The organism is Mycobacterium colombiense (genome assembly GCF_001665835.1).
In the GTDB taxonomy this organism is placed as follows: domain Bacteria; phylum Actinomycetota; class Actinomycetes; order Mycobacteriales; family Mycobacteriaceae; genus Mycobacterium; species Mycobacterium colombiense_A.
On record NZ_LZSX01000074.1, the window covers coordinates 1 to 57,163 of the forward strand.

Here is a 57,163-nt window from a genome sequence, read left to right on the forward strand (position 1 = left end):
CGGCCCGCCGGCCACACGGGCAGCACACCACCGTGGTGGTGCATGTCGATGTTGAGCAGCGCGCTGCGGCACTGCATTTGGGTCCGCTGCTGACCGACGCCGAACGTCGTTACCTGACGTGTGATGCGACGTGTGAAGTCTGGTTCGAACGCCGCGGCCAGGTCATTGGTGCCGGCCGGGCGTCCCGGCTGGTCAACCGGCGGCTTCGCCGCGCGCTGGAGCACCGCGACCGCATGTGCGCGGTGCCTGGCTGTGGTGTCACCCGTGGTCTGCACGCCCATCACATCCGGCACTGGGAAGACGGCGGCCCCACGGAGTTGGCCAACCTGGTGCTGCTATGCCCCTATCATCACCGGCTGCACCATCGCGGCGTCCTCACCATCACCGGACCCGCAGACGACCTCATCGTCACCGACAACGCCGGCCGACCACTGAGCCCGGGATCGCTGGCGCGCCCACCAACTCAACCCCCGCCCGCGGTGGCGCCCTGCCCGGGACCTACCGGCGAGCGCGCCGACTGGTGGTGGTACGAACCCTTCCAACCCCAACCACCACCGACAAACAACTAGCTTGGCGACCGGGACCGGTCACTACCGGCGATGCGAAGCTTAAACACGTTGAGGCATCAACACATTCGCTCGCGCTACCGGCTGCCCACCGCGTCGTGGACATCGGGGCCGACGGTCAATCACGCACCGGCTGGTCGACGTGACCGGTTGATCCATGGCGTAAAGAAAGACGGCATCCGGCGACTCGTCGGCATCGAACTACAGGTCGAAGCCGATAACGCCGTTCGGCGGCCGCGCCGCCCTTGCGATCGCCGCGGCCGAGCTTGCGTCGGCGGCTAACTCGCCGTCCGTTGCGCTGCCACAAACAGATTCGCGGGCACATAGTCCCGGACCTCCTCGGGCGCCGCGCGCCCGTAGCCGGCCATCAGCTCGTCGGCCGGCGTCACCGTCACCTCCCAGCCGTGCCGGCCGAACCACTCGCCGACGTCCTCGCGTTCCTCGAAATACCAGAGCTCGTCGGTCCGGGGCACCTCGCGGTCCGGATCCACGCCGGCCATCAGCCCGCGGATCCGGTCCATCCGCTCACGGCGCTTGGCGCGGAACTGCGGGTCGAGGAAGGTCGGACCCAGCGCCTCCACGGCGACCCGGCTGCCGGGAACGGTCAGCCCCTGGATGCGGTCGAACAGCAGGTCCTGGGCGGTGGCGGGCAGATACGGCATCAGCCCCTCGGCCGACCAGACGCTGGGCGCCGACGCGTCAAAACCCGCCTGCCGCAACGCGGCCGGCCAATCCTGGCGCAGGTCCACCGGAACCGCGACCCGGTTGCAGGCGGGCTGCGCCCCATGCTCGGCCAACGTGGACGCCTTGAAGTCCAGCACCCGGGGCTGGTCGAGCTCGTAGACCGTGATGCCCGCCGGCCAGGGCAGCCGCCAGGACCGCGCGTCCAGGCCGGCCGCCAGGATCACCGCCTGGCGAATGCCCGCGCCGGCGGCGTCGAGGAAGAACTTGTCGAAAAACGCTGTGCGCGAGGCCATGTAGCCGACCATCGATTGCATCTGCAGCGGCAACGTCGGTTCGGCCTCGATGACCTCGTCCGGCAGCTGGCCCGCGGAGTGCCAGTTCCACACGCCGTCGCCCGCGGCGTCGAGGAACACCTGGGCGAACGGGTCTGTGATCAAAGGGTTTTCGTTGCGGGTTTCCGCCGCGCGGGCCGAAGCGACCCCCAGCGCGGTAGCCCCCACGCTTTCGGTGATCTCCCAGCTGTCGTTGTCGGTCCTCGCCATCCTCACTCCCTTCCCTTCCGCTGCGCCGCCACGAACCGCGTCTGCGGTGTGGCGTGGTCGATGTCTTGTGGTGGTCTGCGGTCGTAGCCGGCCATCAGTTCCGGCGCCGGGGTGACCGTCACGTCCCAGCCGTGCCGGCCCAGCCAGTCACCCACGTCTTCACGTTCCTCGAAGTACCAGAGGTCTTGCACGTCGGGAATGTCGCGGTCGGGCTCCAGTTCGGCCATCAGGTCGCGCACCCGCTGCATGGTCTGGCGCTGCCGGTCGCGGGCGCCCTCGTCGAGGAAGTCGGGTCCGGGCGCCTCCACGGCGATCCGGCTGCCTGGCGCGCTGAGCGCCTGTACCCGCTCGAACAACAGTTCCTGGGCGGCCGCCGGCAGAAACGGCAACAGCCCCTCGGCCGACCACACGCTGGGCGCTTCGGCGTCAAATCCGGCCCGCTGCAAAGCGGACGGCCAGTCGTGACGTAGGTCGACGGGAACGCTGACCAGCTCGCAGGTTGGCTGGGCGCCCTTGTCGCGCAGCGTCGACGCCTTGAAGTCCAGCACCCGGGGCTGGTCCAGCTCGTACACCGTGGTGCCGTCCGGCCAGGGCAGCCGCCACGCCCGCGAGTCCAACCCGGCCGCCAGGATCACCACCTGCCGCACGCCCGTGCCGGTGGCGTCGAGGAAGAACTGGTCGAAGAAGGCCGTCCGCGCGGCCATGTAGTCGACCATGCCCTGCATTCGCGGCTTGAGGTCCGGATCGATCTCGGCGATCTGGGCGGGCAGGTTGGGGGCCGCGAACCAGTCCCAAATGCCTTTCCCGGCGGCCTGCAGGAACACCCGCGCGAACGGGTCGCTGATCAGCGGGTTCTCGCTTTCGGTTTCCGCGGCCCGGGCCGCCGCGACGCCGAGCGCCGTCGCCCCCACGCTCTCGGTGATCTCCCAGCTGTCGTTGTCCGTCCTGGCCACGCCGGTGCCTCCCAAATTCGCTAGCACGCCTACGTACCCGACCCTACGCGCGCCGGATGAGTGGGAGCTGTCAACGGACCGGGTATTGAGTTAACTTGTCGGCGGGCCGTTTAGCAGGTCGAAAGCACGGTGTCAGCGCGAATCCGAAGGATCGTTAGTACATGCGAGTTGAGGGGCGCGACATCGTCGTCTCCGGCAACTTGCTGCAGCCGTTGACCCGGCGGACCAACGACATCCTGCGGCTGATGCTGGCGTTGCTGTTCCTGGCGGTGGTGATCACGGGTTCGGTGATCACCCGCCCGCAGTGGATCGCGCTGGAGAAATCCGTATCGCAGATCGTCGGCGTTTTGTCGCCGACGCAATCCGATGTGGTGTACCTGATCTACGGATTGGCGATCGTGGCATTGCCGTTCATGATCCTCATCGGCCTGATCGTCGCCGGGCAATGGAAACTGCTGGGCGCGTACGCCAGCGCGGGGTTGAGCGCGATCGTCTTGCTGTCGATCAGCGGCACCGGCCTTGCCGCGCCGCGGTGGCACTTCGACGCCCTCGACCGGCTGACCACGCTGCCGGCGCAGTTGCTCGACGACCCTCGGTGGATCGGGATGCTGGCGGCGGTGCTGACGGTTTCGGGTCCCTGGCTGCCGGCGCGCTGGCGGCACTGGTGGTGGGCGTTGCTGCTGGCCTTCGTCCCGATCCATCTGGTGGTCAGCGCCATCGTCCCAGCGCGCTCGTTGGTCGGTCTGGCGGTCGGGTGGGTCGTCGGCGCGCTGGTGGTGCTCGTCGTCGGCACTCCCGCGCTGGAGGTCCCGCTGGACGCCGCGGTGCGCGCCCTGGCCAAGGCCGGCTTCGCCGTCTCGCGCCTCACCGTGGTCCGGCCGGCCGGCCGCGGCCCGCTGATTCTTTCGGCCGACGGCGAACATCTCGGGGAGACGGCGCTGATCGAGCTGTACGGCCCGCATCAACGCAGCGGCGGGGCGCTGCGCCAGGTGTGGGGAAAGCTGCGGCTGCGCGACGCCGAGACCGCGCCCCTGGTGACTTCCATGCGCCGGGCCGTGGAGCATCGCGCGTTGATGGCGATCGCGATCGGTGACGCGGGCCTGGCCAACACGGCGACGGTCGCCGTCGCCTCGCTGGACCGGGGGTGGATGCTCTACTCGCACCGGCCCCCTCGCGGCACACCCATCGATGAATGCGCGAAGACGACTCCCGTTGGCCGGCTGTGGGAGTCGCTGCGGGGCCTCAACGACCGCCAGATCGCCCACGGGGACCTGCGCAGCCACCAGATCACGGTGGAGGACGACACCGTGATGTTCGGCGGGTTCGGCAGGGCCGAATACGGAGCGACCGACGCCCAACTCCAATCCGACATCGCGCAGCTACTGGTGACCACCTCCGCCCTCTACGAGCCGACGTCCGCGGTGCGCGCGGCAATCGAGGTGTTTGGCAAGGACACCATCCTGAGCGCCTCCCGCCGACTCACGAAAGTCGCTGTGCCGCGATACATTCGACGTTCGGTCCCGGACGCCGGTGCCGTCATCTCCGGTGCGCGGGCCGAAGTCAAGCGCCAAACCGGCGCCGATCAGATCAAGTCCCAGACCATCACCAGGTTCACCCGCAGCCAGATCGTCCAGCTGGTGCTCTTCGGCGCGCTGGTCTATGTCGCGTACCCCTTCATCAGCACGGCGCCGACGTTCTTCTCCCAGCTGAGGACCGCGAACTGGTCGTGGGCGCTGCTGGGCCTGCTGGTGTCGGCGCTGACCTACGTCGGGGCGGCCGCCGCGCTGTGGGCCTGCGCCGACGGCATGGTGAACTTCTGGATGCTGTCAATCGCCCAGGTGGCCAACACCTTTGCCGCGACCACCACTCCGGCGGGCGTCGGCGGGCTGGCACTGAGCACGCGGTTCTTGCAGAAGAGCGGCCTGTCGGCGATGCGAGCGACCGCGGCGGTAGCGTTGCAGCAGTCGGTACAGGTGATCGCGCATCTTGCGCTGCTGATCTTGTTCAGCGCCGCGGCCGGCGCCTCGATGAACCTGCGGCATTTCGTCCCGAGCGCGACGCTGCTGTACCTGATCGCGGGGATCGCGCTGGGCATCGTCGGCACGTTCCTGTTCGTGCCCACGCTGCGCAAGTGGCTGGCGACCGAGGTGCGCCCCAAGCTGAACGAGGTGGTGACCGACCTGGTCAAGCTCGCCCGCGAACCGAGGCGGCTCGCCCTGATCCTGCTGGGTTGTGCGGGCACCACCCTCGGCGCGGCGCTGGCGTTGTGGGCCAGCATCGAGGCCTTCGGTGGCGGAACGACTTTCGTCGCGGTCACGGTGGTCACCATGGTCGGCGGCACGTTGGCGTCCGCGGCGCCCACACCCGGCGGTGTCGGGGCGGTCGAGGCGGCGCTGATCGGTGGCCTGGCCGCGTTCGGCGTGCCGGCGGCCGTCGGTGTGCCGTCGGTCCTGCTGTACCGGATGCTGACCTGCTGGCTACCGGTGTTCGTCGGGTGGCCGGTGATGCGGTGGCTGACCACCAACGAGATGGTCTGAGGGCCTAGTTCCCGGATTCGGTCTGCGCGTCCACGAGAACCGTTGAAGTGCGCACGCTTTGGCCGACCGTGGTGGTCAAAGACACCAGGTAATAGTCCTCGGGCACCGACTGCGCGACGGTGATCGGGACGGTGACGCTGGCCGATCCGTCGGCGGCGAATCGACCCGACGCCGGCTTCACGCCGATCCCGACATCCGACGAGGTGCCCGTGACGGCGTAGCCGTCGGCGCCGTCGGTCATGCGTTGCGCATCGAGGGTGACGGTGCCGGTGTGCCCGGGCGTGATCGTCACGACGGGTTGATCGACGTTGACGGCGACCGCCGAACTGCCCGCCCCGAAAGACGGCGGCGCATCCGCTTCGGCTGTGCCCCAATGCTTGTCGGGATAGGCGGCCAGCGAGAAGGCCAGCGTACCGCCGGTGCGGATGATCGACTCGGGCAGCGAGGTGCGGTCGGTGGCCTGGCCGTCGACCTTCAGGCCGCTGATGTATTTGAGGTGGTGCGGTCCGGAGGCGCCCGGGGCGGCGATCCGGATGGATTTGTTTGCGGGCAGCGCGATTTCGATGCGGTCGAATAGCGGCGCCCCCACGGTGAGGATCGGCGTTGCGGGGGTGGCCGGATACAGGCCCAGCGCCGCCCACACGTACCAACTGGCCAGCGCCCCCAGGTCGTCGTTGCCCGGCTCGCCGTCGGCGGTCGGAGCGAAGAGCCCGCGCACCCGGTCGACCGTGCGCTGCGTCTTCCAGGGTTGGCCGATGTAGTTGTACAGCCACGGCACACCGAAACTCGGTTCGTTGCCGGCCCACAGGTAGGGCTGGTTGGGTCCGACGTTGAGCTTGTCGGTGAAGCGGTCGAGCCGGTCGGCCACGGCCGCGCGTCCGCCGAGCGCGGTCACCAGGCCCGCGACATTGTGCGGCACCGACCAGACGTACTGCTCGGCGTTGCCCTCGTCGTACCCCACCTGGCCGAAGTTTTCCGGGGCCACCACAAACCCGGGGCCGCGCCGGAAGTAGCCGGTCCAGCTGCGCGGCACGATGTATCGGGTGGTCGGGTTGAACAGGTTCTGCCAGTACTGCGCCCGGTTCGCGAATTCGGCCGCGGTCGCGGCATCGCCCAGCGAGTCGGCGAATCGGGAAATGGCAAAGTCGTCCACCGACCACTCGAGGGTGATGGACGCGTCGGCGATCCAGCCGTTGCGGCCGAACTCCAGCGTGAACGGCGCATAGCCCAGCCGTTGGTAGGTGGCGATGCCGCGGCGCTCCACGTAACCGCCTAGGCCCACACCACCTTTGGTCGCCCCATCCACCATGTAGCGCAACGCCGTTTTCGCGTCGAAGTCGTTGGCGCCGAAAGTGTTCAGGTTCACGATCAGCGGTACCACGCTGTCCCCACTCATCTCGCCGGTCGTGGCGTTGGCGAACGCCCACCGGGGCAGCGCGCCGCTCTGCTCGGCGTCGTTCACCAGCGATTGGGCCATATCGCTAGCCCGGTCCGGGAACAGCAACGCCTGCAGCGCGGCCAGGCACCGGTAGGTGTCCCAGTCGGAGAAGTTGGCGTATTGCGTGTGGCCGGCGGCCACCGTGTGGATGGCGCCGTCGAACCCGACGTAGCGCCCGTCGGCGTCGTTGAAGATGTTGGGGTGCAACAGCGATCGATACAGGGAGGTGTAGAAGGTGGTCAGGTCGTCGACGTTGCGGCCGGCGACCGACACGCGCGACAGCGCTGCGTTCCATTCCTTCGACGCGGCTTCGCGAACGTCGTCGAAGCCCGCCTCGCCCTCGGCCGCCAGGTTCGCCCGCGCCCCCTCGATGCCGACGTAGGAGATCGCGGTGCGGACCTGCAGCGTCGAGCCGGGCGGGAACTCCACATACCCACCGCTGTAGGGCGCGTTCGCGCTGCGGGAGCCGGCGTAAACCGCACTGCCGTCCCAGGATCCGTACGAGGTGAAGGGCTGGCTGAACTTCATCGCGAAGTACACGGTGTAGGCGTTCGGCTTGTCGCAGAATCCGCCGCTGGTGGCCCACCCGGTGATGGTGGTGTTGTCCTCCCCGATCTGAATGGTCGCGCGGGAGTTGCCCGCCAGCGACGAGCCGGAGCGCACCTGGAACAGCGCGGGCCGTCCGTTGCGCGGGTAGCTGAAACGCCCGACGCCCGTGTGCGCGGTGGCGGTGAGTTCCGCCTTCACCCCGGTGCCGGTGAAGCGCACCGTGTAGTAGCCGGGCGTGCCCTGCTCGGTGTCGTCGTGGGCGATCCGCTCGGTGGCGTTCCAGGGTTGCGGGCCGACTTCGCCGGTGACCGGCAGCATCGAGATGTCGCCGAAGGCAGCGCATCCCACCGAGGCGTGGGTCATGCTGAATCCGCTTGCTCGCGGGTTGTCGTAGTTGTAGCCGGCGTAGTTGCCGGCGGTGTCCGGCGAATACTGCACCATCCCGAACGGCACGGTGGCGCCCGGGAAGTTGTTGATCTCCCCCACCGTCTCGCCGCCCGTCCCGGTGCCGATGAGGGTCGCGACGTGGTCGACGGGATTGGCCACGAACAGGGGCGGGCCGTCGTATCCCCTCGGCGGCGCCGCCGCGATGAAGACCATGAAGACGGCCGACGCCGCGATGACCGCAATGAGGGCCCGCCGCGACCGCATACCTGTCTAATACTGGATAACGACTGCATGACGGCGTATTCGGGTGGCGTTTTGGCCGACGAATTGGATAACGATCGGCGGATAGCCGGGCGCCGTCAAAAGGTCCAAAAGATACCGGCAAAGTTGCAGATCATTTCGGCTACTGTCATTCCAGCTTGGCTGGCGCTGGTACCGGCCTTAATTTTCGGGAGTTTGATTAATGAAACATTTGACCCTAGCAACTATCTCCGTGGCGCTGAGTTTGGCGCTGGTCGGTTGCGGCAACGACCACAAATCCGGTGACAAGACTTCGACGTCCACATCCAAATCGACGACAGCGTCAACTTCTACGTCTGGGTCATCGCCAACAAGCGCGGCGCCGGCGGCGAAAGCCAAGTACACCATCGCCGACTACGTCAAGGACAACAACATCTCCGAGACGCCCGTGCACCACGGCGATCCGGGCCCGAACGTCGACCTGCCGGTGCCCGCGGGCTGGCAGCTCAACCAGAATTCCGGCACCTCCTACGGCGGCATCGTGCAGAGTCAGCCGGCAAATCCCTTCGATCCGCCCACCGTCTCGGCGCTGTTCTCCAAGCTGACCGGCAATGTCGACGCTGCGAAGATCCTTCAAGCCGCCCCGGGCGAGGTGCAGAATTTGCCCGGATATGACGGGCCCGGTGACGGTTCGGCGGCCACACTCGGCGGTTTCCAGGCCTGGCAGCTGGGCGGCACGTACCAGAAGGGCGGCAAAACCCGCGTCATCGCGCAGAAGACGGTAGTGATCCCCAGCCAGGGCGCAATCTATGTGCTCCAGCTCAACGCCGAAGGCCTGGAAAGTGACCAACTGCCGTTGATGGACGCCACCCACACCATCGACGACCAGATCACCATCACCGGCTGAGTTTCTAGGCCGCGGGGCCCGGTTGGCTCTACGGTGAACGCATGACAGAGCAGTCGTATGCGGTGGACGCCGGGCACCCACCGTCGGCGCTGATGCGCCTGGTCAACCCGATGATGGGATTCTTGCTGCGCAGTCCGCTGGCCGGCCTCGCACGCAAGCAGTTCATGGTGTTGAGTTTCACCGGCCGCAAGACCGGACACCCGTATTCAATTCCGTTGAGCGCCCATCAGATTGATGATCAGCTCTACGCGCTGACCGGCGCTGGATGGAAGCAGAACTTCCGCGACGGCGCCCCCGTCCAGGTGGTGTACGACGGCAAGTCGACGCCGATGCGCGGTGAGCTCATCCGCGACCGGGGTGTCGTCTCGGATCTGTTGTTGCGCTGCGCCGAGTCCTACGGAGTTCAGCGCGCACAACGCATGATCGGGCTGAAGTTTCGCGACCATCGCATACCGACGCGCGATGAGTTCGCCGAGGCGGTCGGTCGGCTGCATCTGGGCGCGGTCCGGCTTAGCCCGGTGGAGTAGAACCGAGCTCGCTCAGCCGGCGTCGTCGCCGGTGCCGGGAGGCCGCAGGTGCGCTTCACGCAGGCGCTGGTCGAAGCGCGAGCGCGCGGTGATCACCTCTTTGCCGAGCGCCGCGAAGTCATCGGCGATCCGTTGGGCCAGCAGTCCGAGCTTCATGTTTCCCGACTGGGACAGCGTCTTGAGCATGTTGAACGCGGCGTCCTCGTCGATGCCGTAGATCAGCATCAGCATGCCTTTGGTGCGGTCGATCACGCCACGGCGCCCGGCGATTTCAGCGACCTTCGCGCTGATGGAATCCTCCCGGCTGCGGGCGGGCGCCGGCGCGAGTTCGATGTAGAAGCCGTGGGTGCCGACGACTTTCCCGGCGTCATCGCAGAATGTGTCGCCCACCACGAGGACATGGTGAATCATTCCGCCGGTGTCCACGATGCGATGCCGGGTGGAAAACGCCTGACGGCGTCTGATCATGTCGTTGATGCCGTCGGTCACCTGGGGACGATCGGCCGGATGCTTGTGCGACAGCACCAGTTCGGTGGTGGGTGTCACCGTGCCCGGTTGGTAGCCGTGCATGCGCTGGACCTGGTCGGACCACACCCAGCGGTGGCCTTCGAAGTAGAAGCGGAACCAACCCGCGCATTGCGGGGTGGCGCCGGCCAGCCCCCGCTCGATCGCTGCGGCTTGGCCTTCTAAATTCCAAGCCACGGCGAACGTTTCGCGTCGACGGCGATGAAATTGGCGGCAGGCATCGGTAGCGATGGCACACCAATCGCTACTGCCCGGACGGGAAAACCCGTGCTGCACATGCAGGAGTGAGATACCCCCATGGGGGTTCACGTTACATTTAGTGACCAGCGGTCATCGGCAGAATGGCGAAATTGCCGGGCAAGTAAATCCGGGCGCCGGTCAGGCAGGCCCCGCGCCCGCGGCCGCGCGGCTCCGGGTGACGGTCGGCCGCTCGAAGCCGGCGTCGATCGCGGCGCGCTGCACCGCCTCGCCGATGTTCTCGGTACGGTCCAGCGGTACCAGGGCGATCACGCAGCCGCCGAAGCCGCCGCCGGTCATCCGCGCTCCCAGCGCGCCCGCGCGCACCGCGGTGCCGGCGATCAGGTCGATGCGTTCGGTGGTGATCTCGAAATCGTCGCGCATGGAGGCATGCGAGGCGGTGAAAATCTGCCCGGCTTCGGGGTAGTCCGAATTTCTCAGCGCCGCAACGCAGTCGATGACCCGCTGGTTTTCGCTGAGCACGTGACGGGCGCGGCGGGCGTCGACGGGGTCACGCATGGCCGACAGGTCGGCGGACCCGCGATCGGCGGCCGCCCGCAGCGACGACGCCGACAGGTCTGCGGCCGCCCGCTCGCAGGACGCGCGCCGTGCCGCGTAGTCGCCGCCCGCGTGGCTGTGCCGCTCCCGGGAGTCGATCAGCAGCAACGCGACGCCCGCGGACTCCGGGTCGAATACCACCGGTGTGACGGTGAGGTCGGCGAAGTCGATCAGCACCGCCGTCGCGTCCCGGCCGAAAAGCGCGGCGAGCTGGTCGAGCAAACCCGTTGGCGCGCCCACATACTCGTTCTCGGCCCGCTGGGCCAGCCGGGCCTGCTCCTTGCCGTCGATGCGGACGCCGGCGGCCGAGGTGATCGCGCCCAGCGCCGCGCATTCCAGCGCCGCCGAGGACGACAGGCCCGATCCCATTTCCACGTCGCTGGTGATCGACATGGCGCCGCCGGGCACCGGGTGACCGCCCTGGCGCAGCGCCCACACCACCCCGGCAACATAGGCCGCCCAGCCGGTCACCTCACCGGGAGCGGTGCCGATCCGGACCCGCACCGGGGCGTCCGCACGGTCGCTGACCACGGTGATCGCATCGTCGTCGGTGGGCGTGAATGTCGCGACGGTGCGCTGCGGTAATGCGATGGGCAGCGCGAAACCCAGGTTGTAGTCGGTGTGTTCGCCGATCAGATTGATCCGCCCCGGTGCGGCGTAGCGGATCGACGCGGTCATTGGGCGAGGTCCCGCAACAGCTGGGCCACGCTTTCCGGCGTGACGTCGCCGATGAAGGCGTCCATCGCCGATTCGGAGGCCGCCAGGTACTTGAGCTTGGTGGCGCTGCGCCGGATGGACATCAGTTCGACGTGGAAGTAGCCCTCGGCCTGGGCGGCGGTGTCGGCGTACTGGTGCAGCGCCGAAATGTAGGGCAGCGGCGTGGAATACATCCGGTCGAACCGGCCGAGCACGTCGAGGTACACGCCCACGAACGCATCCATCTCGTCCTCGTCGAGTTCGGTCAGGTTGCGCACGAACCGGTTCGGGTAGATGTGCACCTCGACCGGCCAGCGCGCCGCGAACGGCACGAACGCGGTGAACAGCTCGTTGCGCGCGACGATGCGGCTGCCGTCGGCGACCTCACGGGCCAGCAGATCGCCGAACAGGTTGCTGCCGTGCCGGTTTCGATGCTGACGAGCTTGCTTCAGCATGGTGGCGGTGCGCGGGGTCAGATAGGGATAGCCGTAGATCTGCCCGTGCGGATGGGTCAACGTCACCCCGATTTCGTCACCGCGGTTCTCGAAACAGAACACCTGCTCGATGCCCGGCCTGGCCATCAGGTCGGCGGTGCGATGCCGCCACGCCTCGACTACCAGCCGCGCGTGCGCCGGCTCCAGCTGGGCGACGGACCCGGTGTGGTCGGCGGAGAAGCAGATCACCTCGCAGCGGCCGTGCCCGGGCGCGGTCACGAAGCCATCCTCGGCGGGCACGGGCGCCGAGGCGGGCAGCGACGGCAGCGCGCCGGACAGGCTGGGAAATCGGTTCTCGAACACGACGACGTCGTAGTCGGCGGCGGGCACCTCACTGGTCAGTCCGGTCGGGCCCGGGCACAGCGGGCACGCCTCCGGTGGCGGCTTGTAGGTGCGGTCCTTGCGCAGCGCCGCGATGATCACCCACTGCCCGGTGGACCTGTCGAACCGCAGCTGCGACTGCGCGGTGGGCTCGTGCGCCGGCAGCGGCCTGCGGTCCTCGACCGGCGCTGGGCAATGACCGGGCAGCGCGAAGAACAGCAGGTCACGACCGTCAGCCAGCTTCGCGAGCGTCGGCGGGGTCACGATGTCGAAGACTAGCTTGGTCGCCGCGTCGCGGTTCGGGTAACCATTGTTGAGTACGCGCAAGAGAGGCGGTCTCCGATAACTGTTCTTTACGAACGCGCCCGCAACTGGGTGATCGGTTCCGATCCTGGCTTGCTTCGGCTGCGAATGGCCGCTCGGACGACCGCCGCGCTCGGCCTCTCCCTGCTGGCGCTCTTCATCCTCACCAGGGCGACGGGACAACCGCTGACCGTCGCCCTGCTGGGCGTCGTCATCACCATGGTCGCGTCGCGCTCCGTCAACGAACCCGACCCGCACCAGCAGCGGATCACCATGGCGCTGCTGCCCCTTCCCGCAGCGGCATCCATCACCGCCGCCGCGGTGCTGGCGCCGCACACGGTGGCCAGCGACGTCGTCTTCGTGATCGTCGTGTTCACCGCGGCATACATCCGGCGCTACGGGGCGCGGGGCAGGGCGCTGGGCATGGTCGCGTTCATGTCTTACTTCTTCACGCTGTATCTGCGGGCCCGGATCGCGGAGCTGCCCTGGATGATCGGGGCGGTCGCGGTGGGCACCGTGTGCACGTACGTGATGAGCGCCTACGTGATGCCCGATCGGCCCGAGCGGGTGCTGCGTGCCACCATTCGGGCGCTACGGGCCCGGATGGCGATCGTCCTCGACACCACCGCCGAGGCGGTGCGCACGGGCCGCCTCGACGAACGGCGGCGCCGCCGCATGCGGACCCGCACCATCCGGCTCAACGAGACCGCCCTGATGGTGCAGAGCCAGATCGAAGACAAGGCCGACCCCGGCACCCTGTGGCCCGGCGTCACCGCCGAACAACTCGCCCCCTGGCTGCTGGACGCGGAGCTGTCCATCGAATGGGTCGCCACCGCAGGCCGGCGGGCGGCCGTCATCGCTTGCGAGGACCCCGATTCCATGCCCGCGCCCACCCGGGTCGCCCTCGTCGATGCGCTCACCCAACTGTCGCGAGCCATCCGGCTTCCCGAACCCGACGGGTTGCGCCGGGCCGCCGACTGCGCGCAGCGGCTGCTCAACGATCAGAGCCAGCCCGCTGCGGACCCGGCGGGTGACGACGAGGGCAGCGCGGCCGTGCGCCGCCTGGCGCTGGCGATCATCAACGCCGCGTCGTCGACGTCCGACGTGCGGGCGATCGTCGACCGGGTGGCCGCCGGCCGGCCCCTCGACGACGGCGACGGTGGGCGCCCCCAGCCACCCGAGGACGCCGTCCCCGATGAGGCCGCCGAGGACGAGCCGGCCACCGGGCTGCGGCCGACCACCCGGCAGGCCATCCAGGTCTCCGTCGCCGCATCCCTGGCCATCGTCGTCGGCGAACTGGTCTCGCCGGCGCGCTGGTATTGGGCCGTGATCGCGGCGTTCGTCATCTTCGCCGGCACCAACTCCTGGGGCGAAACCCTGACCAAGGGCTGGCAACGCCTGCTCGGGACGCTGCTCGGCGTGCCGTGCGGCGTGCTGGTGGCCACGCTGCTGACCGGCCACAAGACCGCCGCGCTGGCCGGCATTTTCGTGTGCCTGTTCTGCGCCTTCTACTTCATGGCGGTCACGTACAGCCTGATGACCTTCTGGATCACCACGATGCTGGCGCTGCTGTACGGCCTGCTCGGCCAGTTCTCGTTCGGCGTGCTGATGCTGCGGATCGAAGAGACCGCGATCGGTGCCGTCATCGGGGCGACCGTCGCCGTCGTGGTGCTGCCGACCAACACCAGAACGGCGATCCGCAGCGACACCGGTGCCTTCTTGACGAGCCTGTCCGGCCTGATCGAAATGTCCACCGCGACCATGTTCGGCGAGGAGGACAGCGCCAGCCCGTCGGAGCAGGCGCGTCAGCTCGATCGGGACCTGCAGCAGTTCCGGGTCACCGCCAAGCCGTTGCTGGCCGGCGTCGCCGGACTTGCCGGCCGGCGCAGCATCCGGCGCGCGCTGCGGATCTTCACCGCCTGCGACCGTTACGGCCGCAGCCTGGCGCGCAGCGCCGAGCAGTACCAGGATCCCGTCGGGTCACCCTCGCTGGCCTCCGAACTGGCTCATGCGTTTTCGGCGGCCGCGGCCCAGACGCGACGCAACATCGACGCGTTGCAGGAAGCCATCGAGGGCGGACACGCGCCCACCCTGGTCTCGGCGACCGACGATCTCGACGCCGCCGAGACGGTGGCCCGGCAACAGGACGGCGACGGCCGCGGCAACACCAGCCCCGATACCCGGCGCTTCCTCACCGCGGTGCACGCGCTGCGCCAGATCGAGCGCGCCGTCATCACCGCGGCCACCAATCTCGGTGGGCGCGAAAGCGTCAGGACGGCCAGCCCCGCGTCACGCTGAAGATTTGCTAGGCGATCCGAACGCGCGCGGCTACCATCTTGCTAACCGCCGCCGGAGTCGAGGAGATATCCCATGGCGACACCGAACCTCCCGCCAGGCTTCGATTTCACCGACCCCGACATCTACGCGCATCGGCTCCCCGTGCAGGAGTTCGCCGAAGTGCGCGCCACGGAACCCATCTGGTGGAACGAGCAGCCCCTCGATCAGGGAGGCTTCGGCGACGGCGGTTACTGGGTGGTGAGCAAGCACCGCGACATCCGCGAAGTGTCGCTGCGCAGCGATGTCTTCTCGTCGGCCACCAAGTCGATCGTGCCGCGCTATCGAGAAGACGTGGCGCATGGGCAGATCGAGGCGGGGCGGGCCTCGATGATCATGATGGACGACCCCGAGCACGGCCGGCTGCGCAAGATCGTCTCGCGTGGTTTCACGCCTCGCGCGGTCGAACGGTTGCGCGCCGAACTCACCGAACGGGCGCGATGCATCACCGCCGACGCCGCCGCGCACGGGACGGGAGACTTCGTCCGCCAGGTGGCATGCGAGCTTCCCCTGCAAGCCATTTCGGGGCTGCTCGGTGTACCGGCGGAGGACTACGACAAGCTGTTCGACTGGACCAACAACATGATCGGCACCGACGACCCGGAATTCGCCGCCCATGACGCGCTGACGTCGGCGGGCGAATTGATGTGGTACGCCATGCAATTGGCGGCACGCAAGGCCGAGGACCCCGGCCCCAGGGATCGGGACATCGTCACCACGCTGATCGAGGCCGATTCCGAGGAGCAGCGACTCTCCGACGCCGAGTTCGGCATGTTCGTGGTCACGCTCGCCGTGGCCGGCAACGAGACGACCCGCAACTCGATCACGCAGGGGATGATGGCCTTCACCGACCATCCGGACCAGTGGGAGTTGTTCAAGACACAGCGACCGAAGACCGCTGCCGACGAAATCATCCGCTGGGCCACCCCGATCACGGCGTTTCAGCGCACCGCGCTGGTGGACACCGAACTCGGCGGCGTGCACATCAAGAAGGGCCAGCGGGTGGTGCTGTTCTACCGGTCGGCGAACTTCGACGAAGAGGTCTTCGACGACCCGTTCACGTTCGACATCCTGCGCAGCCCCAACCCGCACGTCGGATTCGGCGGCACCGGAGCGCATTACTGCATCGGCGCCAACCTCGCCCGCATGACGATCGACCTGATGTTCAACGCGATCGCCGACCACATGCCCGACCTGCGTTCGGCCGGTGACCCCGAACGGCTGCGGTCATCCTTCATCAACGGCATCAAGCACTGGCAGGTCGACTACCGCGGAACGTGCCCGGCGGCGGGCTAGCCCGGCCCGGACACCTGCGGGCTCTGCGTATCGCGGCGCTCGCCCGCGGCGATGAAGTCCTCGATCAGCTCCACCACCCGGCTGGGCGCCTCCACCTGTGCGAAGTGACCCACATCGGGCAGCACCTCGAGTCTCGCGTCCGTGCGCGCCTCGTGCGCGGCGTAGGCGTGAGCGACCGGAATGATGCCGTCGCGCTCCCCCCAGATCGCCATGACCGGTAGCTCCTCGCGCAGCCGCAACCGGTTGAGCGCGCTGACCGCCTGTCCGCGGTAATCGACGACCGATCGCAGCGTCTTCAGGAACGACTGCCGGGTTTCGGCATCCGACAGTGACGAGTACGCGCTCCAGAGCTCGGCGCCGCGCGGCGACTGGACGCCGGCGCTTCGCAGCCAGGACCGCAGCGTGTTGCCGAGGGACAGCACGGGAGGCGGGGCGATGATCGGCAACACCAGCTCCGCGCCGGGCGCCGAGAGCAGCCGCAGCACCCAACCGACGTCGGGACCCAGGCCGCCGCTGCTGATCAGGATCAACCGCTGGGCGTAGTCGGGGTGCTGGTAGACGAACTGCATCGCGACCCCACCGCCGAGCGAGTGACCGACGACGGTGGCGTGGCTGACGCCGAGCTCGTCGAGGAAATCGCGAAGCCACACCGCGAACGCGCCCAGCGAGTAGTCCGTGCGGGGTTTCGCCGAGTCGCCGTGGCCGAGCAGGTCCGGGGCGATGACCCGGAACTTCTTCGCCAGCGGCGGGATCACCGCCCGCCAGGTCTCCGAGCTGCCTGCCATGCCGTGGATGAGCAGCAGGACCTCCCCCTCACCCTCGTCGCGGTAGGCGACGCGATCGCCGTGCAATTCGAGAACCTTCACCTCATTCATGTGGGTCTGGGTACCCGCTTTGGCCCTGCTCAGCAATGATCAATGGCATGACCGAACCGGTTTCGACCCGAGTGGCCGTCTACCTCGACTTCGACAACATCGTGATCTCCCGGTACGACCAGATCCACGGTCGGAATTCGTTCCAGCGGGATAAGGCCAAGGGGCTCGAGCAGCACCCCGAGCGGCTGGACCGGGCGACGGTCGACGTCGCCGCGATCCTCGACTTCGCCTCGTCCTTCGGGACCCTGGTGCTCACCCGCGCCTACGCCGACTGGTCGGCGGATATCAACGCCGGGTATCGCCACCAGCTGGTGGCCCGCGCGGTCGACCTGGTGCAGCTGTTCCCGGCGGCGGCCTACGGAAAGAACGGCGCCGACATCCGGTTGGCCGTGGACGCGGTCGAGGACATGTTCCGGCTGCCCGACCTGACGCACGTGGTGATCGTGGCCGGCGACTCCGACTACATTCCGTTGGCCCAGCGCTGCAAGAGGCTCGGCCGGTACGTGGTGGGCATCGGGGTGGCCGGCGCGTCGAGCCGCGCGCTCGCGGCCGCCTGCGACGAGTTCGTCATCTACGACGCGCTGCCCGGGGTTCCGGTGCCCGAACCGTCGCCGTCCGACGGGGAGGCGGCCAAGCCGAAGAAACGAGCCACCCGGGCCAAGTCGACCACGCGGGACGAGCCCGACGAGCAGCCCGACCCGCAGGCCGCCGCCACCGCGCTGCTGACGCGGGCGCTGCGGATCGGTCTGGAGAAGGACGACGTCGACTGGCTGCACAATTCCGCCGTGAAGGCGCAGATGAAGCGGATGGATCCGTCATTCAGCGAAAGGTCTTTGGGATTCCGCTCATTCAGCGATTTCCTGCGCTCGCGCTCCGATGTCGTCGAGCTGGACGAGACGTCGACGACGCGGAAGGTGCGACTGGCCGCGCACGACTGAGCAGCGCCGCGGGAGCCAAGGCAATGCATTTTCTATTTGGTGTATGGCGCTCGCGCCGACCGGGGGCCGATATCGTTGACACTCCCCCGCGCCGGCCATACATTGTCTGAAAGTCGTCCGCAGCCTTCTGCGGAACCAAGGAGACCGTCATGACCGTCGGTGCCGCTCCCCCAAGCGTTTTCGAGGCAGATCTGCCGACGCTTTCGTACGACCCCGAGGAAACACCCGCGCAGGTCTATCCGCGGCTGCGGGAGGCGCAGCGGCGGGCCCCCGTCGCAATCGGACCGCACGGGCCCGAGGTGCTCTCCTACTACCTGGTCCGTTCCGTCCTTCGGGATGCCCGATTCCACATCCCGCCCGGCATCAACCTGCTCGCCCAGGGCATCGACTCGGGCCCGCTGTGGGACAAGGTCGCCAACAGCCTGCTGTGCCTGGAGGGCGACGCGCACCATCGGCTGCGCAGCCTGTGCTCCAAGGCGTTCACCCCGCGGACGGTCGCGCGCCTGCACGACACCATGGCCGGCGTGATGAACGAGTTGGTCGATCAGGTGGCCGACGCGGGCCAGTGCGACGTCGTCATCGACATCGCACGCCCCTACCCCGTGCCGATCATCTGCGCGCTGCTCGGCGCGCCCCGCGAGGATTGGCAACAGTTCTCGTTGTGGGCCGACGACGTGTTCAAGGCCTTCAGCTTCACCGTCGACCTCCGCGAGGTCGAGCCGGTCGTGATGCGCGCGTGGCGCGAGCTCGATGACTACGTCGACGAGATGGTCGAGCGCCGCCGGCACAGTTTGACCGATGACCTGCTTTCGGACCTGATCCGCGCCGAGGACGAGGGCGACCGCCTGGACGCCGCCGAGCTGCGCATGCTTGCCGGTGGCCTGCTGCTGGCGGGGACGGACACCACCCGCAACCAGGTGGCCGCCTCGGTGCAGGTGCTGTGTGAACACCCGGAGCAATGGGAGCTGCTGCGGCAGCGGCCCGAGCTGGCGATGCGTGCCGTCGAGGAGACGATGCGGCACTCGCCGATCGCGTGCGGCACCCTGCGCCTGGTGGTCGAGGATGCCGAGCTCGACGGCTACTCGTTCCCCGCCGGCACCGCGGTGTTGGTGAATACCTTTGCGGCCAACCGTGATCCGGCGGTGTACGACGACCCCGACCGTGTCGACATCACCCGCGATGCAGCGCCACCCATCCTGACCTTCGGCGGCGGCGTGCATTACTGCCTGGGCGCGAACCTGGCCAGGCGGGAGATCGCCGAAGCGCTGAACGTCCTCGCGAACCGGCTGGCAAACCCGCGCATGGCCGGGACGGCGCCGTGGAAGCCGATGGTGAGCCTGAGCGGGCCGAAGAGCCTACCCATCGAGTTCGACCGATAGGTATCGCCGGCGCCCGCTGTGACAAAGGCCGCTGTGCGCCCGAGTCGCGGTCGCATCGGGGCGGCTTTACGCTCCTTGGTTACACGAACTTAACGGGGGATTTCAATGCGCGCAGCCTGGGTGCATGCGACCCGGCACCGCCTGTTCACCTACGGGCGTGCCGCGGTCGCGGCGGTCGGCTGCCTGGCCGTCGCGTCCTGTTCGGAGACCGCGGCGCCGCCGGCGCTCACCCCCACCACCTCGACGGCGGTCCCGAAAACCAGCGCCCGCGCCGCTTCCCCGCCCGCCCCGATAACCGGCCCGCTGGAAAAGGACTGGAAAAGCTACGGCGGAACGGCGTATTTCGGTTGCCCGGAGAAGTTCTCGGCCGGCAAAACGGCGCTCGAGGACATCCGGCCGAAGATCTTCGACCCGAAGAGCGGGCAATACGTCGCGCCCGCCATCCCGGCGATCCCGGCCGGGCAGAACCTCACCGGCGGCATCTGCGCGCTGACCGGCACCGCCGACGACATCAAGGTCGTGTACGTCGTCACGTCCGTCAAGCCCGCGCAGGCCCCGTCCCCCGAAGTCACCACGACCACCGCCTACGTGTTCGACTCCAAGTCGGGCCAGCAGGTGGCCACCAAGGAGCTGCTGCCGCCCGCCCCCGACCTGAAGCCGGCCGCGCCGAAGGATTGGGGGCTGGCCTCGACCGCCACGGGCGTGGCGTGGCTCAACGCGTTCACCGACGGCCACGGCGCCGCATCGCCGCCGCGCACCGTGGTCCTGTCCGGCGGCGACCTGTCGATGATGTGGAACGACCCGCAGCCCGGCCGGGTCTGGCAGGACGTGCTCGCGTTCCAGCGCAACACCGAGCCCGGTAAGACATCCGGCGCCGAGCTGCGCCGGCCCAGCGGGGAAGCGATCTACCAGGACAACGACGTGCAATCGGTCGACGCCGAATTAACCGACGGCCCAAACAAACTGGTGAAGATCACGCACTTGGATTCGTACAACCCCCCGGTGCTGTCGACGATGTTCTACGACCTCAACGCCAAGTCGGTCATCAAGATCGGCGATTCCGACCGGATCTCCGGCGGCGGGCTGACCGCGGCGCTGTCCGATGGGAAACTGTTCGTCGACGGCCACGGGTCGGACACCTCCCAATTCGGCTTCGGCGTGTGGAACCTGCGCAGTCAGCAGTGGGACTTCCAGAAGAGCCGAGACGACGCCAAGAAGATGTCGATCGCCAAGCTGGCGTTTTTCGAAGACCACCTCTACATCACCGGCACCGGTGGGACATTCTCCGTAATCGCCTTGCCCGCAACCGATCCCGTCGCACCGAACTGGTCGCTACGCCCCTTCGAGCGGATCTCCGGATGGACCCTGGTGTGCCGAGGCGAGACCGCGCCGGGGTCCAACGGCGAGTGCAAGGAGATCGTCATGGTGCAAGACCAGGACGGCCACTACCCCGGGCCCTGGTTCTGAGGTTGGTTCGCGCTCAGAACAAGCCGAGAGCCTGCGGGACCGTGTAGAGGCCGATGGTCACGAAACACAGTGCGCGGGTGAGGTGTTTGCGCAGCCCCCGCATGCGCCACTGCTCGGGCAGCGCCCTGGCCTCCGGCATACCGGTCAGCCTGCACCCCACCTAGCGCGATCCCTCAAGCATCTTCACTGGCAACGCTTTTCGCCCTGATAGCGGCGAGCGCGGCGCAGACCACCAGCACGGCGGTGGCCGCGGCCTCGGCCATCAGTGCGCCGGAGTTCACGAACTCCCGGTCCGCCAGCCCCGAGGCCCCCATCTCGTGCTTGGTGCCGTCGACCAGCAATGCCGGATACAGCCAGCACAGGACGGCGGTGACGAATGCGACCGCAGCACAGGCGCATGCGACGAGGCCGAGCCAGCGCGCCCGCGCTGCGGCCAGCAACGTGGCCGCGGCCGCGATCGCGGCGATCAGCACGATCCAACCCGGCGTGCTGTTCACCATGCCGCTGAGCAACGGGCCATAGTGACCGGCATCCTCTCCGTCGTATATGCCGAGACCATTCCACCGGATGGGAAAACCCAAGTGGCTCAAGTCGATCCAGGGCAGCAGCGTCAGCGCCGCTGACACGATGGCCGCGACGACCCCGACTATGGTGAATACCTTGCTACGCAGCATGTTTCCTTTCGATCGACCGATCGGGACGAACTTCCCGCCGGCCCCAGGGTAAGGCGGGACGGGCCGGCGCCGAAAGAGCGAGTTAACTCCGCCGAGGTCAGGGGTACCCCTCGGGGCATGGGGTGGGTGACGACGCACGCGGTTGCGATCTTCTCGGCTTTGCTTTCCGCTTTCTGGGCTGCGGTGGGCATCGTGGTCCGCCAGCGGGCCACCCAGCGCGTTCCGGGTGATGAGGCCATGTCCGCGGCGATGGCGACGACGCTGGTCCGCCAGCCGCTGTGGTGGGCGGGGACGTTTGCCGCGGTCGCCGGCTACGCGTTTCAGGCCATGGCGCTGGCCCACGGGTCGCTGCTGCTCGTCCAGCCGCTACTGGTGTCGTCGCTGCTGTTCGCGCTGCCGTTGAGCGCCGCGCTGTGCCACCAGCGCATCAGCCGGGTCCAGTGGGGCTGGGCGATGCTGCTGACGGCCGCGCTGGCGGTCTTCCTGCTGGTGGGCCAGCCCCGCGAGGGCCACAGCCGTCCCCCCATTCCGGCGTGGACGCTGGCGCTGGCGATCACCGTGCCGTCGGTGATCGCCTGCGTCATCGCGGCCCACCGCGCCGCGGGCCGGGTGCGGGCGTCGCTGCTGGGCGTCGCGGTGGCGATCCTGCTCGGCATGATCGCGGTCGTCACGAAGGTCTGCACCCACCGCTACTCGGTCGGCGGATGGCATGCGCTCATGACCGTCCCCGCCCCGTATGTGCTGGTGGCGCTGGCGGTGACCGTGACCGTGGTGCAGAACTCCGCGTTCCACGCCGGCGCGCTGCAGGCGTCGGTACCGATCATGCTGGTGGGCGAGCCGGTCGTCGCAGTCCTGCTCGGGGTGGTCGTGCTCGGTGAGCACCTGGCGGTGGGCGGCCTGACGGCGCTCGTCCTCGCCATCGCGGTCGCGGCGATGGCGGCGGCCACGGTCGCCCTGGGCCGCAGCCAGGCGATCGAAAACGCCGACGCCCCGAATGAGGAACCCGGCGTGTGCCCGGGCCGGGACGAGGCCACCCTGGCGGCCGTCGGAGCGGGCGGCAGGCCCGCGGGCGGGCACGATCGCCTCGAGTGAGGCCCGAAGCTATTTCTTGTCGCGCGGCAACCGACAGCCGGTGTAGCCCGACACGACGAGGTTGCCCCGGTAGCCGACCTTGATGAAGATTCCGGTCGGGCCGTAGAAGCCCACGTCGTGGTTCCCGGGGTTGTCGTGCATGACCTGCACGTCGGTGGCGTCCAGCTTGGCGGCCGCCTGTTTGGCGGTCTCCTGGATGCTCGCCCACTGCTGCTCGGAGACCGCGACATTGGCGGCCACCTCGTCGGGGAGGAAGTAGCCCCGTCCGTCGGTCTGATCGTAGGGTCGCTCGCAGCCCAGGCCCGAGCCCTCATGCGGGGTCTCCCAGGTGATCGAGGGTATCAATTTGCTTGTGGCCGAAGTGATTTCGTTCATCGCGGCCTGCACCTGGGTTTGGGTGTCCTCGAACGACGGCAGGGACTTCAGCGTTGCCAGGGCCTTGGCGGCGTCGGTGGACGGGGTCGGTTCGTGGGGCTGATTCACGTGGCATCCTGTTGCGGCTAGTGCGGTGGCGGCCACGGCGGCCAAGATCAGTCCGTGCCGCCGCCGTCTCGGGGTGCTCGTTATTCGATTGTTCGTCACTTCTGCGGAACCGCCTGATCTCCCAGTCCGGCCAGTACGGCCGCGATGTTGAAGTTGGTCGTCCTGGTACCGCCGCCGTCGGGGAAGCGGGGGTAGTCGCTGTGCCCGTGCGCGTCACCCAGGGTGAGGGTGCCACCATGCCCATCGGGCACCGTGGCGGCCCCGGTCGCAAGGTGAGTGAAGTTGGGGTTGGTGGCCGGATTCGGCCCGAAGTGGCCGGCGCCGCTCGCGTCGGCCGCGCCCAGGACGGTTTCGGCCAGGGTGCTCAACGGCGGCGGCAGGAACGGGGCGACCGTGTGGGCGATGGCGGGGCCGTCGTAGGTCCACTGGATCGGGTCGTCGGGGGTTTCCATGGCGAACACATGCCCGGGCTGCAGGTGGAGCTGCTGCGGCGTGGACGCTTCGATGCCGGGCGATCCGTAGAACAGAGCCCGCGAGACCCCGTGGTCGCCGGGCTCCTGCAGGGCCAGGCCGGTGGTCAGCGAACCGTAGGAGTGGCCGATCGCGGTGAGATCGGCCGGGCCCCCGTGGTGGGTGGCCTGAATCCCGTCGTAGAAGCCGGCCAGGTCGTGGGCACCGGCCCTGGCGATGTCGTCGTGGCTGACACCCCAGCCGCCGGCCAGCGACTTGCCGAGGTCGTCGAAGCCGGGCACCTGCGGCGGGTCGTACCCGATCCAGGCGATCGCCGAGACGGTGTCGTGTTCGTGGCCGGGAGCCAGGCTCAACTGCCGCAGCGCTTCGCTTCTGAGCCGGGTCGCCTCGTCCGACATGCTGCCGATGGCACCGTGCACCGTGGTGTTGAGGCCGGGCACGGTGACCGACACGTGAGTGGACGTGTCGGGATCGCCGACCGCGATCGCGGCGCGGGCCTGCTTGCCGGTCTTGGTGTCCAGCAACATGAGTTTTCGATCCGGGCTCATCTTGACGGCCTTGTCGACGGCTTGGAGGTCCGGCAGGTATTTGGCTCCGTTGCGGGCGGCATCGTATTGGCGTTGCCACGCCTCATACGCCAGGCGATCGTCGAAGATCGCTCCCGGCTCGTTGGGCGGCGGAATGTTCTTGCCTTGCGCCCAATCCGGATGCTGGGCCTTGAGCGCGTCGGCCTGGGCGGCGGCGGCCTGAGCGCCGTTCAACTCGGTGGCCAGAGTGAGCCGGTTGTAATGATCCCGGTCCACCGTAGGCATCCCATTGTGGTTGCCGATGTACGGATTGTGTTGGTACTCGGCGTCTTTCTGCGCCGGCGTGAGCGAGCTCCACACTTGCGCGAATTGCTTGGGGTCGTCGGGCAACGGGGGCAACGCCGACAGCGGGCCCTCCACGGCCTGGATGGCCGCGGGGTCATAGCCGTCGCCGTGTAGGGCTCCGAGGGCGTTCTGCAACGTGTTCGAATAGCCGTCGCGCGTTGCCTGCAGCTGGCCCAGCGCGGCTTTGGTGTCGCGGATCGCGTCGTCCTCACACCTGGCGATGAGCGCTTCGAGCGCATCGATGTCGGCCGCCGTGAGGTTATCGTCGTCCTCCATTTCGTCGGCTTCGCCGATCAGATCATCGAGCTCCTGCAGCTGGGCCTCCAGCGCGGCGATCTGTACTGCGGCGGCCTTTTGCGCCTCGGCCAGCGCCGCGGCGATGCCTTCCAGGTCCGCCCCGATCTTGGGCAGCTGCAACGACTGCGCCCCAAGCGATTTCGTCACCCGCTGCACCTCGTCGGAGTCGTTGATCGGATGGCCGCCGTCCTGGTGGTTCCAGGCGGCCTCGAAGCGGGTGCGGGCCTGCTCGAACGCGTTGTTGGTCTCCGCCGTGCATCGGCCCGCGCGGAGAAACGCCCCGGCCAGATTGGAGATCTGCAGCGGGCTGCCGGCTTGCAGGCTTTGGTTGATCGCCCACGGGTCACCACCGGCTGCGGCGATCAGCGCCGGGATGCTGAGGTAGCGAAGCTGCATGGGATCCTCAGCCGCTCCCCCGACCGACACCCATCGGCCACCCCTTCCACGCTTGGGCAAAGGTTACCGCCGCAGATTCGCCAATCAACTCAGCCGCGACGGACACCACCGGTGTGTTGCCGACGACGGGTCTATCGTGACCAGTCGTATCCACTAGACCGGAAACGGCACCGCCCGAGGCTTTCGGCCTCAACATGAGAGCAGATCGAGCGCGAAAAGCTCGCCGCGGAAAGGAAAACGATGCCGCCGCAGCCACCGACATCAACGCCGAAGTTGCCGCCCGCGCGGGTGGCTCGGGCGGTCGAACGAGTCCGTCATCACGTGGGGCGTCTATACCAGCGACTGGCACCTCCGCCGATCGCGCTCATCGACATGATCTTTGGGGCCTTTCTGTCGCAGGCCATCTCGGCATCCGCGCAGCTGGGTATCGCCGACGCGCTTGCTGCGGGCCCGTTGACCAAGGAGGAGCTGGCGTGCCGCGTCGGGGCCGACCCGGACAGCGTGGCGCGGCTGATGCGGTTGCTGATCAGCCGCGGTGTGTTTCGCCGGTGCCGCGACGGCCGTTTCGCGCTTAATGCGTTGGCCGACACGTTGCGCACCGATTCGCCGATCTCGATGCGTGGGGCTGCCCTATTCTTTGGCTCGCCGCAGCACCGGGCGAACTGGACGCGGCTAGCCGATGCCGTGCGCACCGGAGAGCCGAACCCACCAAAAGTGTTCGGAAAGGACTTGTTCGGCTATCTCCGCGACGACTCCGAGTTCGCGGAGATCTTCAACAGCGCCATGACGTCCACGTCGGCGGTGTTGGAGGCGGCGGTGGTCGCGGCATACGACTTCAGCAACTTCGGTGTCATCGCCGATATCGGTGGCGGCCACGGCCGCTTACTATCATCGCTTCTCGCCGCCGCCCCCGATGCCCGCGGCGTGCTGTTCGACCTCCCCGAGGCGGTCGAAGGAGCGCCGCCGCTATTGGCCGCGCACGGTGTCGCCGACCGAGTCACGGTAACGGGCGGATCGTTCTTCGAAAGCGTGCCGTCCGCTGATGCCTATGTGATGAAGAACGTCATCCACGACTGGCCCGACGACGAAGCCATCGCGATACTCAGCACCATCAAAGCCGCTGCCCCGCCAGGTGCGAGGCTGCTGCTGCTGGAGATGGTGATCCCGGATCATGACCGCGAATTCCTTGGCCACTTTGCCGATATGGAGATGCTGGTGATGGCGGGTGCACTGGAACGCAGCCGCACGCAGTGGACCCACCTACTTGAGCGTGGCGGCTTCCTGCTGCAGCGCGTGGTGCAGACGGCAGGGCCGCTCTGCGTCATCGAAGCCGTTCCCGGCTAGGAGGCGCCCGTCGACACGACCGGGCAAAGCTCCTGATCTGGTGGTGGCAGGTACAGGATTCGAACCTGTGAAGCTTTCGCGACGGATTTACAGTCCGCTCCCATTGGCCGCTCGGGCAACCTGCCGCCAGACAGGTTACAACGAGCGAGTAGACAAAGCACAAACGCCTATCACCGAGTGAAGGGACGGAATGCATGGCGGACTCATCGTTCGACATCGTCAGCAAAGTGGATCGCCAGGAGGTCGACAACGCGCTCAACCAGGCCGCCAAAGAGTTGGCCACCCGGTTCGACTTCCGCGGCACCGACACCACAATCGCCTGGAAGGGCGACGAGGCTATTGAGCTGACGTCGTCCACCGAGGAACGCGTCAAGGCGGCCGTCGACGTCTTCAAGGAGAAGCTGATCCGCCGTGACATCTCGATGAAGGCCTTCGACGCCGGCGAACCGCAGGCCTCCGGCAAGACCTACAAGATCAGCGGCACCCTCAAGCAGGGCATCAGCAGCGAGAACGCCAAGAAGATCACCAAGCTGATCCGCGACGACGGCCCCAAGTCCGTCAAGACCCAGATCCAGGGCGAGGAAATCCGGGTCACCAGCAAAAAGCGTGACGACCTGCAGGCCGTCCAAGCGCTGCTCAAGCAGGCCGACCTGGACGTCGCGCTGCAGTTCGTCAACTACCGCTGACCGGCGCGGTTGGCACGCCGTCGCACTGATTCGTGCGTTATTAGCCCGACCAACCGGTGGGTCTCTAGGCTGGTGACGAGTCCCACAAATTGAGCGAGGTTCACGATGACCGTGGCTCCCCAGGAAGCCGCCGATAGCGGTGCGACCGAGGCCGGATACTCCGACGTGATCATCGTCGGTGCCGGCATCTCCGGCATCGACGCGGCCTATCGGATCACCGAGCGCAACCCGCACATGACGTACACCGTCCTGGAGCGGCGCGCGCAGATCGGTGGGACGTGGGACCTGTTCCGCTATCCCGGCGTGCGCTCCGACAGCAGCATCTTCACGCTGTCCTTCCCGTTCGAGCCGTGGACCCGCAGAGAGGGTGTCGCTGACGGCGTGCACATCCGCGAGTACCTGGCCGCCACCGCGCGCAAGTACGGCATCGACCGGCACATCCGGTTCAACAGCTACGTGCGCTCGGCCGACTGGGACTCCGCCACCGACACCTGGACTGTCACCGTCGAGCAGGATGGCGCACGCAAGCTGTACCGCGGGCGCTTCCTGTTCTTCGGCAGCGGCTACTACAACTACGACGAGGGCTACACCCCCGAGTTCCCCGGCATCGAGCAGTTCGAGGGCACCGTGGTGCACCCGCAGCACTGGCCCGAAGACCTGGACTACACCAACAAGAGGGTCGTGGTGATCGGCAGCGGGGCGACCGCGGTCACACTACTGCCGTCGTTGTCGGACCGTGCCGCGAAAGTCACCATGCTGCAGCGCTCACCGACGTATCTCATCTCGGCGTCCAAGTACGGCGCCGTCGCCGCCATCTCTCGAAAGGTGTTTCCCCGCAAGCCTGCTCATCTCGTCATCCGCATGTACAGCGCGCTGACCGAGGCGGTGTTCTTCGCGTTGTCCCGCAAGGCGCCGGGACTGGTGCGATGGCTGCTGCGGCGCAAGGCGATCAGCAGCCTGCCCGCCGGCTACGACGTCGACACCCACTTCAAGCCGCGCTACAACCCCTGGGACCAGCGGATGTGCCTGATCCCCGACGCCGATCTGTACAACGCCATCACCGCGGGCGGCGCCGAGGTGGTCACCGACCACATCGACAATTTCGACGCGACCGGCATCGCGCTGAAATCCGGTGAGCATCTCGACGCCGACATCATCGTCACCGCCACCGGGCTGCAACTGCAGGCGTTGGGCGGGACCGCGATCAGCCTGGACGGCACCGAGATCAAGACCAGCGACCGCTTCGTCTACAAGGCGCACATGCTCGAAGACGTGCCGAACCTGTTCTGGTGCGTGGGCTACACCAACGCCTCGTGGACGCTGCGCGCCGACATCACCGCCCGTGCCACGGCAAAGCTGATGGAACACATGGCCTCTCACGGCTACACCCACGCCGCCCCGCATCGCGGCAACGAGCCGATGACCGAGAAGCCGTCGTGGGACATCAACGCCGGCTACGTGCTGCGCTCGGCGCACATGCTGCCGAAGTCGGGCACCAAGCGGCCGTGGAACGTGCGGCAGAACTATCTGGCCGATGCCCTCGACTACCGGTTCGACCGGATCGAGGAGGCGATGGTGTTCGGCCGCGTCGATGACCGGGCACCGCTGGCCGGCTAGCCGGTCCGGTGTTCGTGAACTGCTACTAAATCGCAGGTGTCCGCAATACGCTGATCGCCATGGCATCTGAGAAGCGCGAACCCAAAGTCGTTGTGCTCGGTGGCGGTTCCTGGGGCACCACCGTGGCATCGATCTGCGCGCGTCGCGGTCCGACGCTGCAGTGGGTGCGCTCCGAGGCGACCGCCGGTGACATCAACGAGAACCACCGCAACAGCCGGTACCTCGGCAACGACGTCGTGCTGAGCGACACCCTGCGCGCCACCACCGACTTCGCCGAGGCGGCGAACTCCGCCGATGTTGTTGTGATGGGCGTTCCCTCGCACGGCTTTCGGGGTGTGCTGAGCGAGCTGGCCAAGGAGCTGCGGCCGTGGGTGCCGGTGGTGTCGCTGGTCAAGGGGCTCGAGCAGGGCACCAACATGCGGATGTCGCAGATCATCGAGGAGACGCTGCCCGGACACCCCGCGGGCATCCTGGCCGGACCGAACATCGCGCGCGAGGTCGGCGAGGGCTACGCCGCCGCGGCGGTGCTGGCGATGCCGGACCAACATCTGGCGACCCGGCTGTCGGGCCTGTTCCGCACCCGGCGCTTCCGCGTGTACACCACCGACGACGTCATCGGGGTGGAGATGGCCGGGGCGCTGAAGAACGTCTACGCCATCTCGGTCGGGATGGGCTACTCGCTGGGCATCGGGGAGAACACCCGCGCGCTGGTGATCGCCCGCGCGCTGCGCGAGATGACCAAGCTGGGCGTCGCCCTGGGCGGCAATCCGGAGACCTTTCCGGGCCTGGCCGGGCTGGGCGACCTCATCGTCACCTGTACCAGCCAGCGCAGCCGCAATCGACACGTCGGTGAACAACTGGGGGCGGGCAAGCCGATCGACGAGATCATCGCCTCGATGAACCAGGTCGCCGAGGGCGTCAAGGCTGCCAGCGTGATCATGGAGTTTGCCAACGAATTCGGCCTCACCATGCCGATCGCCCGTGAGGTGGACGCCGTGATCAACCACGGCTCGTCCGTCGAGCAGGCCTACCGGGGCCTGATCGCCGAGGTACCCGGCCATGAGGTGCACGGCTCCGGCTTCTGAACTGGTTGTTTAACGCCGGGTAATTCAAATCTTTGCGTTCTCTATGGGCAGGCTCCGTCCGCTTGACCGGACTTTGCCAGCAAAATACCGTCGTTCCAGGCGACTAGTGGTTACCGGGCGCGATCTTGCCGGCCGGCCCGGTGTAACCCTCTGTACGCCAACACGTTACGAAGAGGTAACTAGACGAAACGTGGGGCGGATATCGGACATCCCCGCTAACACCTAACGAGGGACGCGACCGATGCACAACGTTGACCAGGCGGATGGCCGAACCCGTGAAAAGGACCGGCCCGAACCGCGTATCGATCGCCTGCGCGGCGTCATCCGGCACGACCTGCCGTCATCACTGGTGGTCTTCCTGGTCGCGCTCCCCCTGTCGCTGGGGATCGCGATCGCGTCCAACGCCCCGGTGCTCGCCGGCCTGATCGCCGCGATCGTCGGCGGAATCATCGTCGGCGCGTTGGGTGGGTCCCCGCTGCAGGTCAGTGGCCCCGCGGCCGGGCTGACGGTGGTTGTCGCCGGCCTGGTTTCCGACTTCGGTTGGGGCATAACGTGCTTGATCACCGTCGCCGCCGGAGTGGTGCAGGTTCTGCTGGGGCTCAGCCGGGTTGCGCGCGCCGCCCTGGCGATTTCGCCGGTGGTCGTGCACGCGATGCTGGCCGGCATCGGCATCACGATCGCCCTGCAGCAGGCGCACGTGCTGCTCGGCGGAAAATCCAAGAGCACGGCCTGGCACAACCTCATCGGGCTGCCCGGCCAGATCATCGGTGCGCACCGCCCGGGCGTGATCCTGGGGGTGCTGGTGATCGTCATCCTGGTGGGGTGGCGATGGGTTCCTGCCAAGGTGCGCCGCGTTCCCGGTCCCCTGGTCGCCATCGTGGTGGTGACGGTGATCTCGGTGGTCTTCCCGTTCCACGTGCGCCGGATCAACCTCGAGGGATCACCGCTGGATGCGCTGCGGTTGCCCGATCTTCCCCACGGCAACTGGGGCGCGTTCGCGATCGGGGTGATCACGGTGGCGCTCATCGCCAGCGTCGAGAGCCTGCTGTCGGCGGTGTCGGTCGACCGGATGCACAACGGGCCACGCACCGATTTCAACCGCGAGCTGGTGGGGCAGGGCGCCGCCAATATCGTGTCGGGCACCGTCGGCGGGCTCCCGATCACCGGCGTCATCGTCCGCAGCTCGACAAATGTCAACGCGGGGGCCAAATCCCGCGCCTCGGCGATCATGCACGGTGTCTGGATCCTGTTGTTCACCATCCCGTTCGCCGGGCTGGTCGAGGAGATCCCGACCGCCGCCCTCGCCGGTCTGCTCATCGTAATCGGAGTTCAGCTGCTGAAGCCGGCCCACATCGAAACCGCGATGAAGAACGGCGATCTCGCGGTGTACGTCGTGACGGCCGTCAGCGTCATCTTCCTCAACCTGCTGCACGGCGTCATGATCGGGCTCGCGCTGGCCATCACGCTGACCGGCTGGCGGGTGCTCCGGGCCAAGATCGAAGCCGCGCAGGTGGACGATGAATGGCGGGTGAGCATCCACGGCGCGGCATGCACCTTCCTGGCGCTGCCGAGGCTGACGCGGATGCTGGCATCGGTACCGCAGGGCGCGACGGCGACGGTGGTCATTGCGGTCCACTACCTCGATCACGCTGCGCACCAGGCGATTACCGACTGGCAGCAACAGCACGAGGCGACGGGCGGGACGGTTCACATCCAGGGTGTGATCAAGACGGGTCATCGCGAGGCGGACGAACCGCTGGTCGACGCGCAAAGGCCCGATGCCGCAGCGTAATTGGCGGTTGGCTCGTCCGTGAGCGGGCACGGTCTCCCTGCAACGGTCAGTCGACGTCGATGCGAATATGCAACCGCTTGCCGCATACCTGCGCCAGCCGTTCCAGCACGTCGACGCGGGGCACCTCGGTCCCGTCCTCCCACGCGGCGACGGCTTCGCGGGTGGCGCCCAGCGCCTCGGCCAATTGGGCCTGATTCATGCCGGCGCCGGCACGCGTTTCGAAGATCAAGTCGGGCAGATCCAGCGCCAGCCCGGCTTCGTGGATATCCATCGAGTGGGGTTCAGTCATCGCCAATCACATCCAATTTCGATGGTACTGGCGAACTCGGGCTAGCGCCCCGCCATTTCCTCCAGCCGGCGGATGCGGTCCTCGATCGGCGGGTGCGTCGAAAACAGCGACCCGATCCGCTCGCCCGCCCGGAACGGGTTGGCGATCATCAGGTGCGCCTGGCTGGCCAGCTGGGGCTCCGGGGGCAGCGGGGCCGCCTGGACCCCACCGGAAATCTTGCGCAGGGCCGACGCCAGCGCCAGCGGGTCGCCGGTCAGCACCGCGCCCGATTCATCCGCCTGGTATTCGCGTGATCGCGACACCGCCAACCGCACCACGGTCGCGGCGATCGGACCGAGCAACGAAACCAGCAGCAGCGCAAAGGGATTCTCGCCATCGCGGTCGTTACCGCCGAACATGCCGGCGAACATGGCCATGTTGGCCAGCGCGGTGATCACCGACGCCAGCGCGCCGGCGATGCACGAGATCAGGATGTCGCGGTTGTAGACGTGCGAAAGCTCGTGGCCCAGCACGGCGCGCAGCTCGCGCTCGGTGAGGATGTCCAAAATGCCGGTGGTGCAGCAGACCGCCGCGTTGCGGGGGTTGCGCCCGGTCGCGAACGCGTTGGGTGCGTTGGTGTCGCTGATGTACAGCCGGGGCATCGGCTGGTGCGCGGCGGTGGCCAGCTCACGCACGATCCGGTACATCGCCGGCGCCTGCACCTCCGAGACCGGCTGCGCGCGCATCGCCCGCAGCGCCAGCTTGTCGCTGTTGAAGTACGTGTAGACGTTCATGCCGATGGCGAACAGCACCGCAAGGAACATCGCGGTCCTGCCGAATAGCGAACCGACGAACACGATCAACGCGGACATGCCAACCAGCAACGCGAACGTCTTGAACGTGTTGTGATGCGGATGCCAGGTCATCGGCGTCCTCCTTGGAACACTCGGGTGCGCGCGTTATTGCCGATTACAGCTCATTGAACGCGCGAGACGGGCCCGTTGGTTCCGCAGGGCGGTTGGCGGCGGCGCTAGCCGTGCCGGCTGATGGTGTAGTCGACCAGCGTCTGCAGGGCGTGGCGGCCGGGGACGTCCGGCAACAGGGCCAGCTCCTGGTGGGCCTGCGCCGCGTATTCCTGCAGCGAGTGCTTGGCCTTGGCCATGCCCGGCGACGCCCGCAACAGCGCCAGCGCCTCGGCCACCGCCTCGTCGTCGTCGATGGGCCCGACCAGCAGTTCACGCAGCCGCGCCGCCTCGGGGCCGGCTTCGCGCAGCGCGTAGACCATGGGCAAGGTGTGCACGCCTTCGCGCACGTCGGTGCCGGGCAGCTTGCCGGACTCGCGGGAGTCGCTGTCGATGTCGATGATGTCGTCGGAGATCTGGAACGCGGTGCCCACGATGCCGCCGAGCCGGCTCAGCCGCTCCACCTGATCGGCGTCGGCACCCGAGAACATGGCACCGAACCGGCCCGCGGCGGCGATCAGGCACCCGGTCTTCTCGTACACCACTTTCAGGTAGTGCTCGATCGGGTCGGATCCCTCGACGAACCCGCGCGTCTCGCGCATCTGCCCCGTCACCAGCTGGGCGAACGTCTCGGCGATCAGCCGCACCGCCTCTGGGCCCAGCCGGGAGACCAACCGGGAGGCCGTGGCAAACAGGTAGTCGCCGGCCAGGATCGCGACGTTGTTGCCCCAGCGCACGTTGGCGGTGGGGGTGCCGCGACGAACCTCGGCCTCGTCCATCACGTCGTCGTGGTACAGCGTGGCCAGGTGCACCAGCTCGATGACGGCGCCGGCGATGGTCACGTCCACGCTGTCCGGGTTGGGCCCGATCTGCGCCGACAGCACCGTGAACAGCGGCCGAAACCGCTTGCCGCCGGCCTTGAACAGGTGCGTCAGCGACTCGGTCATGATGTCGTCGGCGCTGCGAAATTCCGCGTCCATCAGCTGCTCGATGCGGCCGACACCGTCCCGCACGCTCGCCGCGAAGGCGGGGTCACCGAAGTCAACGCCCGCCACCACCGTCGCCGGAGTACTCACGGGACCAAACATACTGGTGTGCATGAAGACGGGAGCGACCCGAGCCCAAGTGGTGGTCGTGGGCGCAGGACCCGCCGGTTCGGCGGCGGCGGCCTGGGCCGCTCGCGCGGGCAACGACGTACTGGTCATCGATTCGGCGAGCTTCCCCCGCGACAAGGCCTGCGGCGACGGGCTGACCCCGCGCGCGGTCGCCGAGCTGGAACGGCTGGGGCTGCGCGACTGGCTGGACGCCCGCATCCGGCACCGGGGACTGCGGATGAGCGGGTTCGGCGGCGAGGTGGAGGTCGATTGGCCCGGCCCGTCGTTCCCGTCGACCGGCAGCGCGGTGGCCCGCTTCGAGCTGGACGACCGGATCCGCAAGGTCGCCGAGGATTCCGGGGCGCGGATGCTGCTCGGGACCAAAGCCGTTGCGGCACAACATGATTCATCGGGCCGGGTGACGTCGGTGTCGCTGGCCGACGGCACCGAGGTGAGCTGCGGCCACTTGATCGTGGCCGACGGCGCGCGTTCGTCGCTGGGCCGCAAGCTGGGCCGGCGCTGGCACCAGGAGACGGTCTACGGCGTCGCCGCGCGCGGGTATCTGACCACCGCGCGCGCCGACGACCCCTGGCTGACGTCGCATCTGGAACTGCGTGGACCCGACGGCTCCAAGGACAAAGTGCTGCCCGGCTACGGCTGGATCTTCCCGCTCGGCAACGGCGAAGTGAACATCGGCGTCGGCGCGTTGTCGACGTCGAAACGGCCCGCCGACCTGGCGCTGCGGCCGCTGATCGACTACTACACCGACCTGCGCCGCGACGAGTGGGGCTTCACCGGCCACCCGCGCGCGGTGGCGTCGGCGCTGCTGCCGATGGGCGGCGCGGTGTCGGGGGTGGCCGGCGCCAACTGGATGCTGATCGGCGACGCCGCGGCCTGTGTGAACCCACTCAACGGCGAAGGCATCGACTACGGGCTCGAGACCGGACGGCTGGCCGCGGCGCTGCTGGACTGCCCCGACCTGTCGCAGGTGTGGCCGTCGCTGCTGCAGCAGCACTACGGTCGCGGCTTCTCGGTGGCGCGCCGGCTGGCGCTGCTGCTGACGTTCCAGCGGTTTCTGCCGTCGACCGGACCGATCGCGATGCGCTCGACGACGCTGATGACCATCGCCGTGCGGGTGATGGCCAATCTGGTCACCGACGACGACGCGGACTGGGTGGCGCGCGCCTGGCGCGGCGGCGGCCGGCTGTCCCGGCTGCTCGACCGTCGCACGCCGTTCAGCTGAGCCAGCGCCCCCATCGCCGCAGGTCGACGGGGTTCCGCGGCTCACGGCGGGGCCGTCGATCAGCGATGGGCTTTCGTCCGCACACCCACAGCGAGGCGTGTATAGTCCAGCTAATGAAGGGAACGAGCCTGGCTACTATCGGAGCCGCCGCTGCAATCGCTCTGGCCGCGCTGGCCATGCCGGCGCAGCTCTCCGTGCCGGCGCAGGCGGATCCGCCGCCGACGGCGCCGTACCCCACCCCGCGCACGCCGTCGCCCCCCAGCGACTACGACGCACCGTTCAAGAACACCGTCAACGGCTTCGGCATCTACCAGCCGCAGGACCAGTTGGCGTGGCTGGGCAAGATCACGTGCGAACGCATCGGCAGAGGCGTGGACGGCGACGCGTACAAGTCGGCCACTTTCATCCAGCGCAACCTGCCGCGCGGCACCACTCAGGGCCAGGCGTTCGAGTTCCTCGGGGCCGCCGTCGATCACTACTGCCCCGACCAGGTCGGCTTCGTGCAAGCCGCCGGCAACCACTAGAACTTTTTCAGCGCAACGGCTTGTGCCCCGCGTGTAGGGCGACGATGCCACCGGTCAGATTGCGCCAGCGCACCCCGGTCCAGCCGGCCTGGGTGATCTGCTGCGCCAACACCGCCTGATCGGGCCACGCCCTGATCGATTCCGCGAGGTACACGTACGCCTCGGGATTGCTGGACACCGCCCGCGCCACCCGCGGCAGCGCCCGCATTAAGTATTCCTTGTAGACGGTGGCGAACAGCGGATTGCTGGGCGTGGAGAACTCGCACACCACCAACCGGCCGCCGGGGCGCGTGACGCGGGCCATCTCGCGCAGCCCGGCCCGGGTGTCGACGACGTTGCGCAGCCCGAAACTGATTGTCACGGCATCGAATACGTCGTCGCCGAACGGCAGCCGGGTGGCATCGCCGGCGACCTTCGGGACGTCGCGCGCAGCGCCCGCCGCCAGCATGCCGACCGAGAAGTCGGCGGCCACGCACCACGCCCCGGACTTCTCCAGCTCCACGGTGGACACCGCGGTGCCCGCGGCGAGGTCCAGCACCTTCTGACCGGGCCCGATGGCCAGTGCCGACCGGGTTGCCTTGCGCCAGTACCGGTCCTGGCCCAGCGACAGCACGGTGTTGGTCAGGTCGTACCGGCGGGCGACGCCGTCGAACATCGACGCGACATCCCGGGGATCCTTGTCCAACTCCGCACGACTCACCACAGAGACGCTACCCGCTGCGGGAATGAGGCGGCACGGACGGCGTTGTAGGAGGGCGTGACTGAAAAAGTTTGGTTTATCACCGGTACATCGCGAGGTTTCGGACGGGCGTGGACGATCGCGGCCCTGGAGCGCGGCGACAAGGTCGCCGCCACGGCGCGCAACACCGCATCGCTGGACGACCTGGCGCAGAAGTACGGCGACGCGCTGTTGCCGATTCGGCTCGACGTCACCGACCGGGCGGCCGACTTCGCGGCGGTCCACCAGGCGCACGACCACTTCGGGCGGCTCGACATCGTGGTGAACAACGCCGGATACGGGCAGTTCGGTTTCGTCGAGGAACTCTCCGAGCAAGACGCACGCGACCAGATCGAGACCAATGTCTTTGGGGCGCTGTGGATCACGCAGGCAGCGCTGCCCTATCTGCGCGAGCAGGGCAGCGGCCACATCATCCAGGTGTCCTCGATCGGGGGCATCACCGCCTTCCCGTTGGTCGGCATGTATCACGCGTCGAAGTGGGCGCTGGAGGGCTTCTCACAGGCGCTGGCGCAGGAGGTCGCGCCGTTCGGTGTGCACGTCACGCTGATCGAGCCGGGCGGTTTCGACACCGACTGGGCCGGCGATTCCGCCAAGCACGCCGATCCGATTCCGGCCTACGACGACGTCCGCGCCACCGTCCAGGCCGAGCGCAGCCGCCGGTGGGCCAGCCCGGGTGACCCGTCGGCGTCCGCTGCCGCGCTGCTGAAGGTGGTCGACGCCGAAAAGCCGCCGCTGCGAGTCTTTTTCGGCGCCTCCCCGCTGGAAACCGCGAAGGCCGATTACGAGAGCCGGCTGCGCAACTGGGAGGAATGGCAGCCCGTCGCGGAGCTGGCGCAGGGGTGATCGGCCCGCGGTCGTCCAGTTCGAGGCCGTTCGCCCGTGCGGGCCACCGATTCGTAGGTCTGGTCGCCGAGGACGTCGCGGACGCGCGTGGCTCGGCAGGAAAAAGGGTAAGCGCTGTAGTACCACTTGGAACGGAATCGAAGGACACGCTATGAGCGGCGCGGATAAGGCCCGAAACAAGGTGCGGCAGATCACGGGCAAGCTCAAGGCGGCAACCGGCCGCGCCACCAACGACCCGGCGTTGGAAGCTGAGGGCAGGGCAGACCAGCGGGCGGGCCATTTGAGAGATGCCGGTGAAAAGGTCAAAGACGCATTCCGTCCCCGCCGGCCCCGCCGGCGCCGACAGGTCTAGCCGACGAACCCCTCGCGGGATGTCAATTCATCCCGCCATGCATCACGGCAGCGCGCGAAAAGATTGTTCGCGCCGCTCCACACTTTGGCCAGCAACCGCTCGAAGCCAGAAGGCCCCGCAAACCGCCGCGGGTGCTAACCGCCATTGATGAAGTAGTCGATTACTCATCCCAGGCAGCACGGTGTGGACGCACAATTGTGGCTCTGCGAGGAAAGGCGGCCCGATGTCCGCAGTCCAGTGCCCGCGCGTGGAAACCTGCGATGTTTGCATCGTCGGAGCCGGCATCGCCGGGCTGAACGCCCTGTTCGCCGCCAGCCGATACCTGTCGCCCGATCAGAAGGTGATCCTGATCGATCGTCGGGCACGCCTCGGCGGCATGTGGGTCGATGTGTACTCGTATGTGCGCCTGCACCAACCGCACCCCATGTTCACCGCGGGCAACATCGAGTGGACTCTCGGCGAGGACCGCAGCTACCTCGCTACCAAGGACGAGGTGCTTGACCATTTTCGGCACTGCGTCGACGTGATACGGCAGCGCGTCCAGGTCGACGAGTATTTCGGTTGGAACTTCGAGTCGGAAGAAGAAGCGAACGGAATCGTGCGGGTCACCGCTGGTGCTGCCGACGGCCGGTGGCTCGTCATCGAGACCAAGCGATTGATCAAAGCCTATGGCCTGGGCGTCACGCCCAACGAACCGCTCGATATCTCCAGCACGCGCGTCCATTCGGTGTCGCCCGACTACTGTGACGTCCGGGAAGGCGACATCAGGGAAAGCGATGCGCCGGTGTGGATCATCGGCGGCGGAAAGACCGCCATGGACACCGCACACACACTGATCACCACCTACCCCGGTCGCGAGGTGAACCTCGTCGCCGGCCGCGGCACCTTCTTCTCCAACCGCGACACCCTCTTGCCGAGCGGCACCCGGCGATGGTGGACGGGCACACCGCCCAGCAGCGTCGCCACGCAGCTGAGTCTCCGGTACGACGGCACGAACGAATCACAAGTACAAGATTGGTACCGCACCACCCATGGCACGTTCCTGACCCCACAGGCGGACAACTTCGTGTTGGGAGTGTTGTCCGAGGCCGAGAACCGCACCATCTCCGCCGGGTTGAACGATCTCGTCATGGACTATTTCGAGGATGCAGTCGACCGCAATGGCACGACCGAGTTGGTGTTCCGGAGCGGGTCGACGAAGACGATCCAACCGGGCAGCTGGGTCGTCAACTGCACGGGTTACGTCAAATTCCCCGCCGAATACCTGTACGAGCCGTACGTTTCGCCCAGTGGCGCAGTCGTTTCCATCAACGTGCGGTCGGCGATACTGCACCTGCCTGCGTTCATGGGCTATTTCCTGGGGCATCTGATGTTCTTGGACAAGCTCGGTGAGATCCCGCTCTACGAAATCGATTGGCAGGCATTGCGGCTGAAGGCACCGATGGCATTTCCGTACGTACTCTTCGCGCTCGTCCAGCACAACCTCAGCCTGATCTACGACAACGTGCCCAGTCGCGTGTTCAACCAGAATGGCCTCGATTTCGACAAGTGGTACCCACTACCGCGCCGCCTGCCGGGCCTGGCACGGTTCGTGCTCACGCACCGCCGGGAACGCGAGCGCCAGCGCCGTGTTCTCGACACAGTCCGGGAACGATTCCAAATCCGTTGCGGCCCATTGGGCGCGCAGCTCATTCCCGGCGCCAAAACGTAGTCGCCACTCATGCGGATGAAAAATCGGGAATTGGCCGGGCCAATCGAGTGGATGCCATCGACATTGATCAACGGCATTCACTCGATGCGGGTCCAGTTCACGCCCGGGCGTCCCGCAGCGCTCGGGCGTGAACCGGATCGTGCGAAAAAGCATGCACTCGCCGCCAACCGCGATCCCGCCGTCTATGACGACCCCGACCGACTCGACATAAGCCGCGTCGGAGCACCTGCGATGCAGACGTTCGGCGCCGGCATGCACTATTGCCTGGGTGCCAACCTGGCCCGACTCGAGCTCGCCGAAGCCTTGGCGATCATGACACGGCGCATGCCCAACGCCCATCGCACCGGCCCCGCCCCATGGAAGCCCCTCACCGGGCTGAGCGGACCGACCACGCTGCCAATCGAATTCGACGCCGTACCGTGAACAGGAACGTCACGCCCCTAGCTCATTCCCCCAACGCGTGGCGGGTGGACAGCAGTTGGCGCCGCACGAACGGCGACAGCACGGCCTCGTAGTGGCCGAGGAGTTCGTCGCAGATGACCGGCCAGCTCCGGCCGACCACGCTGCGCCGGGCGGCCAGCGCGTAGCGCGAACGTTCGGCGATCAGGTGTGCGACCGCGTCGGGCAACCGGGACTCGAACTCGTTGACGGCCAACAGCAGACCGGTTCGCCACGGGGTGACGAGGTCACGTGGGCCGCCGGCGTCGGGGGCGATCACCGGCAACCCCGACGCCAGCGCTTCTTGCACGACCTGACAAAACGTCTCGTGCTCACCGGGATGCACGAACACGTCCATGCTGGCGTACGCCGCGGCGAGTTCGTCGCCGTATAGCGCACCCGTGAAAACCGCTGTCGGCATTGCCGATTGCAGCTTGTCGCGGTCGACACCGTCGCCCACGATGACGAGCTGCACCGCTCCGCCGGCAGCCAGCCCGATGAGTCGCTCGACATGTTTCTCGGGCGCGAGCCGGCCCACGAACCCGACGATCGGCTTGCCCTGCGGCGACCACCGTGCGCGCAGCGCCTCGTTGCGCGCGGACGGCGCGAACCGCAGCACGTCGACGCCGCGCGCCCACCGGTGCACCCGCGGAAAGCGGTGCGCGACAAGCGATTCCATCGTCACACTGGATGGCGCCAGGGTACGGTCGGCGAGACCGTGCAGATGGCGAAACCAGGCCCAGGCGGCCCGCGCCGTGATCGGAATGCCGTAGCTCGCCGCAAAGCCCGGGACGTCGGTCTGATACACCGCGACCGTCGGCACCCCCAGCCACCGCGCCGCCCGCACCCCGCCGTAGCCCAGCAGCGCCGGTGAAGCGAGATGCACCACGTGCGGATCGAATCCGCGCAACACCTTCACCAGCCGGGGCGTCGGCACGCCGAGCGGCAGGGTGGTCACCTTGGGGAACATCCGCGACGGCACCCGGTGAACGCGGATCCCGTCGTAGATGCGATCGGCCCGGGGCTGGCCGGGCGGCGTGTCGGGGGCGATGACGAGGGCTTCGTGGCCCGTCCGGCGCAGATGCTCGAGCACCCGGATCACCGAGTTGCTGACACCGTTGACTTCGGGGAGGAACGATTCCGCGACGATGGCAACGCGCACATCACTACGGTGTCAGCGTCGGCTGTCGACAAGGTTGCCTGTGTGTATACGTCACGCGAAATTTGCAGGTCCGACACTTTTTGCGGCCGGGTCGGCCGGTGCGTCGCCGGGCGCGTCGCGACGGTCCAGCCACTTGTCCAGCAGCGCCAGCGCGACCAGGATCGCCGCCGCGGTCAGCCAGCCCACCACCGCGATGGATCCCGCCGGGATGATCGCCAGCCCGGCGTTGCGATGCTGCACGCGCACCAGGTTCGGGTCGTTCTTGTTGTACTCGACGTAGATGCGCATCCCGGTGGCCAGATGGGACGGATAGAGCACGCCGAGCTCGGGGCGATAGGTGACCCGCTCGGGGGTGACGAATTCGATGGTGGAGCGGCGCGGCCCGGCGCTGAGCACCTCGGCCTGCGCTACGCCCATGTTGTGGGTGATCGCGATGTCGTCTCGCCAGGCGCCGGCCACCAGCAGCATGGACTGCAGCGTGACCAGGCCGGTCACGATCAGCACGGCAATCCGGGCCCACCGCAACACAATCCGAGCCCGCGTTTTCGGCGGTTCGTCACTACGCCCATGAATCAGGATGCGCAGCAGAACTTTTGGAGATACCGCCATCTAGGTGCGCCTCACAGCGCGGCCTTGATGGCGGCGTGCAGCTGCCGCAGCGACGACCGGTCGGCCTTGACCTCCAGCACCCGCATCCCGGACCCGGATTCGTCGAGGGCCGTGGGCAATTCGCCGACCTCGATCTGGCGGCTCTCAACGTGGTAGGCGCGGCACAGCGCGCCCACGTCGACGTCGTGCGGGGTGCCGAACACCCGTGACGACACGTCGGAGAACCGCGGGTCGCCCTGCTCGAGCAGTTCGAAGATGCCGCCGCCATTGTCGTTGGAGACCACGATGGTCAGCCGGCGCGGCGTGGGCTCGGTGGGGCCGATCAGCAACCCTGAACTGTCGTGCACGAACGTCAGGTCCCCGATCAGCGCGACGGTGCGCGCCGGGCCGTCCGGGCCGCCGTCGCGTTCGTGTGCCAGCGCCGCCCCGATGGCCGTGGAGACCGTCCCGTCGATCCCGGCGACACCGCGGTTGGACCGCACCCGGATGCCGCCGGTTTTCAGGCCGACCAGCGCCGCGTCGCGGACCGGGTTGGAGGCCCCGAGCACCAGCTGATCGCCGGGCACCAGCGCGTCGGCCACGGCCGCCGCGACGTGCAGGCCGGTGGTCAGCGGGTGCGCCGCGAGCTGGCTACGGACGGCGGCCATCGCATGCCGGTTGGTCTCCGCGCAGCGCTGCAGCCACGCCGGGTTGGGCGCGCCGGAGGTGATCGCCCGCGTCCCGGTGGCCTGCGAATTGCCCGAGACGTCCGGCCAGCGCGGCCCGGTGGTCAGCGCGAACACCGGCACCTGTGAATCGGCCAGCAGCGCCGACACCGGCCGGTGCAGGGTGGGGCGGCCGAGCATGATCACCTGCTTGGGCCGCAGCAGCGGCAGCGCCAGCGGGTGCAGCGGGTTCGCCGGAGCGGGCGCCGTCGGCTCGGCGACGGTCGGCAGCTGCGCCAGGTTGGGCTGCACACCCGCGCCGTGCCCGGCGATGACGACCGTGTCGGGTGCCAGGTCGATCTCCAGCGGCTGGTCGAAGCTGACCGGCGGCGTGTAGGTCCACGGCCGCCCGCCCGGGCGGCCCGGCGGCGTCGGCGCTTGAGGTTCGGGATCCGGTACCAAGGGCTCGCGCAGCGGGATGTCGAACTGCACGGGGCCGGCGTTGGCGGTGCGGGATCCGGTGGCGGCCACCAGCACCCGGCAGGTGGCCGATCGCCAGGTGGCGTTGAGGGCATCCAGCCGCTCGGGGGCGTCCTCGGCCAGGCCGAGGCTGATGGTGGCCCGCACCTGGGTGCCGAAGTAGCCCAGCTGCTCCATGGTCTGGTTGGCTCCGGTGCCCAGCAGCTCGTAGGGCCGGTTGGCCGAGAGCACGATCAGCGGCACCCGGGCGTAGTTGGCCTCGATCACCGCCGGGCCGAGGTTGGCGACGGCGGTGCCGGACGTCATGGCGACACAGACCGGCGCGCCGGCGGCGATGGCCAGGCCGATGGCCAGGTAGCCGGCGGTGCGCTCGTCGATGCGGACGTGCAGGCGGATGCGGCCGGAGCGGTCGGCGTCCTGCAACGCGAAGGCCAGCGGGGCGTTCCGTGAACCGGGGCAAAGCACCACGTCGCGGACGCCGCCGCGAATCAGCTCGTCAACGACGACGCGAGCCTGTGTCGTCGAGGGGTTCACTCCTACAGCCTGTCACAGCGCTGGTGAACCGCGCTCAGCCCTTGGCGTCGCCGAAGAACTTGAGCATCGCGGCGTTGACGGCGTCCGGCCGCTCGAAGAAGCCGAGATGGCCGGTGTCGGGGATCTGCACGTAACGGCCGTTGGGCAGCGCGTCGGCGACCTCGCGGCCCAGATACGGCGGGGTGAGCACGTCGTCGGAGAAGCCGATCACCAGCACCGGGGTCGCGATGCTGCGGTAGGCGGTCAATCGGCTGGTGTACGGCGCGACATCCAGCTGGGCGCGCATGCCGGGAGTGGCCTTGACGGGCCAGGTGGAGAACATCGCGATCCAGTCGGCGATGGCGGTGTCGTCGTTGAGCGTCTTGCGGGAAAAGTTTTCCAGCAGGCGGATTTTCGCTTCGTACGCGGCCGGCAGCGCGACGCCGGCGTCGGCCAGCTCGGCCTCGGCGTCGCGGAAGAACTGCCGGGCCCGGTCCATGCGGCCGCGGGTGCCCATCAGCACCGCCGAGGTGACCAGCTCGGGTCGGGCCAGCATGAGTTCCTGGGCGATGAATGCGCCCATCGACATCCCGACGATGCGGGCCGGCGCCGCGTTCAGGCCCTCGATCAGGGCCGCGGTGTCGGCGACCATGGTCTGGATCGAGAAGCCGTCCGCGTTCTCGGTGGCGCCGATCCCGCGGTTGTCGAAGGTGATGACGCGGTATCCGGCCGCCATGAACGCGGGTACTTGGTAGGGGTGCCAGGTCCGTCCGGCGCCGCCGTGGCCGGCGATAAATACCACGGGCTCACCGGAACCGCGGTCGTCGTAAGCCAGGTTGATCACTCGGTCGACGGTACAAGCAACCGATGGCAGGTCTTGACCCGGTCGATCCACCACTGCCGGCGCTCGGGCGGTGCCGCCAACGCGTGCAGCCGCGCCGGATCGGGCGTGACCGGGCCCACCGGCAGGCAGCCGTCGACGGGCTCGGCGGTCTCGGCGACGTCCTCGACGAACAGGCCGCCGGTGCCCAGCCCGCAGGCATGACGCAGTCGCGGCAGGGCCGCCGCGGCGGTCAGCCCGGCGGCGATGCCCACCGCCGAATCCAGCGCGCTGGACACCACGACCGGGATGTCGATCTGCGCGGCGATTTCGAGCATGGCCGAAATCCCGCCCATCGGAGCAACTTTGAGCACCGCGACGTCGGCGGCTCCGGCGCGGACCACGGCCAGCGGGTCCTCCGCCTTGCGGATGCTTTCGTCGGCGGCGATCGGTACCTCGACCCGCCGGCGCAGCTCGGCGAGCTCGTCGACCGTCGCGCAGGGTTGTTCGAGGTATTCCAGCGGGCCGTCGGCGGTCAACGCGGCGGCGGCCGCGGCCGCCTCCTCGACGCTCCAGCCGCCGTTGGCGTCCACCCGCACGGTCGGAACCAGCCCGCGCACGGCGTTGACCCGCTCGACGTCGTCGGCCAGCGTCTGCCCGGGCTCGGCGACCTTCACCTTGGCCGTCCCGGCCCCCGGGAAGCGGGACAGCACCTCGGCCACCTGCGCGGCGGGTACCGCCGGCACCGTCGCGTTGATGGGGACGCGGTCGCGGCGGGTCGGCGGCGGCTCCCGGTAGGCGGCCGCGATGCCCGACGCCAGCCAGTGCGCGGCCTCGCGCGGCTCGTATTCGACGAAGGCCCCGAACTCGCCCCAGCCCGCCGGGCCGTCGATCAGCGCGACCTCGCGGATGGTGATGCCGCGAAACCGCACCCGCATGGGCAGCGCCACCACATGCAGGCGGTCGAGCAGGTCCTCGAGCGTCGGCGTCATTCGCTGTAGACCTGGCGACCCGCCAGATACGTCGCCCGCACCTCGAGGTCGGCGATCTGCTCGGGCGGCACGGTTCGTGGATCGGCGGACAGCACCACCAGATCGGCGTACTTGCCGACCTCCAGCGAGCCGATCACGTCGTCGGAGAACAGCTGCCAGGCCGCGTCGATGGTTTGCGCGCGGATCGCCTGCTCGACGGTCAGCCGCTCCTCGGGCCCGAGCACCCGGCCGCTCGGCGCGGTGCGGGTCACGGCCACGCTGATGTTGCGCAGCGGCTCCTCGGGCGTCACCGGCGGGTCGTTGTGCAGCGAGATGCGCATCCCGGTGGCCACCGCGGATCCAGCCGGCATCCAACGGGTTCCGCGTTCCTCGCCGAACAGCCCGTCGACGATGACATCGCCCCAGTAGTGGATCTGGTCGACGAAGATGCTGCAGGTGACGCCGAGGTCGTGGGCGCGCTGCAGCTGCTCGGGCCGGATGGCGCCGACGTGCTCGAGCCGCAGCCGATGGTCGTCGCGGGGATGGCGCTTCAGGGCCTCTTCGTACACGTCGAGGATGGTGTCGACGCCTGCGTCGCCCTGCACGTGGCAGGCCATCGGCCAGCCCAGCGGGAAGTAGGCGCCGACGATCTCGTGCAGCTGCTCGGCGGTGTAGTTGGCGCAGCCGCAGGAGCCCGGCACCACGCCGATGATCCGGGTGGCGTCGGTGTCCAGGTAGGGGAATGAGAGGTCGATGTTGCCGATCCAGGGCGAACCGTCGACCCAGATCTTGATGCCGACCTGACGCAGGACGTCGTCGCCCTGCCCGGGGGTGGCGGCGGTGGACATCTGCGGATTGGAGATCTCGTAGGTGCGCAGCCGCACCGTGAGCCGCTCACGCAGTTGCTCGACCACCGGCCCGAAGTTCGGGTCGAAGGCCATTTCCGAGCAGGTCGTCAGGCCGGCGCGGTTGAGCCGGGCGCATTCGGCGAGCAGCATCTGCGGGTAGTCGGCGAAGTCGATGGCCCCGCCCAGCAACGGGAACACCGCGCCGGTCTCCTCGGCGGTGCCGTCGAGTTCGCCGTTGGCGTCGCGGCCGTATCTGGCGCCCTTGGGGTCGGGGGTGTCACGGTTCAGCCCGTGCAGCTTGGCGGCGCGCGAGTTGAAGTAGGCCTTGTGCCCGGAGTTGTGCAGGATGACCAGCGGACTGTCCGGCGCGATGCCGTCGAGCCAGCTCAGCGTCGGTTCCGGAAGCCCGTTCTGCAGCAGCGGATCCCAGCCGTTGAGGTAGGCGCCGTCGGAGCCCCGCCGGGCGACCTCAGAGCGGATCGCCACGACGACGTCGTCCGCATTGCGCAGGGTGACCGGGCGGATGTCGACGATGCGGTCCGACAAGGCGACCGCCTCCATCAACGGATGCCCGTGTGCCTCAACGAAGCCCGGCATGACGCAGCCGTCACCGACGTCGACCGTCCGGGTGTCGGGGCCGGTGAATGCGGCGACCTCGGCGCGGCTGCCGACGGCGACGATCTTGCCGTCGGCGACGGCGAGCGCCTCGGCGGTAGGTCGCCTCTCGTCGACGGTCAGGATCGTTCCGGTGACGACGAGATCTGCCTGCCCCATGGGGAGCGATCCTAATGATCGGCAGGGTCGCCGAGGGTGCAGCTGACCCAAATTGCAACACGTTCTAGTCTTGCCACATGAGTGACGACCTGTTGCGCAACCCGACCCATAACGGCCACCTGCTCGTGGGCGCGCTCAAGCGCCACAAGACCAAGCCGGTGCTGTTCCTCGGCGACACCACGTTGACCGGCGGTCAGATGGCCGAGCGGATCAGCCAGTACATCCAGGCGTTCGAGGCGCTGGGCGCGGGCACCGGCGTCGCGGTCGGCCTGCTGTCGCTCAACCGTCCCGAGGTGCTGTTGATCATCGGCGCCGGGCAGACCCGGGGCTACCGGCGCACCGCCCTGCATCCGCTGGGCTCGCTGGACGACCACGCCTACGTGCTCAACGACGCCGGCATCAGCTCGCTGATCATCGACCCCAACCCGATGTTCGTCGAGCGCGCGCTGGCGTTGCTGGAAAAGGTGCCCGGGCTCAAGCAGATCCTCACCATCGGCCCGGTGCCCGAAAAGCTGCACGGCTTGAAAGGGCAAGTGGTGGACCTGGCGGCCGAGGCGGCCAAGTACGACCCGCAGCCGCTGGCCGCCGCGGACCTGCCGCCCGATCAGGTCATCGGCCTGACCTACACCGGCGGAACCACGGGCAAGCCCAAGGGCGTGATGGGCACCGCGCAGTCGATCTCCTCCATGACCCAGATCCAGCTCAGCGAATGGGAGTGGCCGGAGGAACCGCGGTTCCTGATGATCACCCCGCTCTCGCACGCCGGGGCGGCGTATTTCCTACCCACCCTGATCAAGGGCGGCGAGATGCATGTGCTGCCCAAGTTCGACCCCGCCGATGTGCTGAAAACCATTGAGGAGAAGCGCATTACGGCCACGTTCCTGGTGCCGTCAATGCTGTATGCGCTGATGGACCACCCGGATTCGCACACCCGCGACCTGTCGTCGCTGCAGACCGTCTATTACGGCGCGTCGGCGATCAACCCGGTGCGGCTGGCCGAGGCAATCCGCCGGTTCGGCCAGATCTTCGCCCAGAACTACGGGCAGTCCGAGGCGCCGATGGCCATCACCTACCTGGCCAAGGGCGAGCACGATGAGAAGCGGCTGACATCGTGTGGGCGCCCAACGCTTTTCGCGCGGGTGGCGCTGCTGGGTGAGGACGGCAAGCCGGTGCCGCAGGGCGAGCCGGGTGAAATCTGTGTCAGCGGACCGCTTTTGGCGGGCGGTTACTGGAATCTGCCCGACGAGACGGCGAAGACTTTTAAAGACGGCTGGCTGCACACCGGCGACATGGCCCGCGAGGACGAGGACGGCTTCTACTTCATCGTCGACCGGGTCAAGGACATGATCGTCACCGGCGGTTTCAACGTGTTCCCGCGCGAGGTCGAGGACGTCGTCGCCGAGCACCCGGCCATCGCCCAGGTGTGCGTGGTCGGCGCGCCGGACGAGAAGTGGGGCGAGGCCGTCACCGCGGTGGTGGTGCTGCGCTCCGACGCGCCCCGCGACGACGCCGCAATCGAGAAGATGACCGCCGAGATTCAGGCCGCGGTCAAGGACCGCAAGGGCTCGGTGCAGTCGCCCAAGCGCGTGGTGCTCGCCGACTCGCTGCCGTTGACCGGGCTGGGCAAGCCGGACAAGAAGGCCGTGCGCGCGCAGTTCTGGGAGGGCGCCGCCCGGTCGGTCGGTTAGGTCCTTGCGTCGAACGTGACGCTGCAGTCACGTTCGCGGCCCAGCGTGACTGTGTTGTCACGTTCGACGTGGAGGCGTGGGTTGGGCCGCGACCCCGGCGACCAGCAGGTCGAGCATGCGGCCGGTCTGCTCCGGCGAACCGCTGACCAGGAAGATGCCGATCAGGCTGGACACCACGTCGTCGGCCTGCACGTCGGCGCGCAGCGTCGCGTCGTCCGCGCCCGCTTGTAACAGCATCTCGACCGCGCCGACGATGCTGTCGCGCGTCTGGGTGGGTTCCATGGCGCCCGAGTCGAAGATCGCTTGCAGGGACTCGGCCATTCCGCGCTTGGCGGCTACGAACCCCGCGTACCGGTCCATCCAGCGTCGCAACGCGGTCTTGGGCGGATGCCGCTCGAGCAGCTGCTCGGCCGCCGCGGCCACCTCGGCGAGCTCAGTGCGGTAGATCGCCTCGACCAGGGCTTCCCGGTTGGGGAAATGCCGGTAGAGCGTGCCGATTCCGACTCCGGCGTCGCGGGCGATCGACTCCAGCGAGACCGATCCGCCGTGCGCGGTGAACGCCGCGGTGGCCGCCTCCAGCAGCCGTTCGCGGTTGCGCCGCGCATCCGACCTTCCAACCAAAGCGGAGGTTCCTCCGTTTCTGCTACGCTGACCGAGCGGAGGGTCCTCCGCATTTTCTCCAGTGTGTCACGAGCCAAGGAGCATCATGACCGACAAACCACAGCCCGGCGGTACCGGCAGCATCGGCACGACGCCCGTCGCCCGCATGGGCTACGGCGCCATGCAGCTGTTCGAGGCATCACCCGACGACGCGGTCGCGGTGCTGCGCCGCGCCGTCGAGCTCGGCGTCAACCACGTCGACACCGCGTCGTTCTACGGCCCCGGCGAGGTGAACCGGCGGATCCGCGCGGCGCTCGCGCCCTACCCGGACGACCTCGTCATCGTCAGCAAGGTCGGCGCGCGCTACACCGGCGAAGAACCGATTCCGCTGGCATCCGCGCAACGGCCCGCCGAGCTGCGCGCCGCCGTCGAAGACGATCTGCGCCAACTCGGTCTGGATCGTGTTCCGGTGGTCAATCTGCGGCGGATGGACCTCGGTCCCGGCGCGGCCGCCGACGGCGACCAGATCGTCGACCTCGACGATCAACTCGCCGAGATGATCGCGCTGCGCGACGAGGGCAAGATCGGCGCAATCGGGATCAGCAGTGTGCCGCTCGACGTGCTGCGGCGAGCGCTGCCCGCCGGGATCGTGTGCGTGCAGAACGCCTACAGCCTGCTGGACCGCTCCCAGGAAGAGATGATCGATGTCTGCCTGGACGAGGGCATCGCCTGGGTGCCGTACTTCCCGCTCGGCTCGGCGTTCCCGGGCTTCCCCAAGGTCACCGACAACCCGGTGGTGACCGACATCGCCGGCGAGCTGGGCGTCACCGGCGCCCAGGTCGGGCTGGCGTGGCTGTTGGCCCACACGCCGAACACGTTGCTGATTCCCGGCACCCGCTCGATCGCCCACCTCGAGGAGAACCTTGGCGCGGCCGGCGTCACGCTGAGCGCCGAGGCGACCGCCCGGCTGGACGCCGTCGCCACACCCGGCGCCGATCCCTGGGCGCACGGTGTCGAACCCTTCCTGGAGGCGCCGCAAACCTGACTACTGTGTCAGACATGGGAACGCCCGACGGGCTGAAACCACCGTGGTGGCTCAAGCCGGCGAACAAAGTCTTCATCCGGATGTCGCGGCTCGGCCTGAGCTTCGGCGGCGAAAGCCCGGTGGTGCTGACGGTGCCCGGACGCAAGTCCGGGACGCCCCGCTCGACGCCGGTGACACCGATGACGGTGGACGGCAAAAGGTATGTGGTGGGCGGCTTCCCGGGTGCGGATTGGATCCGCAACGTCCGCGCCGCCGGGCATGCGACGCTGGCCCGCGGCCGGCACTCCGAGCGGGTGCGGATGGTGGAGTTGTCCGCCGACGCGGCGCGGCCGTTCCTGCGGGCGTACCCCACCGAGGTGCCCACCGGCGTCGGCTTCATGAAACGCTCTGGGTTGGTCAAGGACGGACGCCCCGAGGAGTTCGAGGCGCTGGCCGGCGTGTGTCCGGTGTTCCGGCTGGACCCGGCATAGGAGTTCAAACACATTGAGTGACAACCCCTTTGATGCGCAGGCCTGGCGACCCGTGGACGGGTTCGGCGACCTGACCGACATCACCTATCACCGGCACGTCGATGACGCCACGGTGCGGGTGGCGTTCGACCGGCCCGAGGTGCGCAACGCGTTTCGGCCGCACACCGTCGACGAGCTCTACCGGGTGCTCGACCACGCCCGGATGTCCCCCGACGTCGGCGTCGTGTTGCTCACCGGCAACGGGCCATCGCCCAAGGACGGCGGCTGGGCGTTCTGCTCGGGCGGCGATCAGCGCATCCGCGGGCGCAGCGGCTACCAATACGCGAGCGGCGACACCGCCGACACCGTCGACACCGCCCGCGCCGGCCGGTTACACATCCTGGAGGTCCAACGACTGATCCGGTTCATGCCCAAGGTGGTCATCTGTCTGGTCAACGGGTGGGCGGCCGGTGGCGGGCACAGCCTGCACGTGGTCTGCGACCTCACCCTGGCCAGCCGCGAGCACGCCCGCTTCAAGCAGACCGACGCCGACGTCGGCAGCTTCGACGGGGGCTACGGCAGCGCGTACCTGGCCCGCCAGGTCGGCCAGAAGTTCGCCCGCGAGATCTTCTTCCTGGGCCGCCCCTACACCGCCGAGCAAATGCACCACATGGGCGCGGTCAACGCCGTCGTCGACCATGCGGAGCTGGAATCGGAGGCCATCGGATGGGCGCGCGAGATCAACGCCAAATCGCCGCAGGCGCAACGCATGCTGAAGTTCGCGTTCAACCTGCTCGACGACGGGCTGGTGGGCCAGCAGCTGTTCGCGGGCGAGGCCACCCGGCTGGCGTACATGACCGATGAGGCCGTCGAGGGCCGCGACGCCTTCCTGGAGAAGCGGGACCCCGACTGGAGCCGGTTCCCCCGCTACTTCTGAGCGGCGCGGTTGGCGCGTCGCGCCCCCACCTAGACTCGCGTCTCGTGAGCAAGAGTCCTTTTCGCCGGATCGCCGACCAGTTCGTGCTGGCGACCATGCGACCCCCCATGGCACCGCAGATTCTCGTCAACCGCCCGCTGATCAAGCCGATCGAGCTGGCCGGCAAGCGCATCCTGCTCACCGGGGCCTCGTCGGGGATCGGCGAGGCCGCGGCCGAACAGTTCGCCCGGGCGGGCGCCACCGTGGTCGTCGTCGCGCGCCGCCAGGATCTGCTGGACGCGCTGGCCGAGCGGATCACCACCGCCGGCGGTGAAGCGCTGTCGATCCCGTGCGATGTCTCGGACATGGACGCCGTCGACGCGTTGGTCGCCGACGTCGAAAAGCGCCTGGGCGGAATCGACATCCTGATCAACAACGCTGGCCGGTCCATCCGCCGGCCGCTGGCCGAGTCGCTGGAACGCTGGCACGACGTCGAGCGCACCATGGTGCTCAACTACTACGCGCCGCTGCGCCTGATCCGCGGGCTGGCACCCGGGATGATCGAGCGCGGCGACGGCCACATCATCAACGTCTCGACGTGGGGTGTGCTGTCGGAGGCCTCACCGCTGTTCTCGGTGTACAACGCCTCGAAGGCCGCGCTGTCGACCGTCAGCAGGGTGGTGGAAACCGAGTGGGGCGACAAGGGCGTGCACTCCACCACGCTCTACTACCCACTGGTGGCCACCCCGATGATCGCGCCGACCAAGGCCTACGAGGGAATGCCGGCGCTGACGTCGGAGGAGGCCGGCGAGTGGATGATCACCGCCGCCCGCACCCGCCCGGTGCGCATCGCACCACGAATGGCGATCGCCGCCAAGGCGCTGGACACCTTCGGCCCGCGTTGGGTCAACGCCGTCATGCAGCGCCAAAGCATCCAGCCCAACCGCAAGACCGACGGCTGAGTGGGGCCACGTGGTAGACACGATTTCATGGAGATCCTGGCCAGTCGGATGCTGCTGCGGCCGTCGGACTATCAGCGCTCGCTAGCCTTCTACCGCGACGAGATCGGGCTGGCGATTTGGCGCGACTACGGCGCTGGCACAGTCTTTTTCGCTGGCCAGTCCTTGCTGGAGCTGGCCGGTTACGGCGCGCCCGATCCCTCCCAGCGGGCCTTCCCCGGTGCGCTGTGGCTCCAGGTCCGCGACATCGAGGCCACCCAAGCCGAATTGGAGGGCCGCGGGGTGTCGATCGCGCGCGAAGCGCGGCGCGAACCATGGGGTTTGAAAGAGATGCACGTGACCGATCCGGATGGCCTCGCGCTCATTTTCGTCGAAGTGCCGCCAGAGCACCCATTACGCCGCGACACCCGAGGTGAACAACAGCGAAACGACGGTTAACTGAGAGGTAACATCTGGCGACGGTTCAAGGTACACCCGCGATTCGCCTCCCCCAGCATTCGACAATGGAAACCTCCTACCACCAGAATCAGGCGCTGTGAACATCCAATTGTTCCTCTTGATCATTGTCGTAATCACGGCATTGGCTTTCGATTTCACGAATGGCTTCCACGACACGGGCAACGCGATGGCGACCTCGATCGCCAGCGGTGCGCTCAAGCCGAAAGTAGCGGTCGCGCTGTCCGCGGTGCTGAACCTCGTGGGTGCGTTCATGTCCACCGCCGTCGCCGCGACGATCGCCAAAGGCTTGATCGACGGGCACATCGTGACGCTGGAGCTGGTTTTCGCCGGCCTCGTCGGCGGCATCGTGTGGAACCTGCTGACCTGGCTCCTCGGCATCCCCTCGAGTTCGTCGCACGCCTTGATCGGCGGCATCGTCGGCGCCACCATCGCCGCCGTCGGCGGACACGGCGTGCTCTGGAAGGGCCTGGTGTCGCACGTACTCATCCCGGCCGTGGTGGCCGCGATCCTGGCCATCGCAGTCGGGGCGATCGCGACCTGGCTCGTGTACCGGATCACCCGCGGTCTGGAGACTGGTCGCACCGAGGCCGGGTTCCGGTACGGCCAGTGGGGCTCAGCGTCGCTGGTGTCGCTGGCGCACGGGACCGGCGACGCACAGAAGACGATGGGCATCATCTTCCTGGCGCTGATGTCCTACGGCTCGATCAGCAGAAACACCGCCATGCCGCCCCTATGGGTCATTGTCGCTTGCGCGGTGTCGATGGCGGCGGGCACCTACCTGGGCGGCTGGCGGATCATCCGCACGCTGGGCAAGGGACTGGTCGAAATTCAGTCGCCGCAGGGCATGGCGGCCGAATCATCCTCGGCCGCGGTGATTTTGCTCTCCACCCACTTCGGATACGCGCTGTCGACGACGCAGGTCTGCACCGGCTCGGTGCTGGGCAGCGGGCTGGGCAAGCCCGGCGGCGAGGTCCGCTGGGGCGTCGCCGGTCGCATGGGTGTCGCGTGGCTGGTCACGCTTCCGCTGGCCGGCGTTGTCGGCGCACTCACCTACTGGACCGTCCACCTGATCGGCGGCTACCCGGGCGCCATCGTGGGCTTCGCGCTGCTGGCCGCGGTTTCGGCCACCATCTACATCCGGTCGCGCAAGGTCAAGGTCGACGCCAACAACGTCAACGCCGAATGGAAGGGCGACCTGACCGCCGGCCTCCAAGAGTCCGACGATCAGCACCCGCCCTCGGATGCCGGACCCACCGCCGGCACGTCTGCCCGGTACGACTCCGACGACCCCACGATTAAGGCGAACGCATGAGTCACTTCAGCGACTGGTTCAACTACCAGGCCTCGCTCAAGATCCTGCTTTTCGCGATGCTGGCCGGCGCCGCACTGCCGGCGCTGTTCGCCCTGGGTCTCCGATTCCACGCGGTCGGCGCCGGACAGGTCAGCACCGATGGCAGTTCACCACAAAAGAACCCGGCGCTGGTGGCCATCGCCTGGGCGATCTATGCGGTGGTGATCCTGGTGATCGCCTTTGCGCTGGCGTACATCTCGCGGGACTTCATCGCGCATCACACTGGCTACCCTTTCCTCGGAGCTAAAGCCAAGTAGCATCGATTGGTGCCCACGGATTTGCTAAGCCAAACACCGGGGGGTGTTGTCAGAGCGTGAACGGATTCCTCAATTCGATCGTCTCCTGGCTCCGCGCGGGATATCCCGAAGGCGTTCCAGCGACCGACACCTTCCCGGTGCTCGCGTTGCTGGCGCGCCGGCTTTCCGGCGACGAAGCCAAGGCGGTGGCCTGCGAACTGGTTCGGCGCGGCGAGTTCGACGATGTCGACATCGGGGTGCTGATCACCCAGATCACCGATGAGTTGCCGTCGCCGAGCGATGTGGAGCGGGTTCGCGTGCGGTTGGCGGCCCAGGGCTGGCCCTTCGATGACGCCGACGAGGCCGGGGACCCGGCATAGCCGTACTGCGCGCGCTGCACGTCCCGCCGGGTTCGGCGGTCTCGTCACTGTTGCCCGCGCTGCAGCGGGTGCTGGAGGGGCGTGACCCCGCACTGGTCGCCCTGTCCGCGGGCGACGACCGCGAGTCGGATGCGCTGCGGGAGGGTCTGCGCGTCGGGGAGGCCATCGACGACGACGTGGCCCTGGTCGCGGCGACGTCGGGAACGACGGGAATTCCCAAGGGCGCTTTGCTGACCGCGGCCGCTTTGACGGCCAGCGCGGCGGCCACCCATGACCGCCTCGGCGGGCCGGGCAGCTGGCTGCTCGCCCTGCCGGCCCACCACATCGCCGGGGTGCAGGTTCTGGTGCGCAGCCTGCTCGCCGGCTCGGCACCGATCGAGATGGACGTCTCCGCCGGATTCGACATCGCCGAATTACCCGGTGCGATAAGGGCATTGGGCTCGGGGCGGCGCTATACCTCGCTGGTTGCCACGCAGCTGGCCAAGGCGCTCGGCGACCCGGCGGCCGCGGGCGCCCTCGCCGAACTGGACGCCGTGCTGCTCGGCGGCGGACCCGCGCCGCGACCGGTCCTCGACGACGCGGCCGCGGCGGGCATCACAGTGGTCCGCACCTACGGGATGAGCGAGACCGCCGGGGGCTGCGTGTACGACGGCGTCCCGCTGGACGGGGTGCGGCTGCGCACGGTCGACGGGCGCATCGTCATCGGCGGCGCGACGCTGGCCAAGGGCTACCGCAACCCGGTTGACCCGGATCCGTTCGCCGAACCGGGCTGGTTTGCGACCGACGACCTCGGCGCCGTCAGCGACGCCGGCGTGCTGACCGTGCTGGGCCGCGCCGACGACGCGATCAGCACGGGCGGGCTGACCGTGCTGCCGCAGCCGGTCGAGGCGGCCCTGTGCACCCATCCGGCCGTGAGCGATTGCGCGGTGTTCGGGGTGGCCGACGACCGGCTGGGGCAGCGGGTGGTCGCCGCGATCGTGGTGCGCGACGGGTCCGCCGAGCCGACCCTGGACGCGCTGCGCGCGCAGGTGACCCGCACCCTGGACGCCACCGCCGCGCCGCGCGAGCTGCACATCGTCGACGCCCTGCCCCACCGCGGCATCGGCAAGGTCGACCGGGCGGCATTGGTGCGCCGGTTCGCCGGCCCGCGCGATCAATAGGCTGTTCGTCCGTGAGGATCGCTCGACGGGAGGCAGTGCGCGAGGCGGTAGCGGTCACGGTCGGGGTGCTGCTGGTGGCGGCGGCGTTCGCGCTGCCGCGGCTCAACCTGGGCGTGCGGCCGCGTCTGGACGTCGGTGCCGAGAAGTTCGCCACCCACGCCGGCGCCGCACCGATCTTCGGCGAATGGCTGATCCACGCCGGCTGGGGAACCGGGCCGGCCATCGCCCTGGCGATCGCCGTCGTCGCGTGGGGACCGATTCTGGCGCAACGCCTTTCGTGGCGCGCACTGACGCTGGGCAGCTGGGCCACCGCGTGCGGGTGGGCGTTCGTGCTGGCGATGATCGACGGCTGGCAGCGCGGCTTCGCCGGGCGGCTGACCACCCGCGACGAATACCTGTCGCAGGTGCCGAGCATCACCGACATCGGTGTCACGCTGCGCACGTTCGCCAGTCGGATCGTGGACTACCAGCCGAACTCGTGGACCACCCACGTGTCCGGGCATCCACCCGGTGCGCTGCTGACGTTCGTCTGGCTGAATCGGCTCGGCCTGCACGGCGGCGCCTGGGCCGGGCTGCTGTGCCTGCTGGCCGGCTCGAGCGCGGCGGCCGCGGTGCTGATCGCCGTGCGCGCGCTGGCCGACGAGCCGACCGCGCGGCGCGCCGCGCCGTTCGTCGCCCTGGCGCCAACGGCGATCTGGGTAGCGGTGTCGGCCGACGGCTACTTCGCCGGGGTGGCGGCATGGGGCATCGCGCTGCTGGCCGTGGCGGTGCACCGCCCGGTCCGCTTCCCCGCGATGACGGCCGCGGGCGCGGGCCTGCTGCTGGGCTGGGGGGTGTTCTGTAACTACGGCCTGATGTTGATGGGATTGCCGGCGTTGGCGGTGCTGGCATCCGCACAGAGGCCGGGCAACGGCTGGGCGGACTGGCGGGCGATCCTGCGGGCCCTGGGCCCGGCGGCGCTGGCCGCGATCGCGGTGGCGGTCGCCTTCGCGGTCGCGGGGTTCTTCTGGTTCGACGGCTATACCCTGGTGCAGCAACGCTATTGGCAGGGCATCGCCAAAGACCGGCCGTTCCAGTATTGGAGCTGGGCCAACCTGGCGTGCGTGGTCTGCGCGATCGGGTTGGGCGGCGTCGCCGGAATCAGCAGGGTGTTCGACTGGCCCGCCATCCGCCGCCGCTCCGGTTTTCACCTGCTGCTGTTGGGCCTGTTGGCCGCCGTCGTCTTCGCGGACCTGAGCATGCTCAGCAAGGCCGAGGTGGAACGCATCTGGCTGCCGTTCACCATCTGGCTCACCGCGGCGGCCGCACTGCTGCCGGTGCATGCCCAGCGGATCTGGTTGGCGCTCAACGCTATCGGCGCGCT

Annotated in this window: 53 protein-coding genes, 1 tRNA gene and 1 pseudogene (1 of these 55 cut by a window edge); 32 read left to right on the top strand and 23 right to left on the bottom strand. The window is 68.3% G+C overall.

What is annotated here, in order from left to right:
• Positions 1 to 569 (top strand): HNH endonuclease signature motif containing protein (locus A5760_RS17065; protein WP_155764356.1); only part of this gene is annotated, 569 nt, incomplete at its 5' end.
• Between the two features lie 275 nt (positions 570 to 844).
• Here A5760_RS17065 and A5760_RS17070 read toward each other — a convergent pair.
• The gene (locus A5760_RS17070) at positions 845 to 1,792 is read right to left on the bottom strand and encodes a class I SAM-dependent methyltransferase (protein WP_064882851.1); all 948 of its coding nucleotides are present in this window, start codon (positions 1,790 to 1,792) and stop codon (positions 845 to 847) included.
• A 2-nt stretch (positions 1,793 to 1,794) separates the two neighbouring features.
• Positions 1,795 to 2,745 carry a class I SAM-dependent methyltransferase gene (locus A5760_RS17075; protein WP_064882853.1) on the bottom strand — a complete coding sequence of 317 codons (951 nt, stop codon included), beginning with the start codon at positions 2,743 to 2,745 and terminating at the stop codon, positions 1,795 to 1,797.
• Positions 2,746 to 2,906: 161 nt separating this feature from the next.
• Between A5760_RS17075 and A5760_RS17080 the strand changes: the two genes are divergently transcribed.
• Positions 2,907 to 5,282, top strand: coding sequence for a lysylphosphatidylglycerol synthase transmembrane domain-containing protein (locus A5760_RS17080; protein ID WP_064882854.1), 2,376 nt, complete (start codon positions 2,907 to 2,909; stop codon positions 5,280 to 5,282).
• A gap of 4 nt (positions 5,283 to 5,286) precedes the next feature.
• Here the strand turns inward: A5760_RS17080 and A5760_RS17085 are convergent, their stop codons facing one another.
• Complete coding sequence (locus tag A5760_RS17085) at positions 5,287 to 7,920, bottom strand: GH92 family glycosyl hydrolase (protein WP_064882856.1); 2,634 nt, start codon at positions 7,918 to 7,920, stop codon at positions 5,287 to 5,289.
• Between the two features lie 199 nt (positions 7,921 to 8,119).
• Between A5760_RS17085 and A5760_RS17090 the strand changes: the two genes are divergently transcribed.
• Both A5760_RS17090 and A5760_RS17095 read left to right on the top strand, forming a co-directional pair.
• On the top strand, positions 8,120 to 8,803 hold the full coding sequence (locus A5760_RS17090) for an LpqN/LpqT family lipoprotein (protein WP_064882858.1): 684 nt from the start codon (positions 8,120 to 8,122) through the stop codon (positions 8,801 to 8,803).
• 41 nt (positions 8,804 to 8,844) lie between these two features.
• Positions 8,845 to 9,330 carry a hypothetical protein gene (locus A5760_RS17095; RefSeq protein ID WP_064882860.1) on the top strand — a complete coding sequence of 162 codons (486 nt, stop codon included), beginning with the start codon at positions 8,845 to 8,847 and terminating at the stop codon, positions 9,328 to 9,330.
• A 12-nt stretch (positions 9,331 to 9,342) separates the two neighbouring features.
• Here the strand turns inward: A5760_RS17095 and A5760_RS17100 are convergent, their stop codons facing one another.
• The 3 genes from A5760_RS17100 to galT all read right to left on the bottom strand — a co-directional run bounded on the left by A5760_RS17100 (position 9,343) and on the right by galT (position 12,425).
• Entirely contained in the window at positions 9,343 to 10,032 is a 690-nt protein-coding gene (locus A5760_RS17100) for a PAS and ANTAR domain-containing protein (RefSeq protein WP_064882863.1), read from the bottom strand.
• 201 nt (positions 10,033 to 10,233) lie between these two features.
• Positions 10,234 to 11,328 (bottom strand): galactokinase, encoded by a 1,095-nt coding sequence (locus A5760_RS17105; protein ID WP_064882865.1) that lies wholly within the window; start codon positions 11,326 to 11,328, stop codon positions 10,234 to 10,236.
• Positions 11,325 to 12,425 carry a galactose-1-phosphate uridylyltransferase gene (galT, locus tag A5760_RS17110; protein WP_082279512.1) on the bottom strand — a complete coding sequence of 367 codons (1,101 nt, stop codon included), beginning with the start codon at positions 12,423 to 12,425 and terminating at the stop codon, positions 11,325 to 11,327. The genes A5760_RS17105 and galT overlap by 4 nt, the downstream gene beginning before the upstream one ends.
• Positions 12,426 to 12,536: 111 nt before the next feature.
• Here galT and A5760_RS17115 point away from each other — a divergent pair, with 111 nt between their 5' ends.
• The gene (locus A5760_RS17115; protein ID WP_064882869.1) at positions 12,537 to 14,762 is read left to right on the top strand and encodes an FUSC family protein; all 2,226 of its coding nucleotides are present in this window, start codon (positions 12,537 to 12,539) and stop codon (positions 14,760 to 14,762) included.
• A 72-nt stretch (positions 14,763 to 14,834) separates the two neighbouring features.
• Positions 14,835 to 16,094, top strand: a complete 1,260-nt coding sequence (locus A5760_RS17120; RefSeq protein WP_064882871.1) for a cytochrome P450 — start codon at positions 14,835 to 14,837, stop codon at positions 16,092 to 16,094.
• Here the strand turns inward: A5760_RS17120 and A5760_RS17125 are convergent.
• Positions 16,091 to 16,969, bottom strand: a complete 879-nt coding sequence (locus A5760_RS17125) for an alpha/beta fold hydrolase (RefSeq protein ID WP_064882873.1) — start codon at positions 16,967 to 16,969, stop codon at positions 16,091 to 16,093. The two genes, A5760_RS17120 and A5760_RS17125, sit on opposite strands and share 4 nt — an antisense overlap.
• 35 nt (positions 16,970 to 17,004) lie before the next feature.
• On the opposite strand from A5760_RS17125, the gene A5760_RS17130 reads away from it, so the two are divergent.
• The 3 genes from A5760_RS17130 to A5760_RS17140 all read left to right on the top strand — a co-directional run bounded on the left by A5760_RS17130 (position 17,005) and on the right by A5760_RS17140 (position 20,753).
• Positions 17,005 to 17,907, top strand: a complete 903-nt coding sequence (locus A5760_RS17130) for an NYN domain-containing protein (protein WP_064882875.1) — start codon at positions 17,005 to 17,007, stop codon at positions 17,905 to 17,907.
• Between the two features lie 149 nt (positions 17,908 to 18,056).
• The gene (locus A5760_RS17135; RefSeq protein WP_064882878.1) at positions 18,057 to 19,286 is read left to right on the top strand and encodes a cytochrome P450; all 1,230 of its coding nucleotides are present in this window, start codon (positions 18,057 to 18,059) and stop codon (positions 19,284 to 19,286) included.
• A 105-nt stretch (positions 19,287 to 19,391) separates the two neighbouring features.
• A complete protein-coding gene (locus tag A5760_RS17140; protein ID WP_064882880.1) occupies positions 19,392 to 20,753 on the top strand; it encodes a hypothetical protein in 1,362 nt (453 codons plus the stop codon).
• A gap of 13 nt (positions 20,754 to 20,766) precedes the next feature.
• Here A5760_RS17140 and A5760_RS27595 read toward each other — a convergent pair whose 3' ends face one another.
• Positions 20,767 to 20,892, bottom strand: coding sequence for a hypothetical protein (locus A5760_RS27595; protein ID WP_269199195.1), 126 nt, complete (start codon positions 20,890 to 20,892; stop codon positions 20,767 to 20,769).
• 34 nt (positions 20,893 to 20,926) lie between these two features.
• Positions 20,927 to 21,427 (bottom strand): hypothetical protein, encoded by a 501-nt coding sequence (locus tag A5760_RS17145; RefSeq protein ID WP_064882881.1) that lies wholly within the window; start codon positions 21,425 to 21,427, stop codon positions 20,927 to 20,929.
• A 117-nt stretch (positions 21,428 to 21,544) separates the two neighbouring features.
• On the opposite strand from A5760_RS17145, the gene A5760_RS17150 reads away from it, so the two are divergent.
• Positions 21,545 to 22,519, top strand: coding sequence for a DMT family transporter (locus tag A5760_RS17150; protein WP_064882883.1), 975 nt, complete (start codon positions 21,545 to 21,547; stop codon positions 22,517 to 22,519).
• A 9-nt stretch (positions 22,520 to 22,528) separates the two neighbouring features.
• Here the strand turns inward: A5760_RS17150 and A5760_RS17155 are convergent, their stop codons facing one another.
• Together A5760_RS17155 and A5760_RS17160 are read right to left on the bottom strand one after the other, a co-directional pair.
• Positions 22,529 to 23,002: an LppA family lipoprotein gene (locus A5760_RS17155; RefSeq protein WP_064882885.1), complete on the bottom strand. Its 474-nt coding sequence runs from the start codon at positions 23,000 to 23,002 to the stop codon at positions 22,529 to 22,531.
• Between the two features lie 95 nt (positions 23,003 to 23,097).
• The gene (locus tag A5760_RS17160; protein WP_064882887.1) at positions 23,098 to 25,038 is read right to left on the bottom strand and encodes an alpha/beta hydrolase; all 1,941 of its coding nucleotides are present in this window, start codon (positions 25,036 to 25,038) and stop codon (positions 23,098 to 23,100) included.
• A gap of 240 nt (positions 25,039 to 25,278) precedes the next feature.
• Between A5760_RS17160 and A5760_RS17165 the strand changes: the two genes are divergently transcribed.
• Complete coding sequence (locus tag A5760_RS17165) at positions 25,279 to 26,382, top strand: methyltransferase (protein WP_419538253.1); 1,104 nt, start codon at positions 25,279 to 25,281, stop codon at positions 26,380 to 26,382.
• A gap of 41 nt (positions 26,383 to 26,423) precedes the next feature.
• Here A5760_RS17165 and A5760_RS17170 read toward each other — a convergent pair.
• Positions 26,424 to 26,507 (bottom strand) — tRNA-Tyr (locus A5760_RS17170).
• Positions 26,508 to 26,576: 69 nt separating this feature from the next.
• On the opposite strand from A5760_RS17170, the gene A5760_RS17175 reads away from it, so the two are divergent.
• The 4 genes from A5760_RS17175 to A5760_RS17190 all read left to right on the top strand — a co-directional run bounded on the left by A5760_RS17175 (position 26,577) and on the right by A5760_RS17190 (position 31,562).
• Positions 26,577 to 27,068, top strand: coding sequence for a YajQ family cyclic di-GMP-binding protein (locus tag A5760_RS17175; protein WP_064882890.1), 492 nt, complete (start codon positions 26,577 to 26,579; stop codon positions 27,066 to 27,068).
• Between the two features lie 105 nt (positions 27,069 to 27,173).
• Complete coding sequence (locus A5760_RS17180) at positions 27,174 to 28,685, top strand: flavin-containing monooxygenase (RefSeq protein WP_064882892.1); 1,512 nt, start codon at positions 27,174 to 27,176, stop codon at positions 28,683 to 28,685.
• 59 nt (positions 28,686 to 28,744) lie between these two features.
• Entirely contained in the window at positions 28,745 to 29,770 is a 1,026-nt protein-coding gene (locus tag A5760_RS17185; RefSeq protein ID WP_064882894.1) for an NAD(P)H-dependent glycerol-3-phosphate dehydrogenase, read from the top strand.
• Positions 29,771 to 30,011: 241 nt separating this feature from the next.
• Positions 30,012 to 31,562, top strand: coding sequence for a SulP family inorganic anion transporter (locus A5760_RS17190; RefSeq protein ID WP_064882896.1), 1,551 nt, complete (start codon positions 30,012 to 30,014; stop codon positions 31,560 to 31,562).
• Positions 31,563 to 31,608: 46 nt separating this feature from the next.
• On the opposite strand, the gene A5760_RS17195 is transcribed toward A5760_RS17190, so the two are convergent.
• The 3 genes from A5760_RS17195 to grcC1 all read right to left on the bottom strand — a co-directional run bounded on the left by A5760_RS17195 (position 31,609) and on the right by grcC1 (position 33,868).
• On the bottom strand, positions 31,609 to 31,851 hold the full coding sequence (locus tag A5760_RS17195; RefSeq protein WP_064882898.1) for a helix-turn-helix transcriptional regulator: 243 nt from the start codon (positions 31,849 to 31,851) through the stop codon (positions 31,609 to 31,611).
• Between the two features lie 41 nt (positions 31,852 to 31,892).
• On the bottom strand, positions 31,893 to 32,756 hold the full coding sequence (gene htpX, locus A5760_RS17200) for a zinc metalloprotease HtpX (RefSeq protein WP_064882900.1): 864 nt from the start codon (positions 32,754 to 32,756) through the stop codon (positions 31,893 to 31,895).
• Positions 32,757 to 32,860: 104 nt separating this feature from the next.
• A complete protein-coding gene (grcC1, locus tag A5760_RS17205) occupies positions 32,861 to 33,868 on the bottom strand; it encodes a nonaprenyl/(2E,6E)-farnesyl/geranylgeranyl diphosphat synthase (protein WP_064882902.1) in 1,008 nt (335 codons plus the stop codon).
• A gap of 22 nt (positions 33,869 to 33,890) precedes the next feature.
• On the opposite strand from grcC1, the gene menJ reads away from it, so the two are divergent.
• Entirely contained in the window at positions 33,891 to 35,129 is a 1,239-nt protein-coding gene (gene menJ, locus A5760_RS17210; protein WP_064882904.1) for a menaquinone reductase, read from the top strand.
• Positions 35,130 to 35,242: 113 nt separating this feature from the next.
• The gene (locus A5760_RS17215) at positions 35,243 to 35,653 is read left to right on the top strand and encodes a DUF732 domain-containing protein (protein ID WP_064882906.1); all 411 of its coding nucleotides are present in this window, start codon (positions 35,243 to 35,245) and stop codon (positions 35,651 to 35,653) included.
• 7 nt (positions 35,654 to 35,660) lie between these two features.
• Here A5760_RS17215 and A5760_RS17220 read toward each other — a convergent pair whose 3' ends face one another.
• Positions 35,661 to 36,353, bottom strand: coding sequence for a demethylmenaquinone methyltransferase (locus A5760_RS17220; protein WP_064883064.1), 693 nt, complete (start codon positions 36,351 to 36,353; stop codon positions 35,661 to 35,663).
• A gap of 57 nt (positions 36,354 to 36,410) precedes the next feature.
• Here A5760_RS17220 and A5760_RS17225 point away from each other — a divergent pair, with 57 nt between their 5' ends.
• The 4 genes and pseudogenes from A5760_RS17225 to A5760_RS26215 all read left to right on the top strand — a co-directional run.
• The gene (locus tag A5760_RS17225; protein WP_064882908.1) at positions 36,411 to 37,235 is read left to right on the top strand and encodes an SDR family oxidoreductase; all 825 of its coding nucleotides are present in this window, start codon (positions 36,411 to 36,413) and stop codon (positions 37,233 to 37,235) included.
• 151 nt (positions 37,236 to 37,386) lie between these two features.
• A complete protein-coding gene (locus A5760_RS17230) occupies positions 37,387 to 37,587 on the top strand; it encodes a CsbD family protein (RefSeq protein WP_064882911.1) in 201 nt (66 codons plus the stop codon).
• A 223-nt stretch (positions 37,588 to 37,810) separates the two neighbouring features.
• Complete coding sequence (locus A5760_RS17235) at positions 37,811 to 39,298, top strand: FAD-dependent oxidoreductase (RefSeq protein WP_064882912.1); 1,488 nt, start codon at positions 37,811 to 37,813, stop codon at positions 39,296 to 39,298.
• Between the two features lie 159 nt (positions 39,299 to 39,457).
• Positions 39,458 to 39,721, top strand: a pseudogene (locus A5760_RS26215) (cytochrome P450); the annotation flags it as partial.
• Between the two features lie 22 nt (positions 39,722 to 39,743).
• Here A5760_RS26215 and A5760_RS17245 read toward each other — a convergent pair.
• From A5760_RS17245 to A5760_RS17270, 6 genes are read right to left on the bottom strand one after another with little or no spacing between them, the layout of a single operon-like run.
• Positions 39,744 to 40,898 (bottom strand): glycosyltransferase family 4 protein, encoded by a 1,155-nt coding sequence (locus A5760_RS17245; protein ID WP_064882916.1) that lies wholly within the window; start codon positions 40,896 to 40,898, stop codon positions 39,744 to 39,746.
• A 51-nt stretch (positions 40,899 to 40,949) separates the two neighbouring features.
• Positions 40,950 to 41,507 carry a DUF3592 domain-containing protein gene (locus A5760_RS17250; protein ID WP_064882918.1) on the bottom strand — a complete coding sequence of 186 codons (558 nt, stop codon included), beginning with the start codon at positions 41,505 to 41,507 and terminating at the stop codon, positions 40,950 to 40,952.
• A gap of 11 nt (positions 41,508 to 41,518) precedes the next feature.
• Positions 41,519 to 43,165, bottom strand: a complete 1,647-nt coding sequence (menD, locus tag A5760_RS17255) for a 2-succinyl-5-enolpyruvyl-6-hydroxy-3-cyclohexene-1-carboxylic-acid synthase (protein WP_064882920.1) — start codon at positions 43,163 to 43,165, stop codon at positions 41,519 to 41,521.
• Positions 43,166 to 43,199: 34 nt separating this feature from the next.
• Complete coding sequence (locus tag A5760_RS17260) at positions 43,200 to 43,988, bottom strand: alpha/beta fold hydrolase (RefSeq protein WP_064882922.1); 789 nt, start codon at positions 43,986 to 43,988, stop codon at positions 43,200 to 43,202.
• The gene (locus A5760_RS17265) at positions 43,985 to 44,956 is read right to left on the bottom strand and encodes an o-succinylbenzoate synthase (protein ID WP_064882924.1); all 972 of its coding nucleotides are present in this window, start codon (positions 44,954 to 44,956) and stop codon (positions 43,985 to 43,987) included. Before A5760_RS17265 ends, A5760_RS17260 begins: the two co-directional genes overlap by 4 nt.
• Positions 44,953 to 46,557: an amidohydrolase gene (locus tag A5760_RS17270; protein ID WP_064882926.1), complete on the bottom strand. Its 1,605-nt coding sequence runs from the start codon at positions 46,555 to 46,557 to the stop codon at positions 44,953 to 44,955. Before A5760_RS17270 ends, A5760_RS17265 begins: the two co-directional genes overlap by 4 nt.
• 77 nt (positions 46,558 to 46,634) lie before the next feature.
• Between A5760_RS17270 and fadD8 the strand changes: the two genes are divergently transcribed.
• Complete coding sequence (gene fadD8, locus A5760_RS17275; RefSeq protein WP_064882928.1) at positions 46,635 to 48,245, top strand: fatty-acid--CoA ligase FadD8; 1,611 nt, start codon at positions 46,635 to 46,637, stop codon at positions 48,243 to 48,245.
• Between the two features lie 57 nt (positions 48,246 to 48,302).
• Here fadD8 and A5760_RS17280 read toward each other — a convergent pair whose 3' ends face one another.
• Positions 48,303 to 48,866, bottom strand: coding sequence for a TetR/AcrR family transcriptional regulator (locus A5760_RS17280; RefSeq protein WP_064882930.1), 564 nt, complete (start codon positions 48,864 to 48,866; stop codon positions 48,303 to 48,305).
• Between the two features lie 85 nt (positions 48,867 to 48,951).
• Here A5760_RS17280 and A5760_RS17285 point away from each other — a divergent pair, with 85 nt between their 5' ends.
• The 10 genes from A5760_RS17285 to A5760_RS17330 all read left to right on the top strand — a co-directional run.
• Positions 48,952 to 49,890: an aldo/keto reductase gene (locus A5760_RS17285; RefSeq protein WP_064882931.1), complete on the top strand. Its 939-nt coding sequence runs from the start codon at positions 48,952 to 48,954 to the stop codon at positions 49,888 to 49,890.
• A 14-nt stretch (positions 49,891 to 49,904) separates the two neighbouring features.
• Positions 49,905 to 50,360: a nitroreductase family deazaflavin-dependent oxidoreductase gene (locus A5760_RS17290; protein WP_064882934.1), complete on the top strand. Its 456-nt coding sequence runs from the start codon at positions 49,905 to 49,907 to the stop codon at positions 50,358 to 50,360.
• 13 nt (positions 50,361 to 50,373) lie between these two features.
• The gene (locus A5760_RS17295; RefSeq protein ID WP_064882936.1) at positions 50,374 to 51,276 is read left to right on the top strand and encodes a 1,4-dihydroxy-2-naphthoyl-CoA synthase; all 903 of its coding nucleotides are present in this window, start codon (positions 50,374 to 50,376) and stop codon (positions 51,274 to 51,276) included.
• A 44-nt stretch (positions 51,277 to 51,320) separates the two neighbouring features.
• Positions 51,321 to 52,217 carry an SDR family oxidoreductase gene (locus A5760_RS17300; RefSeq protein WP_064882938.1) on the top strand — a complete coding sequence of 299 codons (897 nt, stop codon included), beginning with the start codon at positions 51,321 to 51,323 and terminating at the stop codon, positions 52,215 to 52,217.
• Between the two features lie 27 nt (positions 52,218 to 52,244).
• Positions 52,245 to 52,652 (top strand): VOC family protein, encoded by a 408-nt coding sequence (locus A5760_RS17305; RefSeq protein WP_064882940.1) that lies wholly within the window; start codon positions 52,245 to 52,247, stop codon positions 52,650 to 52,652.
• Positions 52,653 to 52,749: 97 nt separating this feature from the next.
• Positions 52,750 to 53,985 (top strand): inorganic phosphate transporter, encoded by a 1,236-nt coding sequence (locus tag A5760_RS17310; RefSeq protein WP_064882942.1) that lies wholly within the window; start codon positions 52,750 to 52,752, stop codon positions 53,983 to 53,985.
• Positions 53,982 to 54,281 (top strand): hypothetical protein, encoded by a 300-nt coding sequence (locus A5760_RS17315; RefSeq protein WP_064882944.1) that lies wholly within the window; start codon positions 53,982 to 53,984, stop codon positions 54,279 to 54,281. Before A5760_RS17310 ends, A5760_RS17315 begins: the two co-directional genes overlap by 4 nt.
• Positions 54,282 to 54,337: 56 nt before the next feature.
• The gene (locus tag A5760_RS17320; RefSeq protein WP_064882946.1) at positions 54,338 to 54,640 is read left to right on the top strand and encodes a DUF3349 domain-containing protein; all 303 of its coding nucleotides are present in this window, start codon (positions 54,338 to 54,340) and stop codon (positions 54,638 to 54,640) included.
• A 68-nt stretch (positions 54,641 to 54,708) separates the two neighbouring features.
• Entirely contained in the window at positions 54,709 to 55,800 is a 1,092-nt protein-coding gene (gene menE / locus A5760_RS17325; RefSeq protein WP_064883066.1) for an o-succinylbenzoate--CoA ligase, read from the top strand.
• A gap of 35 nt (positions 55,801 to 55,835) precedes the next feature.
• Positions 55,836 to 57,163, top strand: the 5' portion of a protein-coding gene (locus A5760_RS17330) for a hypothetical protein (protein WP_082279507.1). 34 nt of this gene lie beyond the right edge of the window; the window shows 1,328 of its 1,362 coding nt (coding positions 1-1,328); it begins with the start codon at positions 55,836 to 55,838; its stop codon lies off the right edge, out of view.

Coding starts and splice junctions, on each gene's coding strand:
- A5760_RS17070 (WP_064882851.1), bottom strand. CDS start 1,792: ATGGCGAGGACCGACAACGACAGCTGGGAGATCACCGAAAGCGTGGGG.
- A5760_RS17080 (WP_064882854.1), top strand. CDS start 2,907: ATGCGAGTTGAGGGGCGCGACATCGTCGTCTCCGGCAACTTGCTGCAG.
- A5760_RS17085 (WP_064882856.1), bottom strand. CDS start 7,920: ATGCGGTCGCGGCGGGCCCTCATTGCGGTCATCGCGGCGTCGGCCGTC.
- A5760_RS17090 (WP_064882858.1), top strand. CDS start 8,120: ATGAAACATTTGACCCTAGCAACTATCTCCGTGGCGCTGAGTTTGGCG.
- A5760_RS17095 (WP_064882860.1), top strand. CDS start 8,845: ATGACAGAGCAGTCGTATGCGGTGGACGCCGGGCACCCACCGTCGGCG.
- A5760_RS17105 (WP_064882865.1), bottom strand. CDS start 11,328: ATGACCGCGTCGATCCGCTACGCCGCACCGGGGCGGATCAATCTGATC.
- A5760_RS17120 (WP_064882871.1), top strand. CDS start 14,835: ATGGCGACACCGAACCTCCCGCCAGGCTTCGATTTCACCGACCCCGAC.
- A5760_RS17125 (WP_064882873.1), bottom strand. CDS start 16,969: ATGAATGAGGTGAAGGTTCTCGAATTGCACGGCGATCGCGTCGCCTAC.
- A5760_RS17130 (WP_064882875.1), top strand. CDS start 17,005: ATGATCAATGGCATGACCGAACCGGTTTCGACCCGAGTGGCCGTCTAC.
- A5760_RS17135 (WP_064882878.1), top strand. CDS start 18,057: ATGACCGTCGGTGCCGCTCCCCCAAGCGTTTTCGAGGCAGATCTGCCG.
- A5760_RS17140 (WP_064882880.1), top strand. CDS start 19,392: ATGCGCGCAGCCTGGGTGCATGCGACCCGGCACCGCCTGTTCACCTAC.
- A5760_RS27595 (WP_269199195.1), bottom strand. CDS start 20,892: ATGCCGGAGGCCAGGGCGCTGCCCGAGCAGTGGCGCATGCGGGGGCTG.
- A5760_RS17145 (WP_064882881.1), bottom strand. CDS start 21,427: ATGCTGCGTAGCAAGGTATTCACCATAGTCGGGGTCGTCGCGGCCATC.
- A5760_RS17150 (WP_064882883.1), top strand. CDS start 21,545: ATGGGGTGGGTGACGACGCACGCGGTTGCGATCTTCTCGGCTTTGCTT.
- A5760_RS17160 (WP_064882887.1), bottom strand. CDS start 25,038: ATGCAGCTTCGCTACCTCAGCATCCCGGCGCTGATCGCCGCAGCCGGT.
- A5760_RS17165 (WP_419538253.1), top strand. CDS start 25,279: ATGCCGCCGCAGCCACCGACATCAACGCCGAAGTTGCCGCCCGCGCGG.
- A5760_RS17175 (WP_064882890.1), top strand. CDS start 26,577: ATGGCGGACTCATCGTTCGACATCGTCAGCAAAGTGGATCGCCAGGAG.
- A5760_RS17180 (WP_064882892.1), top strand. CDS start 27,174: ATGACCGTGGCTCCCCAGGAAGCCGCCGATAGCGGTGCGACCGAGGCC.
- A5760_RS17185 (WP_064882894.1), top strand. CDS start 28,745: ATGGCATCTGAGAAGCGCGAACCCAAAGTCGTTGTGCTCGGTGGCGGT.
- A5760_RS17190 (WP_064882896.1), top strand. CDS start 30,012: ATGCACAACGTTGACCAGGCGGATGGCCGAACCCGTGAAAAGGACCGG.
- A5760_RS17195 (WP_064882898.1), bottom strand. CDS start 31,851: ATGACTGAACCCCACTCGATGGATATCCACGAAGCCGGGCTGGCGCTG.
- htpX (WP_064882900.1), bottom strand. CDS start 32,756: ATGACCTGGCATCCGCATCACAACACGTTCAAGACGTTCGCGTTGCTG.
- menJ (WP_064882904.1), top strand. CDS start 33,891: ATGAAGACGGGAGCGACCCGAGCCCAAGTGGTGGTCGTGGGCGCAGGA.
- A5760_RS17215 (WP_064882906.1), top strand. CDS start 35,243: ATGAAGGGAACGAGCCTGGCTACTATCGGAGCCGCCGCTGCAATCGCT.
- A5760_RS17230 (WP_064882911.1), top strand. CDS start 37,387: ATGAGCGGCGCGGATAAGGCCCGAAACAAGGTGCGGCAGATCACGGGC.
- A5760_RS17235 (WP_064882912.1), top strand. CDS start 37,811: ATGTCCGCAGTCCAGTGCCCGCGCGTGGAAACCTGCGATGTTTGCATC.
- A5760_RS17250 (WP_064882918.1), bottom strand. CDS start 41,507: ATGGCGGTATCTCCAAAAGTTCTGCTGCGCATCCTGATTCATGGGCGT.
- A5760_RS17265 (WP_064882924.1), bottom strand. CDS start 44,956: ATGACGCCGACGCTCGAGGACCTGCTCGACCGCCTGCATGTGGTGGCG.
- A5760_RS17270 (WP_064882926.1), bottom strand. CDS start 46,557: ATGGGGCAGGCAGATCTCGTCGTCACCGGAACGATCCTGACCGTCGAC.
- fadD8 (WP_064882928.1), top strand. CDS start 46,635: ATGAGTGACGACCTGTTGCGCAACCCGACCCATAACGGCCACCTGCTC.
- A5760_RS17285 (WP_064882931.1), top strand. CDS start 48,952: ATGACCGACAAACCACAGCCCGGCGGTACCGGCAGCATCGGCACGACG.
- A5760_RS17290 (WP_064882934.1), top strand. CDS start 49,905: ATGGGAACGCCCGACGGGCTGAAACCACCGTGGTGGCTCAAGCCGGCG.
- A5760_RS17305 (WP_064882940.1), top strand. CDS start 52,245: ATGGAGATCCTGGCCAGTCGGATGCTGCTGCGGCCGTCGGACTATCAG.
- A5760_RS17315 (WP_064882944.1), top strand. CDS start 53,982: ATGAGTCACTTCAGCGACTGGTTCAACTACCAGGCCTCGCTCAAGATC.